Source organism: Actinoplanes sp. NPDC049668 (genome assembly GCF_044465445.1).
Taxonomy (GTDB): Bacteria; Actinomycetota; Actinomycetes; order Mycobacteriales; family Micromonosporaceae; genus Actinoplanes.
Genome location: NZ_JBITLR010000002.1, coordinates 771662 through 826126, shown reverse-complemented (window position 1 = coordinate 826126; position 54465 = coordinate 771662). Strand labels below are relative to the sequence as shown.

The window sequence follows — 54465 nt, the reverse complement described above, 5'->3', positions numbered from 1 at the left end:
CCCGTTCAGCGACAAGCTGGTACGCCAGGCCTTCGCCTACGGCGCGGACCGCAAGGCGGCGGTCGAGGCGGGCTTCCACGGCGTGATCCCGTACGAGGGGAACCCGGCGGTCAGCCAGGCCACCCCGGGCTACGACGCCGAGGTCGCCAAGGCGTACGCCTTCGACCCCGCCAAGGCCGGCCAACTGCTCGACCAGGCCGGCTGGACGGCGCGCGACGCCGCCGGAGTCCGTACCAAGAACGGCGCGCCGCTGACCGTCAAGCTGGTGTACGGCGCCGGGTTCATCTTCACCCAGGAGGGCTCGACCGTCCTGCAGGTGCTCCAGGAGCAGTGGAAGCAGATCGGCTTCGACGTCAAGCTGATCCCGGCGACCCAGGCCGAGCTCTGGGGCGGCAAGTACTCCGACCCGAGCACCTTCGACGCGACGCCGTCGTACTGGACCAGCCCCAGCTCGGCGATCCTGTGGATCGTCTGGCGACCGTCCACGCCGGACAACCCCAACTTCAGCAACCGGTCGTTCTTCAACAACGAGACGCTGTCGCAGACCATCCAGCAGGCCAATGGCGAGGCGGACGCCGCGAAGGCGAACGATCTGTACGGGCAGGCGCAGAAGATCATCCAGGACGACGCGGCGGGCATCGGGCTGTACACCCAGAACTCCACGTACGCGGTGGCCCGCAACCTCAAGGACGTCTGGCTCGAGAAGAGCCAGGGCGAGCCGGTCTTCTCCGACGCGTACTTCACCAAGTGAGGCGGCGATGAACCAGGTGTGGCGGATCGCGGTCAAGGTGGCGGCGTCGGTCGCCGTCATCGTGGCCGCCGCCTCGGTCACCTTCTTCGCCCAGCTGGCGGTGCCGGGCGACCGGGCGACGGCGCTGATGAACCTGCAGACCGGCCAGGAGAAGTTGTGGACGGCGCAGGAGCTGGCGCCGCTCAACGAGAGGTTCGGCTTCGACGACCCGATCCTCCTGCAGTACCTGCACTACCTCGGCGGGCTCTTCCAGGGTGACCTCGGCACGTCGTACACGCAGAAGCGGCCGGTGGCCGACGTGATCGGCGGGCAGCTGCCGCCGAGCCTGATCCTGACCGTCGCGGCGCTGGTGGTCGCGTGGCTGCTGGCGCTGGGTATGACCCTGCTGACGGTGCGGCGGGGCCGGTTCCTCTCCGGCCTCGGCAGCGCCTGGGAGGCGCTGACGGCCAGCCTGCCGCACTACTGGGTCGGCGTCGTCCTGCTGGTGGTCTTCGCGGTGCAGCTCCGGATGTTCCCGATCATCGGGGGCACCAGCGCGTGGGGCTCGGTGCTGCCGGTGCTGACGCTCGCGATACCGCTGGCCGGGTTCCTCGGCCAGGTGACCCGCGACGAGTTCGTGCAGGTGCTGCGGCAGCCGTTCGTGACCACGGCGCGCAGCCGGGGCATGTCCGACCTGGGCGTGCGGGTGCGGCACGTGCTGCGGCACGCGGTGCTCCCGGCGATCACGCTCTCCGGGTGGGCGCTCGGCGCGCTGGTCTCGGGCGCGGTCATCACCGAGAACATCTTCGGCCGGCCGGGAATCGGGCAGGTGCTGGTCACCGCGGTCAACACCCGCGACCTGCCCACCGTCTCGGGCATCGTGCTGGTGGTGGCGGCCGTGTACGTGGTGGCCAACCTGCTGGTCGACCTGGCCTACGCGGCGATCGACCCGCGGCTGGCGAGGGGCGCCCGATGAGTGCGCTCTCCTGGCCGCTGCGGGCCCGGGCGTGGGCGTGGCGCGACCGCCTGCCCTCGCTCGGCACGACGCTGTCGCTGCTGGTCGTCGGGTTCGTCGTGATCGCGGCGATCGCGCCGGCCCTGCTCACCGACCGCAGTCCCACCGCGATCGACCTGACCTCGACCCTGCTGCCGCCGTCCTGGCAGCACCCGTTCGGCACCGACGACGCCGGCCGGGACCTGCTCACCAGGGTCATCTACGGCTCCCGGCTCTCGCTGGGCATCGGCATCGGCGCGACCGCGCTGGCGTTCCTGATCGCCACCGTGCTGGGGTTCGCGGCGGCGCTGTCCGGCGGCGCGGTCGACGCGGTCATCACCCGGGTCATCGAGGTCGCGTTCGCCTTCCCGGCGCTGCTGCTCGGGCTGCTGGTCATCACGATCCGCGGGCCGTCGCTGGCCACCGAGATCATCGCGGTCGGCATCGGGTCGGCGCCGGGCTATGCCCGGATGGTCCGCGGCCAGGTGCTCGCGGTGCGCCAGGCCGGCTTCATGGAGGCTGCCGCGGCGCTCGGGCACCGGCGGCTCCCGATCTGGCGCCGGCACCTGTTCCCGAACGCCATGCGGCCGCTCGTCGCGGTCGTCACCCTCGGCATCGGCCAGTCGATCGTGTGGGCCTCCGGACTGTCGTTCCTCGGCCTCGGCGTGCCGCCGCCGAGCCCGGAGTGGGGCGCGCTGCTCGACGCGGGCCGCCTGCACATCACCACCTCCTGGTGGCTGGAGATCCTGCCCGGACTGGTGATCGTCCTGGTCGCGCTGTCGGTGACGGCGCTGGGTCGTACCTTGCAGAACCGACTCGGAGGAGCATCCCGATGACCACACTGGACTACCGGGAGGACCTGCGCGGCCAGCGGGACCGCGACCCCGGCGCGGCCCTGCTGCGCGTCGAGAACCTGCGGGTCTCGTTCGCGGGCGTCGAGGTCGTCAAGGGCGTCTCGTTCACCGCCCGGGCGGGCGGCTGCCTGGCCATCGTCGGCGAGTCCGGGTCCGGCAAGAGCGTCACCGCCCGCACCCTGGTCGGCCTGACCGGTGCCGGCAGCCGGGTCAGCGCGGACCGGATCGAGCTCGCCGGCACCGACCTGCTGAACACCTCCGAGCGGGCCTGGCGCGGCGTGCGCGGCAGCCGGATCGGCTTCGTCCTGCAGGACGCCCTCGTCTCGCTCGACCCGCTGCGCCGGGTCGGGCACGAGGTGGCCGAGCCGCTGCGGCTGCACGGCTGGGGCACCCGCGCCGGCCGGTCCGCCAAGGCGGTCGAGCTGCTCGACTCCGTCGGCGTGCCGGAGCCGGAGGTGAAGGCGCAGCAGCGGCCGTACGAGCTCTCCGGCGGCCTGCGCCAGCGCGCCCTCATCGCCTCGGCGATCGCCCTCGCGCCGCCGCTGCTGATCGCCGACGAGCCGACCACGGCGCTCGACGTCACGGTGCAGGCGCAGGTGCTCGACCTGCTGGCCGCCTCGAAGGAGCGGGGCACCTCGATCATCCTGATCAGCCACGACCTCTCGGTAGTGGCCCGGATGGCCGACGAGGTGGCCGTCATGCGCGACGGCGAGATCGTCGAGCACGGGCCCGTCGAGCGGGTGCTGCGCGACCCGCGGCACGAGTACACCCGCAGGCTGCTCGACGCGATCCCGTCCGAGCACACCCGGGGCACGAACCTCACCCGCCCGGCGGCACGCACCCGCCGGCCGGCCGAGACCGACCAGCCGGTGCTGCAGGGCCGCAACCTGGCCAAGGTCTTCCGCGGCCCCGACAAGGCGGACCGCCGGGTGGTCGACGACGTCTCCTTCGAGCTGTACGGCGGGGAGACGCTCGGTGTCGTCGGCGAGTCCGGCTCGGGCAAGACCACACTGGCCCGCCTGGCGCTGGCGATCCTGCCGGCCACCGAGGGCGAGGTGCTGCTGGACGGCGAGCCGTGGTCGGCGCTGTCGCCGGCCCGGCGCCGGCCGCTGCGCCGGCGGATCGGCGTCGTCTATCAGGACCCGCTCAGCTCCTTCGACCCGCGCTGGACCGTCGGCCGGGTCCTCGCCGACGCGCTCGCGACCGGGGACCGGCCGCCGAGCTCGAAGGCCGAGGCGCGTGAGCGCTCCATTCGCCTGCTCGAACAGGTCGGCCTCGGCGAGCGGCACCTGGGCGCGGCGCCGCTGCGGCTCTCCGGCGGGCAGCGGCAGCGGGTCGCCATCGCCCGGGCGCTGGCGCCGCAGCCGGCGATCCTGGTCTGCGACGAGCCCGCCTCGGCGCTCGACGTCTCGGTCCAGGCGCAGGTGCTCGACCTGCTCACCGACCTGCAGGACGAGCTCGGCGTGAGCTACCTGTTCATCTCGCACGACCTGGGGGTGATCCACCACATGAGCGACCGGATCCTGGTTATGAAGGACGGCCGGGTCGTCGAGCACGGCACCGCCGCCGACGTCTTCGAGCGGCCTCAGCACCCGTACACGCGCCGGCTGCTCACCGCGGTGCCGCGGCTGGGGTCGGCGTGACCAGCCCCGGGACGCTGGCGGCCGGCGCCGTGCCGCGGCTCGCGCCGGCCGAGGCCGTCACGCTCGCCGCCGGGCTCGCCGCCGGCTTCGCCCGCGACGCCGCCGAACGCGACGCGCGCCGCGTCCTTCCGCTGGCCGCGCTGGACCGGCTCAGCGAGTCAGGCCTGCTGGCGATCACCATTCCCACCCGGTACGGCGGTGCCGGGCTGGGTGTGGAGACCGTCGTCGAGGTGATCCGGCTGCTCTCGGCCGGCGACCCCAACATCGGCCAGATCCCGCACAGCCACTTCGTCTACGTCAACCAGCTGCGCCTGCAGGGCACCGAGGCGCAGCAGCGGCGGCTGTTCGGCGAGGTGCTCGCCGGCCGGCGCTTCGGCAACGCGCAGTCCGAGGCCGGCACCCGGCACGTGCGCGACATCCGGACCACGCTGACCGCCGCCGGGCCCGGGCACTGGCGTCTCAACGGCGACAAGTTCTACGCCACCGGCGCGCTGCTGGCGCACCGGATCCCGGTGCTGGCACACCTGGGCCCCGACGGCCCGCTGCACGTCGCCTGGGTGGACCGGCACGCCGAGGGCGTCGAGGTCGTCGACGACTGGAACGGCCTGGGCCAGCGGACCACCGCCAGCGGCTCGGTGCGGCTGCGCGACGTCGCGGTGCCCGGCGAGCTCATCACGCCGTTCGCGGCCACCTTCGACTCACCGCAGACCTACGGCGCGTTCGCGCAGGTGCTGCACGCGGCGATCGACGCCGGCATCGCCCGCGCGGCGCTGACCGACGCCGCGGCGTTCGTGCGCGAGAAGAGCCGGCCCTACCCGGACGCGAAGGTGGAGCGGGCCGCCGACGATCCCCTCGTGGTGCACGCGTTCGGGGAGATCGAGCTGGCGGTGCGGGGTGCCGAGGCGCTGCTGGCCGAGGCGGCCCGGGCCATCGACCGGGCCGACGGCGACCTGACCGCAGGCTCCGCGACGGCCGCGTCCCTCGCCGTCGCCGCGGCGCGCGCGGCTACCACACACGCGGCCCTCGAGGCGAGCGGCCGGCTGTTCGAGGTGGCCGGCACCCGCTCCGCCGCCGCCGGGCTGGGCCTGGACCGGCACTGGCGCAACGCCCGCACGCACACCCTCCACGATCCCGCCGCCTGGAAGGTCCAGCATCTCGGCCGCTGGGCCGTCGACGGCACCCCACCCCCCAACCACGGACAGGTGTGAGCCATGACCGATCTGAAGTTCCACTGGTTCCTGCCGACCAACGGCGGCGACGGCCGAAACATCGTCGGCGGCGGCCACGGCACACCGGCCGGCGCGGGCGGCCGCCCCGCCTCGGTCGCCTATCTGGGCCAGATCGCCCGGTCGGCGGAGCAGCTCGGCTTCGAGGCGGCGCTGACACCGACCGGCGCCTGGTGCGAGGACGCCTGGATCACCACCGCGATGCTGAGCAGCGTCTCCGAGCGGCTGAAGTTCCTGGTGGCGTTCCGGCCCGGCCTGGTGTCGCCGTTCCTCGCCGCGCAGATGGCCGGCACCTTCCAGAACCTCTCCGGCGGCCGGCTGCTGCTCAACGTCGTCACCGGCGGCGAGAGCCACGAGCAGCGGATGTTCGGCGACCACCTGGACAAGGACGCCCGCTACGAGCGCTGCGGCGAGTTCCTCGACATCGTCCGCGCGCTGTGGTCGGGCAAGCCCGTCGAGGTCGAGGGCAAGTACTACCACCTCTCCGACGCGGTCCTGTCCCAGCGGCCCGACCCGCTGCCGGGCGTCTACTTCGGCGGGTCGTCGCCCGCCGCGCTCGACGTGGCGGCCCGGCACGCCGACGTCTACCTGACCTGGGGCGAGCCGCCGGCCGCCGTCGGCGAGAAGGTGCGCCGGGTGCGCGAGCTGGCGGAACGGCAGGGCCGGGACCCCGCCTTCGGCCTGCGGGTGCACACCATCGCCCGGGACACCGCCGAGGAGGCCTGGGCCGAGGCCGGCCGGCTGCTGTCCGGCATCTCCGACGAGCAGATCCGCGAGGTGCAGGCCGGCCTGCGCCGCAGCGAGTCGGAGGGCCAGCGGCGGATGCTCGACCTCAACGGCGGCTCCCGGGACTCCCTCGAGGTGCACCCGAACCTGTGGGCCGGGGTCGGGCTGGTGCGCGGCGGCGCCGGCACCGCGCTGGTCGGCAGCCACCGGCAGATCGCGGACCTCCTCGAGCAGTACGTCGAGGTGGGCGTCACGGAGTTCGTGCTCTCCGGGTACCCGCACCTGGAGGAGGCGTACCGCTTCGGTGAGGGCGTGCTGCCCGAGCTGTCCCGCCGCGGGCTCTGGCGGCACCCGGCGCCCGGCCGCCGGGCCGCGGCCGCCGTGCCGTTCGGCGCCGCGCCGGCGAAGGAGCGTTCCGCGTGACCACGCTGCGCACCAACCAGGACCTGTCGCACGAGCGGCTGCGCGAGGTCTTCGGCATCTTCCCCAGCGGCGTGGTGGCCGTCGCCGCCCTAGTCAACGGGGTGCCGGTCGGCCTGGCGGCGAGCTCGTTCACCTCGGTGAGCCTCGAACCGCCCCTGGTGTCGTTCTCCATCGCCAACAGGTCGAAGACATGGCCCGACCTGCGCCGCGCGGAGCAGCTCGGCGTCACCATCCTGGCGGACCACCACTCCGCGGTGGCGCGCCAGCTGGCCGGCGCCGTCGACCGGCGGTTCGACGGGCTGTCGCTGACCGCGTCGGCGCAGGGCGCGGTCACCCTCGACGACGGCCTGGCCCAGTTCGACACCACCGTCCACGACGAGGTGCTCGCCGGCGACCACACCATCGTGCTGCTGCGCCTGCGCGCGGTCCGCCACGCCGGCCGGGCCGACCCCTCGCCGCTGGTCTTCCACCGCAGCCGGTTCGGCCGCCTCCAGCCCGGCTGAGGTTCGCCGCCGTTCAGATCAGGCCGAGTTCGCGGGCCCGGCGGATCGCCTCGCTGCGCCGGGTCGCCGCCAGCTTGCGCAGCACGCCGCGGATGTGCGTCCGGACGGTGTTGACGGACACGAACATCGCCTGTGCGATCTCCTCCGTGGAACGCAGCTGGCTCAGGTGTCCGAGCACCTCCCGCTCCCGGGCGGTCAGGGCCTCGAAGACCGGGGCCGTCGCCGTCGGCGGCGCCGCCTCGGCGGTGCCGAACCAGGCGTGACGCTCGGCGAGCGCGGGCTCCTCGCGGAGCATGCGGCGCACCCGGGCGGGCGCCTCCAGCAGCGGCCGGCGCAACCGCTCGGGCTTCGCCGCCCGCAGCGCCCGCTGCAGGGCCTGGCGCGCCCGGTCGGGGTTGTTGCCGGCCAGCTCCGCGCCGGTCGCGATGAGCCAGCAGTCGACGCGCACGTCGAGGGGCAGGCGCGGGCTTCTCATCAGGGCCGTCACGCGATCCCGGGCGGCGCGGTCGTCGCCCGCGGCCAGCGCCGCGCTCGCCTCGGCGAGTGCGTGGTGCGGGGTGCGGCCACCCGGTTCGGGTGGCCGCCCGGCGTCGAGCAGGGCGTCACGGGCGACCCTGAGCACCTCGGCGAGCCAGGGCGGCCACGGGCCGGCGCCCGGGTGCGGGCGCCGCTCGAGGGCGTCGACGGCCTGCGCCAGCTGGCCGTGCGCGCGGTTGACGCGGGCGCGCACCAGCGCGAGGACGCCGGCGACCAGGGCCTGCGGGTGGGCCCTGAGCAGGGTGGCGGCCCGGTCGGCGTGGCCGCGCGCGGCCACCAGGTGGTACTCCTCCATCCGTACCCAGGCGAGGGTGACCTCGCCGACGGCGGTCTCGACCGGCCCGCGGGCGTGCGCGAGCGCGCGGCGGGCCAGTTTGGCGGCGCGGCGGAGCCGCCCGCACAGCGCCTCGACCAGCGCCAGGCGGCCGAGGAGTTCGGCGGCCCACGGCTCGGCGGGGTCGAGCGGTCCGGCCGGCCGGGTCCGCAGCGCGCGGCGCGCGCCGTCGAGGTCGCCGGCCCAGAGCAGGCGCTCCGCGCGGGCGAGGGAGAAGAGGGTGACAAGCGGGGCGGGCGCCGCGATGCCGTGCCGGCGCGCCTGTTCCAGCGCGCGTTCGGCGATCTCCGAGGCGCTCGCCATGTCGTCCGGCCCGGCGCCGCGCCGGGCCCGCGCCACGTCGACGGCGCAGACGCTCAGGGCCAGGTGTACGTCCCGTGCCCCGGCGGAGTCACCGGTCAGCTCCGCGGCACGCAACAGGTGCTTGGCACACCGCTCGGCGTCGTCGCGGGCCAGCGCCGTCGCCGCGTGCACCAGCGCCGCCTCGGCGGTGTGCAGGTCGTCGGGCATGTCGGCGAACGCGCCGGCGTACCGGGCGGAGTCCGCGCCGGCCAGGACGTCGGCGATGGACGATCCGTGCACCACGGCGGTGGCGGCGAGCTCCCAGTCGCGGCCCGCGAGCGCGTGCGGCAACGCCTCCGCCAGGCGGCCCGCGCGGACGTACCACCGCGCCGCCTGACGATGCAGCTCGGCGCGGTCGGTTGCCGGGCCCGCCGCGAGCTCCGCCAGCAGGACCTGCCGCACCATCGGCTGGTACACGAAGTTGCGTTCCGTTCCGGTCCGCGCCGTCGCGAAGACGCCGGTGCGCACCAGGCCGTCGAGAACCCGGGCGGCGTCGTCCCGGCCCGTCAGGTGAACGGCGAGCCCCGCCGGCACGTCGGCGGCGATGCACGTGCGGATCAGCAGCTGCCGGGTGGCGGCGCTCTGTTCGGCCAGGAGCTCGTTGCGGACGTACTCGGCCAGCTCCGGTTCCGCGTCGGCCGCGGAGCCGGACAGCGCGCGGGCCTGCAGGCGCAGCGCGGCGGCCCAGCCGTCGGCCCGGTCGGTGATCGCGGTGAGCGCGGCGCGGTCGAGGCGGGCGCCGTGCGCGGCGAGCAGCGCGTCCGCCTCGCCGGTGGTGAAGGACAGCTCCTGGTCGCGGATCTCGGCGATCGAGCCCGCCAGCCGGTAGCGGTGCAGCGCCAGCGGCGGCTCGTCGCGCCCGATCAGCATCAGCCGCAGCGCCGATCCGGCGTGCTCGACGACGAAGCGCAGGCCGTCGAAGATGGACGGATGGGACAGCCGGTGCACGTCGTCCAGCACCAGGACGACGGGTTCCGGCTCGGCCGCCAGGCTCACCGTCAGATGGATCAGGAAGGACCGGTCCACGGTGTCCGCGGGGTCGTGCTGCCGGCGCAGCGCGACGGTGACGCCGGACCGCGCCAGTGACGCCAGGACGTAGCACCAGAACGTGGCCGGGCGGTCGTCCTCCCGTTCGAGCGTCAGCCAGGCGGCCCGGCCGGTGCGGCGGCGCCGCGTCAGCCAGGCGGCCACCGCGGTGCTCTTGCCCGAACCGGCGCGCCCGGTCACGACGGTCAGCGGCAACGCGGAGGCGGCGCTCAGCCGCTCGCTGAGCCGTCCGCGGTTCACCCACCACGGCGGCAGCGCCGGCGGTTCCAGCTTGACCGTCATGACCGGGTCGCCGTCCGGTGTGGTCATGACACCCCCATTTACCGCCTTTGGGTCTAGGCAGAGTTTTGTTGCGGGCACATGGGGTTCCATCACCCGGCCCGGGTGATATCGCCGGAGGCGGGAGTGCGCCTCATCCACCCTGGTTGAGATCCGCGGCGCCCGCAGCGGGTCCGCGGGCCGCCGGCGGGGGCCTCGTCTGCGCTGGATGAGGACCCCCGAACGGCCCCGCGGATACGTTCCTGTGGAATCCGGTGCGTCGCAAGGTCCGATATTAGATACTTTGTCCCGGTGCTATCCCGCGCCTCGCCCCGGCGCGGCCCGGCGGCGACGTGCCGTTCGCCGCCCTGCTCGCGGTCGGCTGGATCTCCATCTGAACCCGCAGGAGGTACGTCATGCCCACCAACCACGGCGTGTACTCGGAGGTCGGCCGGCTCCGCAAGGTCCTGGTCTGCGCGCCCGGGCTCGCCCATCGGCGACTCACCCCGACCAACGCCGACGACCTGCTCTTCGACGACGTCATGTGGGTGGAGAACGCGCAGCGCGACCACGCCGACTTCGTCAACAAGCTGCGCGGCCGCGGCGTCGAGGTGGTCGAGCTGCACGAGCTGCTCGCCGAGACCATGGCGATCCCGCAGGCCCGGGCCTGGCTGCTGGACCGGAAGATCATCGCCAACGAGGTCGGCCTCGGCCTGCTCACCGACACCCGGGCGTTCCTGGACGAGCTCGCGCCCCGCGACCTGGCCGAGTTCCTGATCGGCGGCCTCGCCACCTCGGACCTGCCCGACGACTTCCGGTCCGGCTACGTCGCCCTGGCCCGGGAGACGACCGGTGTCCGCGAGTACCTGATGCCGCCGCTGCCGAACACCCTCTACACCCGGGACACCACCTGCTGGCTGTACGGCGGCGTCACCATGAACCCGCTGTACTGGCCGGCCCGGCACGACGAGACCCTGCTGATGAAGGCCGTCTACCAGTTCCACCCCGGCTTCGCCGGCGACACGGTCTGGTGGGGCGACCCGGAGCAGAACTGGGGCATGGCGACGTTCGAGGGCGGCGACGTCATGCCGGTCGGCAACGGCGTCGTGCTGGTCGGGATGAGCGAGCGCACCTCCCGGCAGGCCATCACCCAGGTCGCCGCGGCGCTGTTCGCGCGCGGCGCCGCCGAGAAGGTGGTGGTGGCCGGCATGCCCAAGCTGCGCGCCGCGATGCACCTCGACACCGTCTTCACGTTCGCCGACCGCGACATCGTCACCCTGTACCCGAACATCATGGACGGCGTGCACACGTTCTCCCTGCTGCCGAGCGACGCCGCACCCGGCGTCGAGGTCGTCGACGAGGGCGACCGCAGGTTCGTCGACGTGGTCGCCGAGTCCCTCGGCCTCAAGGAGCTGCGGGTCATCGAGACCGGCGGCGACGTGTACGCCTCGGAACGCCAGCAGTGGGACAGCGGCAACAACGCGGTCGCCGTCGAGCCCGGCGTGGTCTTCACATACGACCGCAACACCACGACCAACACGCTGCTGCGCCGCGCCGGCGTCGAGGTCATCACCATCGTCGGCGCCGAGCTCGGCCGCGGTCGCGGCGGCGGGCACTGCATGACCTGCCCGCTGATCCGCGACGCCGTGGACTTCTGACGGCCATGGCAGAGCGTGTAGCGCCGCCGGTCAGGCGACCGTCACTGGTCGATGCCATCGTCCCGCTGATCGCGCTGGCTGGGCTGATCGCGAGTTCCCTCGCCCTGTTCGGCCTGGACGCGCTGGACGGGCCCCTGCAGGTGGCGCTGGTGGTGTGCGCCGCGATCGCGGCGTTGATCGCGCTGAAGAACGGGCACACCTGGCAGGAGGTGCAGAGCGCCGGGCAGGAGGCGATCGGCTCGGTGACCAGCGCCATGTTCATCCTGCTCGCCGTCGGCGCGCTGATCGGCACCTGGAACCTGTCCGGCACCATCCCGACCCTCGTCTACTACGGGATCCAGGTGCTGTCGCCGTCGTGGTTCTACGCGGCCACGGCGATCATCTGCGGGATCGTCGCGCTGAGCATCGGCAGTTCCTGGACCACCGCGGCGACGATCGGCGTCGGCCTGGTCGGCATCGCCACCCTGCTCGACGTCTCGCCCGCGATCACGGCGGGTGCGGTGATCTCGGGGGCCTACCTCGGCGACAAGACCTCGCCGCTCTCGGAGACCACCATCCTGACCGCGCAGATGGTCGGGGTCGACCCGCGCGAACACATCAAACGCCAGGTGTGGACCTCCGTACCGGCGTTTCTGATCGCGCTGGCCGTCTTCCTCGTCGTGGGCCTGGTCAGGGCCTCGGACGTGCAGGACACCGTGGCGACGGCCACCGAGCTGGCCGACCTCGACCAGCTGTTCTGGATCAGCCCGGTGAACCTGCTGCCGTTGTTGCTGCTGATCGTGCTGTCGGTGCGCAAGGCGCCGGCGTCGCTGGCCCTGCTCGCCTCGGCGCTGTTCGCCGGCGTGCTCGCCGCCTTCACCCAGCCGCAGGCCGTCGCCGACTTCATCGCGGGGCAGGGCAACGTGGTGGTGGAGTCGATCAAGGCGACCTGGCAGGCGATGGCGACCGGGTTCCACGCCGAGACCGGCATCGCCGACGTCGACCGGCTCGTCTCGCGCGGCGGCATGGCGAGCATGCTGTTCACCCTGTGGCTGATCTTCGGAGCCGTGACGTTCGGCGTCCTACTGGAGAAGTTCGGGCTGATCGCGCGGCTCGTAGATCCGATGATCGCCTCCGCCAAGAGCACCGGGCGGCTGTTCGTCACCGTGTTCGCGTGCGCCTTCGGCCTGAACGTCGTCGCGGGCGACCAGTACATCGCCCTGATCCTGCCCGCCCGCGTCTTCAGGGTCGAGTTCGCGCGCCGCGGTCTCGCACCGACGAACCTGTCCCGGCTGACCGCCGACAGCGGCACGGTCACGTCCCCGCTGGTGCCGTGGAACTCGTGCGGGGCGTTCATGGGAGCAACCCTGGGCGTCTCCACCCTGCTCTACCTGCCGTACGCCATCTTCTGCTACGCCAGTCCCGCGCTGAGCGTGCTGTACGGCCTCACCGGTTTCAAGATCGAGAGGGTCGAGCCGGTCACGGTCGACCCGTCATCAGGACGGAGCGACTGACCATGACCGACACTGTTCCCGCGTCCGCTCACCCCCCGGTCGGCGACACGCCCGTCGGCAACTCGGTCACCGACCAGCCCGTCGTGACGCCGGCCAAGATGAGCCTGCCCACCCTCACCGCGATGGTGGTCGGCAGCATGGTCGGCGCCGGCGTGTTCTCGCTACCCGCACGCTTCGGTGTGGCCACCGGCATCCTCGGCTCGCTGATCGCCTGGGCGATCGCCGGAGCCGGGATGCTGATGCTCGCCTTCGTCTTCCAGAACCTCGCCATCCGCAAACCCGACCTGGACTCCGGGGTCTTCATCTACGCCAAGGCCGGCTTCGGTGACTACGCCGGCTTCAACTCGGCGATCGGCTTCTGGGCCAGCTCGATCGCCGGCAACGCCTTCTACTGGGTGTTCATCACCGCGACCCTCGGCGCGTTCTTCCCCGCCTTCGGTGACGGCGACACCGTCCTGGCGCTGGCGCTGTCCACCGTCGGTGTCTGGCTGTTCCACTTCGTCATCGCGCGCGGAGTCCGCGACGCGGCCGTCATCAACCGGATCGTGACCATCCTCAAGATCCTGCCGATCCTGGTCTTCATCGTCGTGCTGTTCCTGGCGTTCGACGCCGGTATCTTCGCCGACAACTGGATCGCAACCGGCTACGGCGACCTCGGCTCACTCAACGAGCAGGTCCGCAACACCATGATCATTACGACGTTCGTGTTCCTCGGCATCGAGGGTGCCAGCGTCTACTCCCGCTACGCCAAGCGGCGCGAAGACGTCGGCAAGGCGACCGTCCTGGGCTTTCTGACCGTACTGTCGATCTTCTCCCTGGTGACCCTGTCGAGCTACGCGGTGATGACTCAGCCGGAGATCGCCGGAACCCGCCAGCCCTCGATGATCGGCGTGTTCGAACACGTCGTCGGCGACTGGGGACGCTGGTTCATCAGCGCCGGCGTCATCATCTCCGTCCTCGGCGCCTACCTCGCCTGGACCCTGATGGCCGCCGAGGTGATGTACATCCCGGCCCGCAACGAGGACTTCCCCGCCTTCCTCGGCAAGGAGAACGACAAGGCGACCCCGATCACCGCGCTCGTCGTCACCTCCCTGGCCGTCCAGCTGCTCCTCGCCGTGACCCTCATCCTGACCGACGCGCTGAACTTCATGCTCGACCTGTGCACCAGCCTCGCGCTGATCCCCTATTTCCTCGCCGCCGCCTACGCACTGAAACTCGGCCTCACCGGCGAGTCCTACCAGGATGTGCCCGCCCGGACCCGGCGCAAAGAGACGATCTTCGCCGGGATCGCGACCGCCTACACGCTGTTCCTGTTCGAAGCCGCCGGCCTGGAATTCCTGCTGCTGTGCTCGGTGCTCCTCGCCCCCGCCACCCTGCTCTACGTCAAGGCACGCAGCGAGCGAGGCCGGCGACTGTTCACGCCCACCGAAGTCGCCCTCTGCATCCTGATCGTGGCCGCCGGAATCACCGGCGTCGTCGGCCTCTGGACCGGCTTCATCGCCGTCTGACCGAGGAGAGGTCAGTTCTGCCAGGCGGCCACCACATCGCCAGGACCCCAGACGGCGTCCACGGCGCCGGCGATGTTCGCGTAGGCGCGGGCGTCGCCACCGACCGCCTCGAGGACCCGCCGGGCGACGTCCGGGTTGGAGAACTCCGAGGCCGGCGACTGCTCCGGTACGGCGAACAGCGGCGACGCCGGTAGATGCAATCTACGTAGATTGCATCTACCTCAACCGGGCTTAGGGCCTGTCCTGCCGATCATGACGGCCTGCGCCGGGCCCAGCTTCCGCCTCGCGGCGCGGTCCGAACGGCCGAATACAACACCGGTATTCGACCGTCCGGCCCACTTGCGACGCGAAACCTGGACCTCGGCTCGGCGTCGCCATGATCGGCAGGACAGGCCCTAGGCCGGGGCGAAGGCGACGATCTTCTCCAGGAGGGCCTTGGTGAAGACGCGGCCGCCGCCGACGGCGACGTCGCCGACGCTGGGCCGGCCCCAGATCCGCACCCGGCTCAGCACGGCGCCGTTCGAGGCGCGCATCGACACCAGGTACGCCGGGCCGGCGTTGTGCCGGGTCGGGGACTGCTGGAAGTAGACGACGCCGGTGTCGACGGTGAGCGTCGTCCGTGGATGGATCCCGCTCCACCAGCGGCGGCGTCCCGTCAGGTCGTAGGCCGCGAGGCGCTGCCCCGCGGTCGCGAAGATCCCGTACCGGCTGGGGTAGGCGGCGGTGTACCCGGCGTCCTCGCCGGTCCAGGCCAGGCTGCCGTCCGCGACCCGGTAGGCCCGCAGCGAGCCGTCCGCGACGTAGACGTGGGTGCCGTCCACCGCGATGCCGCCGGCCTCGGCGGGCCGCGACCACAGCCGCTCGCCGGTGCCGGCGTCCAGGACCGTCAACGTGTCGGTCCGCACGGCCACGTGGCCGGCGGCGGCGAGGCTGAGGTATCCGCCGGGCAACCGGTACGACCATGCCGGGCGCCCGTCGTCGGCATGCCAGGCGAAGACGGTGTTGTGGTCGCACTCGACGTCGCACCCGGACTTGGACGCGGTGATCAGGTAGGGGCCCGCCCGCAGCGGCCGATGCGGGTACAGCTCGCCGGGCTGGTTCCGGCTCCACAGCACCCGGCCGTCCGGGTGGAAGGCCCACAGCCGAGTCTCCTCGCGGAAGGTGGTGACGAACAGCGAGCGCCCGTCCGCGACCGGCGGGTACCCGGCGATCGACTCGACCGCGCCGGTGGCGAACGGCAGGCGCCGCCCGGTGCCGGCGTCCCGGCGCACCACCCGGGTGAGCGACCGGAGCTTCTCGGGGTCGGCGACGCCCTCGACGTGATAGGTCGAGCCGGCCAGGTAGACCGGGGCGGTCTGAATGCCCGCCGCGGCGGGACCGGCGGTCCAGGCTATGCGCAGCCGGGCGGTGCCGGGCCCGGTGTCCGGTGCCGCCCCGGCGGGTGCGGCACCGGCGACGAGCGTCAGGCAGGCGGCGGCCGCTGCCGCGATCTTGTACATGGTCGTAGGATCGCCGCCCGGGAAGGAAAGGACCCGGGGGCGCGCGGGACGGTCACCCGGTGAGGTGCCGGTCGTTGACGAACCGGCCCGGCCGGTGGTCCACGAACGCGGGCGTGTCGCCCAGTCCGAGGGCGCGGGCGTCGGCCTGCAGGTGCCGGGCGGTGGCGGCGGCGCCCCAGCGGCCGGTGCGCGCGCGATGCTCGACGGCCCGGACGGCGGCGATGATCTCGCTCGGGGTGAAGGCGCAGTGGCCGCGGCGGTTCACGTAGGCCTGGCGCAGCAGGGCCCGGTCGCCGGCCGCGCGCACCTGGCGGGCGTACTGCTCCTCGAACTCGACGGGTGCGAGCTGGTCGTAGAGGGTGTGCATGGTCAGGTTCGGCACGTCGAGGTGGCCGCTGAGCGTCGAGCTGCGGGCCAGGGACCGGACCGCGGGCGCGTCGGCGCGGACGGCGGCGTGCCGGGTGAGGTCGGTGAGGTCGGCGCGCAGGTCCAGGCCCGCGGAGCGGTAGAGGGCGCGGACGGTGTCGCGGTGCGGCGAGCGGGCCAGCAGCGCCGCGTAGTCGACGCCGGCGTTCCAGGAGGCGTTGCCGCCGGCCGAGAGCTCGATGTAGTACCGCGCCGGCATGATGAACGGCAGCGTCGCGACGAGCCACTCGTACTGTGCGGTGGCGATGCCCTCGGCGTCGCGCGGCGCGGGCGGCTCGGCCTGGCCGGTGGACCAGGTGGGCATGTTCAGCAGCGCGGTGGCGAGCGCGACCCGGGCGCGCCCGGCGGCGCCGGCCCGGGCGGCGGTGGCGGTGGCGGACAGCTGGGCCGCCGCGGCGGCGCCCTCGGCGGGGCCGGCGTAGCCGACGAGCTTGACCGGCTCGGCGGGGCGCAGCAGCCGGTTGAGCGCGTACTCGCCGTCGAGCTGGTAGTTGTTCAGGTTGATGCCGCCGGCCATCAGGCCGCAGGTGGAGACGGCGCCGTCGAGCCGGTGCCCGGCGAGCTGGGCCTCCTGGCCGCTGACCAGGCCGCCCATCGAGGTGCCGAGGGCGAGGGTGAGGCGGGGCCGGCCGATGATCCCGGTGATCGCGGCGAGGCTCTCGAACTGGTCGCGGGCGGCGCTCTTCAGCGCCCAGAGGGAGCCGTTCGGGTCGTACGAGGAGCCGACCAGAGCGTAGCCGCGGTCCAGCATGGCCTGCCGGACCGCGGGGCTCGGCGCGTCGGCGGCGGTGAGCGGGCCGAAGCCGTGGCTGTACAGCACGAGGGTGCCGTTCCAGTCGGCGGGCACGTCGGCGATCCAGCTACCGCCGTCGCGCAGGACGCCGGAGTGCTGTGTCGCGGCCGTCGCGGCGCCGGGCGGCGCCCCCGCGAACAGGGTGGTGGCGAGCAGGAGGATGGCGGCGAGTCTTCGGATCACGGTTACCTCCGGGTCGGGACGAGACGGGGCCACGGCCACCGTTTCCGCACGGCCGGCACCAGGCCCTGCGGGAGGAAGAGCACGACCAGCACGAGCAGCACCGCGTACACGGCGTACGAGAGCACTCCGGGCGCGTAGCTCGGCATCCCGGGGCGGGTGCCGAAGTCGGTGAGGAACTGGACCAGGAGCGTGACGGCCGCCGCGCCGAACAGGCCGCCCCAGATGGTGCCGAGCCCGCCGACGACGGCCATCACGACGAACTGGACCGAGAGCAGGACCGGGAACGAGCCGGGCGCGAGGTAGCCGACGAAGTAGGCGTACACGCCGCCCGCCAGGCCGGCGAACGCGGCGGAGACCGCGAAGACCAGCAGCCGGTACCGGCCGACCGGCACCCCGCCGGCGGCGGCGGCGGTCTCGCTGGTGGCCAGGGCCCGCAGCCCCCGGCCGGTGCGCGAGGACATCAGGTTGTGCGCCACGACCATGGTGACGGCGACGCCGGCCCAGGTGAGGTACGCGTAGTCGATGTCCCGGTCGAGCTCGACGCCGGCGATCGAGAGGTGCGGGATGCCCTGCAGGCCGATGGCCCCGCCGGCCCAGGTCGCGTCGCTGAGCAGCGACAGCAGGATTAGCTGCAGGGCCAGGGTGGCGAAGGCGAGCTGGTGGCCGCGCAGCCGCAGGATCGGCACGCCGACGACCAGCGCCACCGCCGCCGCGACAGCCGGCGCGGCGAGCAGGCCGAGCAGCGTCGGCCCGCCGTGCACGCCGATCAGGCCCGCCGCGTACCCGCCGAGGGCGTAGAAGGAGGCCTGGCCCAGCGAGACCTGGCCGGCGTAGCCCATCAGCATCGACAGCCCGATGGTCACCATGGCGGAGAGGCCGAGCAGGACGTAGAGGGTCAGGTGGTCGTCGCGCAGCAGCAGCGGCAGCGCCAGCGTGGCGGCTGCGGTCAGCAGCGTGCCGGGCCGCGGTCTCGTCACGCCGGCTCCTCCTGGATCATCGGGCGGCGGGCGGCCTGCGCGATCAGCACGACGAGCATCAGGACCAGCGCCACCTCGCTCTGGTACGAGGTGCTCAGGTAGCCCGCCACCATCGCCTGCGCCACACCGAGCAGCAGGCCGCCGAGCAGCGTCGCGGCCGGCCGGGTGAGGTCGCCGAGGATGGCCGCCGCGAAGCCGCTGACCACCAGCACGACGTCGCCGTCGAACGTCACCTGCTGCACCGGGGTGACGAGCACGCCGGCCAGGCCGCCGAGCGCGCCGCCGATGACGAACGAGAGCAGGCCCATCCGCCGCACGTCGATGCCGACGATCCGGGCGGCGTACGGGTTCGCCGCCGCGGCGGTCAGCGCCTTGCCGAGGTCGGTGCGGGCGAACAGGAGCGCCATGGCGAGGAAGACCAGCGCCGAGGCGGCGATGATCAACAGATAGTGGCTCTGCACCCGGGCGCCGAGCACCGTGACCGACGCGGGCAGCCCGGGGAACGAGCGCGGCTGGTCGCCCCAGATGAGGATCTCCACCGCGTACGCGAACACCGCGGCACCGAGGGTGACGATGAGCGCCGACTGCGGGCTGGTGCCCGGCTTGCCGATCGCGGTCAGGCCGACCAGCAGCCCGACGAGCCCGGCCAGCGCGACGGCGAGCGCCTCGGCCAGGCCGTGCGGCACCCCGGAGCCCAGCAGCGACGAGACCGTCATCGCCGCGATGACCGCGAACGCGCCCTGCGCGAAGTTGACCACCCGGGTGACCCGGTAGATGACCACGAGGCCGCTGCCGATCAGCGCGAACGCGCACCCCACGCCGAGACCGGTGATCAGGTACTGGAGGAACTCGCTCATGCCGCGCCGCCCAGATAGGCGGCGACCACCGCTGGGCTGGACGCGAGCTCCGCGGCGGTGCCGTGCGCGACCAGCCGGCCGGCCTCCAGCACGTACGCCCGCGAGCACAGCTCGAGCGCCAGCCGCGCGTTCTGTTCGATCAGCAGCACCGCCAGCCCCTCCTCGGCGTTGAGCGCACGCAGGTGCGTCGCGAGGCCGGCGACGACCAGGGGCGCGAGCCCGAGCGACATCTCGTCGATGACCAGCACCCGCGGGCGGCCCATCAGGGCCCGGCCCAGCGCCACCATCTGCTGCTGGCCGCCGGAGAGCAGGCCCGCGCGGCGGCGCCGGACGGGCGCCAGCTCGGGCAGGATCGCGTAGATCCGGTCGGTGCTCCGGTCGCGGTCGCGCCAGGCGCCCAGCCGCAGGTTGTCGTCGACGGTCAGGCTGCCGAACATCTGCCGGCCCTCCGGCACGTGCGCCAGCCGCCCGGTGACGGTGACCCGCCCGGACGCCGGCGACAGGATGCCGGAGAGCGTGTTGACCAGGGTGGACTTCCCGGCGCCGTTCGGCCCGATGAGCGCGACCAGCTCGCCGGCCCGCACGTCGAGGCTGACCGCGTCCAGGGCGACCGCCGCGCCGTACCGCACAGTCAGCTCCTCGACCTCGATCACCGGGTCGCTCATGCTGTGCCACCGCCGAGGTAGGCGTCGATGACCCGCTGGTCGGCGCGGATCGCCCGGGGCACGTCCTGCGCGATGACCCGGCCCAGGTCCAGGACCGTGATGCGGTCGGCGAGGCGGGTGACGAACGCGACGTCGTGCTCGACGAGCATCATGGTCAGCCCGCCGGCCCGAAGCTCCGCGATCAGCTGGGCGAGCGCGGTCCGCTCGGCGGCGCGCAGCCCGGACGCGGGCTCGTCGAGCAGCAGCAGCCGCGGCTGCCCGCAGAGCGCCCGGGCGAGCTGGAGCGCCCGCTGCTGGCCGAGCGGCAGGGCCTCGGCCGGCCGCCCGGCCCAGTCGGCGAGGCCGACCCGGTCCAGCGCCTCGCGGGCCCAGTCCCGGATCCTGCGCTCGTCGCGGTGGTGCCGGGGCAGGCGCAGGACCGCGCTGAGCGCGCCGGCCCGGGTCGCGGCGTGCGCGCCGACCATGACGTTCTCCAGCGCGGTCATGCCGTGGAACAGCCGCGCGCCCTGGAACACCATCGCGATCCCGGACCGGGCCCGGCGGTGCGGCGCGGCGCGGTCGATCCGGGCGCCGTCGTACGCGATGGTGCCGGAACCGGCCCGCAGATGCCCGCCGATCACGTTGAACAAGGTGGACTTGCCGGCGCCGTTGGGGCCGATGACGCCGTGCGTCTCGCCCCGCGTGACGTCGACGTCGACGTCGCGCAGGGCGTACACGCCGCCGAACCTGCGGGAGACGCCCGCGACGCTCAGCAGTACGGGCTCCGGGGTCGTCATCCGTTGGCGAGGCCGGCGAGCTGGGCGGTGGCCCAGTCGGTCGCCGTGAAGGCGCCGCCCTTGACCACGTTGATCGAGATGTACTTCGACGACAGTCCGGAGTGGTCGGTGTCGCTGTACCGGTACGTGCCGTTCGGGGTCAGCAGGGTGAGTCCGGCCAGCGATTTCTGGATCTTCTCCGGATCCGTGGAGTCCGCGTTCTGGATCGCGGCGGCCAGCAGCTTCGTGCCGGAGTACCCGTCCGCCGCGAACTGTGGCGGCGCGTAGCCGTGCTTGGCGGTGAACGGAACGGTCAGGTCGTTGACGGCCTGCTTCTGCGGTCCGTCGGGCAGGGCGTCGCCGACGACCGCCAGGGAGCTGGCGACGAAGATGCCCTCGGCCGCCGGCCCGGTCGGCTTGAGCCACAGGGTGCTGGCCTGCGCGCCGGTGAACATCAGGGGAATGTCGAGGCCGGCGCTCGCGTACTGCTTCGCGAAGGCCACCGACGGCGCGCCGGTGGCCCACACCACCAGCGCCTGCGCGCCGGAGGAGCGGACGTGGTTGAGCACCGCGCTGAACTCGGTCGTCGTCGTCTGGAACTGCTCGGTGGCGACCAGCGTGATGCCGTACTGCGCCGCCTTGGCCTGGGTGCCGGCGAAGCCCGCCATCGCGTACGAGCTCTTGGTGTCGTAGGCGATCGCGACCTTGGTGTACTTCTGCGCCTGGTAGTACTGCAGGATCCGGTCGGCGTAGGTGCCGGAGGTCGCGGGGACCACGAACACGTACGGGTGCACGGGGTTGACCTGCTCGTCCGCCGGGGTCAGCGATACGTAGGGCACCTTCTCGCGATCGACCTGCGGGATGGTCGCCAGCGCCGAGTTGGAGAACGGCGAACCCAGCACACCCACCACGCCGTCGTCGGTGAGCTGGTTGAACGCGAGCACCGACTGGTCCGGCGCGCTCTTGTCGTCCCGCACGCTCAGCTCGACCGGGCGTCCGAGCAGGCCGCCGCTGTCGTTGATCTGCTGGACCGCCAGCTCGACGGCCTTGCGGTCCTCGCTGCCCAGCGGCGCGTAGTTCCCGGTGAGCGAGGTGATCAGGCCGACCTTGACCGGGCCGCTGTCGCCGCCGCCCGAGGAGTTGCCGCCGCATCCGGCGGCGGCCAGCGCCGCCACCAGGCCTATGAGGACAAGGGTTGGACGTCGCACGAGTACCTCCAGGAGAGGGCTGCGCATTGACGAAGATTGGGCCCAAGTTAGGCTTATTCTGAACGGCAGTCAAGAAAATGCCCATCATCGCGTACGGCGGAAAGGTGCGAATTGAGCAGTCAGGAGGCGCTGCGCCCGCAGGCGCTGGTGCTCACCCTGTTCGGGGAGTACGTCCTCGGCCGTTCCGTGTGCGTCTACTCGGGCAGCCTCGTCGACGCCGCGGCGCGCGTCGACGTCGCCGAGCACGCGGCCCGGTCGACGCTGACCCGGATGGTCAACCGTGGACTGCTGCGCCGCCGGCGCAGCGGCCGGCGGATGTACTTCGGCCTCACCGAGCGCTCCGAGCGGATCCTGCTGGACGGCCGGCACCGCGCCCTGGAGACCGGCGCGGTCAACCACGACTGGGACGGCACCTGGACCCTGCTGGCCTTCTCGCTGCCGGACGCCTGGCAGCGCCAGCGGCGTGACCTGCGGTCGCAGCTGGTGTGGGCGGGGTTCGGGCCGCTGCAGGGCGGGCTGTGGATCGCGCCCGGCGGGCCGGACGTCGCCCCGATCGTCGCCGGGCTGGGCCTCGACGCGCACGTCCGGGTCTTCCGGGCGCACGCCGACCAGCTCACCGACGTCGCGCAGCTCATCCGCGACGCCTATGACGTCGACGGCATGGCGCGGCAGTACGAGGACTTCCTCGCCCGCTGGGAGCGCCGCGGACCGTCGCCGGACCCGTTCGCGGCCAAGCTGCGCCTGGTCGCCGACTGGCTGCAGCTGGTCCGGCGCGACCCGCACCTGCCGTTCCAGCACCTGCCCGAGGACTGGCCGGCGCTGCACGCGCAGAAGGTCTTCACCCACCTCGACGACGCGCTGCGCCCGCCCGCCACGCGGATCGCGGATCAGGTGCTGGACATGATCACCGACGACCGCGCCTAGGCGGTCCGCATCATCGAGTTGAGGAAGAACGGGTCGGTCCAGGCGGGGGAGGCCTGGCGGTAGCGCGCGGCGCGGTCCTCGTCGCCGCGGACGCCGATGAGGAAGGCGATGACGGCGTCGAGGTGGCGCCCGTCGGGGCAGATCGAGCTCGTCGTGGTTCCGGTGCCGAGCCGGCGCGCGATGATGACGTCCCGCAGCACGTCGTGGCTCGCCTCGCCCTTGACGATCCGCGCCATCGCGCGCAGGTACGCGGCGTCCGTGTCCTCGGCCAGCCCGCCGGTCAGGTCGAGCGCGGTGGTGGGTGCCCCGATGACGATCAGGTGGGTGATCGCCTCGATCAGCCCGCGGCGGACGTAGTCCTCGGCGGGGTACGGGTCGGCGGGGTCGTCGACGGCGCCACGGAGCTCCTCGACGGCGCCGAGGATCCGCTGTTCGTCCGCGTGGTCGAGGCGCTCCATCAGGGCGAAGTACCGTGCCCGGGCGGATCCGCCGGTGCGGGCCAGCTCCCTGCCGATCAGCTCCGCGTTCCGCCGCGCCTTCGTGGCGCGCGTCGCCGCGCCGAGGCTGTAGCCGTCGTGCATGACGGTGAGTCCGAGCTTGCCGATCCTGGCCCGGCCCGAGGCCACGGCCGGGTACTCGTGGACGACGCCGCGGAAGGAGGTCTCGCGCGAGTCGAGCACGATCCGGGTGACGCCGTAGAAGATCTCGCCGGTGCTGGACTCCTGGATCTGGGGTGCCAGCGCGTCGTATCCGCCGGCCTCGCGGACGCGGTGCACCTCCGCGGCCAGGCGCCGCGACTCCGGCGGCTCCAGCCATTCGTCGGCGTCGAGGAAGACGACGGTCCGGTTGGCGCCGGCGGCGAGCGCCTCGTTGCGGGCGTCGGCGAACGAGTCGCGCCAGGTCGACCGGACGATGCGCAGCCGGTCGGTGGCGAGCTCGGCGGCCGTCGCCACGGTCCGGTCGGTCGAGCCCGTGTCGAGCAGGACGACGTCGTCGACGTCGGAAGCCAGCAGGCTGGACAGGCAGCGGCCGATGCAGCGTTCCTCGTCGCGCGCGATGACCGCGGCGGTGATTCCCTCCACTGTGTATCCCCACTCTCGGCGAGCGTGCGGGTTGCCGGAGTGACCCGGCAACCCGCGCGTCATGCGATGTCAGCCGGTCAGGCGCACTTGGTCTGCTCGAACTGGCCGAAGGCGCACGGCGCCTTGACGGTCACCCAGAACACGTAGCAGTAGTGCGGGTACGGGCTGCTGGAGTAGGTCCGGCGCTGGTAGTCGTAGAAGTAGTCGTGGCGGCCGGCGCCGACCCGGCAGGAGTAGAACTGGTCCTCCGCCCGGGCGTCGGGCTGGCCGCAGGTGCCGGCGTACGCCGGGTTCATCCCCGTGACCAGCGAGGCGCCGACGAGGGCGGTGGTGGCCACGGCCGTGGTGACCAGGGCCGTGAGCGCTCGCCGCGCCGGACCGCGCCGAGGTGCGGGAGCCTCGATCTCGTTCAGGACGTCGGCGAGAATCTCGTCTCGTATGTCCACGTTGATTGCCTCCATGATGGTTCGTTACGGGCCGGCTGGAAGCTAGCAATCAGCCCGTACATTGCGCGCATATTCACCGCACAGCCTGCCAGCCGCCGATCAGGGACTGGCGGAACTCGGCCGCCTGCTCCGGCGTCAGCTTGGAGATCATGCGGTCCTCCAGCTCGCGTACGGGCGCGGCGAACGAGGCGAGCAGCCGCTGCCCCTCGGCGGTGAGGTGGATCCGCAGCTCGCGGCGGTTGGCGGCGTCGCGCTCGCGGGAGATGAGCCCGCGGTTCTCCAGCGCGCGCACCATGTCGGCGATGGACTGCGCGGTGACGAACGAGTCGCGGGCCAGCTGGGCCGCGGACAGGCCGTCGTGGCGCTCCAGCACGGTGAGGGCCGTGTATTGCAGCGCGGTGATGCCGGCGCCGCGTACGAGCTCGTCGAGGCGGGCCCGGACCGCCAGCTCCAGCTGCTTGACGAGGTACAGCAGGGACGGGCCGGATCGCATGGCGCAAGGCTAGCCGATTGACAGGAATCCTGTTCATCGCAACACTCGACATCGCCGGGCGCCGATTCCGTGAGAGGTTGATGGGCATGGATCTGAGCGGCAAAGTCGCCGTAGTCACGGGCGCGGGCCGGGGACTCGGCCTGGGCTATGCGAGGGCGCTCGCCGGGAGCGGCGCCGCCGTGGTGGTGAACGACGTGGATCGGGCGGCGGTCGCCGCGGCGGTCGAGGAGATCACCGGGGCCGGGGGAGCCGCCGTCGGGGTGACCGCCTCGGTGTCCGACACGGACAGCGCCGAGCGGCTGGTCGCCGCCGCCGTGGAGAGCTACGGCCGCCTCGACGTGCTGATCACCAACGCCGGCATCCTGCGCGACCGGGTCCTCTGGAAGATGACCGACGAGGACTTCGACGCGGTCGTCCAGGTGCACCTCCGGGGCACGTTCACCTGTGCCCGCGCCGCCGCGATCCGGATGCGCGAGCAGGGCGACGGCGGCCGGATCATCCTGATCTCCTCGCCCGCCGGGCAGCGCGGCAACTTCGGGCAGACCAACTACGCCGCCGCCAAGGCCGGCATCGCCGCGATGGCCCGCACCTGGGCGCTCGAGCTGGCGCGCAGCCGGATCACCGTGAACGCGGTGGTGCCCGTCGCGGCCACCGAGATGACCCGGACCATCCCGGCGTTCGCCGGCGTGATCGAGGAGGCGGAGCGCACCGGCGCGGCGTTCCCCGCCTGGCTGCGCCGCGACGAGGGCCTCGGCACCGTCGACGACGTCACCGGCCTGATCGTCTTCCTCGCCTCGGACGCGTCGAAGGACGTCACCGGCCAGGCGATCGGCGTCGGCGGCGACCGGCTCGCGCTCTGGGCGCACCCCCGGGAGAAGGCCGTCGCCTTCGCCGACGGCGGGTGGAGCGCCGCGGCGATCGCCGCCGGCTGGGATGCCGGCGTGGGCTCCGAGCCCGAGACGTACGGAATCCCGGCGCCGCAGGCCCGGTCATGAACCTCGACCGGCTCGCCGCGATCGACGTGCACACCCACGCCGAGGTCGGCAGGGACGGGCGGGGATCGCTGAGCCCCGCGCTGCTCGGCGCGTCGGCCGGCTACTTCAAGGCGCACAACCGGCAGCCGACCATCGACGAGACGGCCGCCTACTACGCCGAGCGCGCGATGGCCGCGGTGGTCTTCACCGTCGACGCCGAGCACGCCACCGGCCACCCGCGGATCGCCAACGAGGAGATCGCCGAGGGCTGCGCGGCGCACCCGGACACGCTGATCCCGTTCGCCAGCATCGACCCGCACAAGGGCCGCGCCGGCGTCCGCGAGGCCCGCCGCCTGGTCGAGCTGTACGGCGTGCGCGGGTTCAAGTTCCACCCCAGCCTCCAGGGCTTCGCCCCGGACGACCGGCTCGCCTACCCGCTCTACGAGGCGATCGAGGAGCTCGGCGCGGTCGCGCTCTTCCACACCGGACAGACCGGGATCGGCGCCGGCGTGCGCGGGGGCGGCGGGATCCGCCTGAGGTACTCGAACCCGATGCTCGTCGACGACGTCGCGGTGGACTTCCCCGACCTGCGGATCATCCTGGCCCACCCGTCGTTCCCGTGGCAGGACGAGGCCCTCGCGGTCGCCACGCACAAGCAGCACGTGCACATCGACCTCTCCGGCTGGTCGCCCAAGTACTTCCCGCCCCAGCTGGTCCGGTACGCGAACAGCCTGCTGCAGGACAAGGTGCTGTTCGGCTCCGACTACCCGCTCATCACGCCCGACCGCTGGCTGGCCGACTTCGCGGCGCTCGACATCAAGCCCGCGGTCCGCCCCAAGATTCTCAAGGCCAACGCCGCACGGCTGCTCGGCCTGTCTGCAAAGGAGAACGCGGAATGACCACCACCGTGAAGGGGCTCGACGGTCTCAAGGGCCTGGTCGGCCAGGACCTCGGCCACAGCGAATGGCTGGAGATCACCCAGGACCGGGTGCGGACGTTCGCGGACGCCACCGGCGACCACCAGTGGATCCACGTGGACGTCGAGCGCGCCAAGGCCGGGCCGTTCGGGGCCCCGATCGCGCACGGTTACCTCACCCTCTCCCTGGTCATCCCGCTCTTCGGCGCGCTGCTCACGGTCGAGGACGTCAAGATGGGCGTCAACTACGGGCTGGAGAAGGTCCGCTTTCCCAGCCCCGTCAAGGTCGGCTCCAAGATCCGCTTGAGCGCGACGGTGGTCAGCGTCGAGGAGGTGGGCCGCAACTGCGTGCAGAGCACCTTCGACTTCACCGTGGAGATCGACGGGCTCGACAAGCCCGCATGCGTCGCCCGGCCCATCTACCGGCACTACGCCTGAGGCCATGCTCGGCTCGTGGCCGGCGCGCCGGGCGGCGATGTCGCCCCGGCGCACCGCGTTGATCTTCGAGGACCGGCGGACCACGTACGCCGAACTGCACGCGCGCACCGCCCGGCTCGCCGGCGCCCTGCGCGGCGCCGGCGTGCGCCGCGGCGACCGGGTCGCCTACCTCGGCCCCAACCACCCGGCGTTCGTCGAGACCATGTTCGCCGCGTACGCCCTCGGCGCCGTCTTCGTGCCGCTGAACTACCGGCTCACCGCACCGGAGCTCGACCACCAGCTGCGGCACAGCGGCACGACGGCGCTGATCGTCGCGCCGGGCATGCCGCCGGTATCGGTCGGCACGACGGTGCACCTGACCGCGTACGAGGAATTCCTCTCCTCCGGCGGCCCGGTGCTCGCCGCGGAGCCGGCGGGCATTGACGAGGTGGCCTGCATCCTCTACACGTCGGGCACCACCGGTACGCCCAAGGGCGCGACGCTCACCCACGCCAACATCGTCTGGAACTGCTACAACCTGCTGGTCGGCGTCGACGTGATCAGCGACGACGTCGCCCTGATCAGCGCGCCGCTGTTCCACGTCGCCGCGCTCAACCAGTGCCTGCTGCCGGCCCTGCTCAAGGGCGGCACCTCGGTGATCATGCCGAGCTGGGACCCGGACGACTGCCTCGACCTGATCGGCCGGCACGGGGTGACCTGGATGTTCGGCGTGTCCACCATGTTCGCGCGCCTCACCGGCTCGCCGCGCTGGGACACCGCCGACCTGTCGTCGGTGCGGGTCCTGCTCACCGGCGGCGCGCCCGTGCCGGAGGCGCTGATCCGCCGCTACCAGGAGCGGGGACTGGCGTTCTGCCAGGGCTACGGGATGACCGAGACCGCGCCCGGCGCGACGTTCCTGGAGGCCCGGGAGAGCCGCGAGCACCTCGGCTCGGCCGGACCGCCGGTCTTCTTCGCCGACGTGCGCTGCGTCCGGCCGGACCTGACGGACACCGAACCCGGCGAGCCGGGCGAGGTGCTGGTCCGCGGCCCGAACGTCACCCCGGGCTACTGGAACGACCCGGCGGCCACCGCGGCGGCTTTCGTGGACGGTGACTGGTTCCGCTCCGGCGACGTGGCGACCGTCGACGCCGACGGGCACTTCCGCATCGTGGACCGGACCAAGGACATGTACATCTCCGGCGGGGAGAACGTCTACCCGGCCGAGGTCGAGGCGGCGATCTTCGAGCACCCGGCGGTCGCCGAGGCCGCCGTGGTCGGCGTGCCGGACGAGCGGTGGGGCGAGGTCGGCCGCGCGTTCGTGGTCCCGGCGCCCGGCCGGCACCTCACACCGGGTGAGGTGCCGGCCTTCCTCAGGAGCCGGCTCGCCGGCTACAAGATCCCGGCGTACGTGGACGTCGTGGACGACCTGCCGCGTACCGGATCGAACAAGGTCCGCAAGGGCGACCTGCGCGCGTTGCCGCTGCCCAAGCGGAACTGAGGGTGGTCAGCGGCGCAGGAAGCCGGGCAGCCAGCGGTTGCGCGCCTTCGCCTTCGCCGCGCGGCGGCGGCCGATGACCACGGCGGCGGCGGCGCCGGCGGCGGCCAGGACGCCCGCGACGGCCTGCGCGGGCCGGCCGCGGACGGCCCGCGGCGTCCGCTCCTTGACCCGCGCTACGGCGCCGCGGACGCGTGCACGGGGGTCTGTGCTGTCGGTGGGCGCGGTGACGGTGTCGCTGTAGCCCGGCGCGCCACCAGCGGCGAAGTCGGTCGTCATTGTCTGTCTCCTCATGGTCGAGTGGTATCCGCCTGCTTTGCCCAGACCGGCCAGGTCGCTAACGTGACCCGGCGTTCATTCACGCGGGCGGGCCGGTCCCGGGCGGGCGGCGGACTACGCGGCGGTGGTGTCGTCGATCGTGGCCGAGCCCGCGCGCTGCTGGATCGACGTGATCGTGTCGAGCGCCGAGTTCTTGCGGGTGTACGACTCGCTGGTCGCGACGACCTGCCCGTTGCTGGCGACGAGGTTGAAGCGGAATTCACCGGTGGATGTCTTCTTCAGGACGAACTTCATCGTGCACACCTTCCGAACCAGGGGGTCTGAGCCGATCGGGCTCACACTTCAGGTGCCCGGTCCGGAACGAGGCAAACGTGCGGATCGTCCGGCGTCGCTGTTTGGCGCCGTCACCTGCGGGAACCAGGTAGGCATGACACGGAAGAAGACCAAGATCGCGTACAAGCCGGTCGGGTGGCTCGCCGGCGCGGCCGCGGGCATGCTGGCCGGCCTGCTGTTCAAGCAGACGTGGAAGCTGGCCGGTAACGACGACGACGCCCCGAACGCCACCGACGAGGACCGTGGCTGGGGCGAGATCCTCGCCGCGGCCGCGCTGCAGGGTGCGATCTTCGCGGCGGTGAAGGCCACCGTCGAGCGCGCCGGCGCCGTCGGCGTGCGCAGGGCGACGGGCGAGTGGCCCGCCTGAGCGCCCGGCGTTGAGCCGCGGGCGGCGGGCGTTGTCGCCCGCCGCCCGCGCCGTCACGGTTGCCGGACGATGCTCTGGCCCGGATCGACGACCACGACCGCGACGACCTCGCCGTCCCTGCGGAAAGTCACCGTCCGCGGCGCCGATGTCGGGTTGACGGCCAGCAGGTGCGGGTCGTCGGCGCCGCCGAACGCGAGGCCGTACGGCCCGTCCGCGACCACCGCCGGCTGCGGCGGCCCGTACGTGGCCAGCAGCTCCACCCAGTAGCGCACCATCGCGCGGCTGGTGCTCTCCTCCCGGGTCAGCGCCGGGGTGAGCAGGCGCCGGGCCGCCGCGGGGTCCGCGACGGCCAGGTCGGCCGCGAACAGGTCGCCCCACACCCGGGGCCCGCCGCCGGTGTCCCGGTCCAGCTCGGCCGCGCGGGCCGCCGCCTTCTCCGGGTCGCCGCGGTACAGCGAACCGAACGTCAGCGGCAGCAGCTGGATGCCCGTGATCGACTCCGGCTTGGGGTCGAACCAGGTGGCGTAGTCGATCTTCGCGTCCCAGACGATCCCGGCGACGGTGTGCGCGTAGCCGGCGGGGCGCTGCCCCTGCTCACCGAGCCAGTACCGGCGGGCGGTCGCCGCCTCCAGCGCGTAGTGGGTGATCCCGTACGTGGTCAGCCGCGCGTTGCGCGAGACGATGCCCCAGCGGGTCACCGCCTCCCACGCGGCCACCGCCTCGCTCGACGACTCCTGGTTGTTGCCGTCGGCGAACGGCGCGAACCCGGACGCCGCCGAGTGTCCGAGGTAGGCGTTGAACGCGCGGAACGCCGGGAAGCCCTCGGCGCCGTCGCCGGAGAGCGAGCCGCTGTAGTCGCGCGCCACCAGGTCGACGGCGCCGCCGTAGTCGCGCAGGAACGCCGGATCGGCCTCGGCGAGCACCGCGGCCGCGCGGACCAGGTAGCCGTACTGGAAGTGGTGGTCGTTGTAGTCGCCGCTGCCGAACTCCGCGGGCACGGCGGTGATCCCGCCCCAGACCTTCTCGTACGCGAAGTACCGGGCGTCACCCGGGCCGCCGTAGGTCAGCCAGTCGACGAGTTCGGTGCGCAGCCGGCGCACGGCCGCCTCCCGTTGCGGGAGCGCGCCGACGCCCTTGGCCACCTCGGCGATCGTGGCCAGCCGGCCCAGCTCCTTCAGGCCGAAGTAGCTGCCGCCGTTCGCCGTGGCGGGCTTGTCCGCCAGGTCCCGGTCCAGGTCGGCCAGGACGGCGGCGCGGGCCGCTCCGGAGAGCGGTACCGCCGGCGGTTCGGTGATCATGCCCGGCATCGGTACCCGGACTCCGACGGCGGTGCCCCGGGCAAGGGTGAGGGTGCCGAGCGGGTCGGCGTACCCGCCGGCCATCGTTTCCAGGCCGCCGCCGGGTACGAGTCCCGCCTGCTGGTGCGGCAGGAGTGCCCAGACCGCGGGCTTGCCGGACTGCCGCTCGGCGCGCAGGCTCTGCGTCACCGTGCCGGTGACGCCGTCGTGCGTCATGTGCGACGTGGTGCGGATGACCGGATCGCCGGCGGCGCCGGTCAGCGCCGCCGTCCACTGCGCGCCGTCGGCACCGTCCGGCACCCGGGCGACCACGATCGCGCCCTTGCCGGGCCGGTCCACGCTGAGCTTGTCGCCCTGCTGGCGCCAGCCGGCGCCGTCCTGCGCCAGCACATCCCAGCGCTGCCCGGCGATGATCAGCTGGGCCAGCGGGCCGGTGCCGCCGGCGCGCCCGATCGGCGCGCTCGCGGTCAGCGACGGGGTGGTGTCGCCGAAGTCCAGGTACAGCAGCGGGCTGCCCTGCACCATGGTGATCTCCATGGTGCCGCCGCCGCTGAGCTCGGCGCGCAGCACGACGTGGAAGGCGCCGTACCCGACGACCCGCACCGTGGAGATCGCTCCGCCGGCGCTCAGCGCCGGCTGGAACGGGGTCACCACCGCCTTGGGCGAGGCGACCGGCGCGGCCGCGCTGATCCCGATCCCGGCGGAGGTGTTCTTGATCGCCAGCGGGCGGCCCCAGATCGGCTGCTCCAGGGGGCCGGTCAGGGCGGAGGTCCACCACTGGTTGGTCGGCAGCGCCTGCCCGGCCAGCGGCTTGCCGGCCTGCGCCGGGCCCTGCCGCGGTGTCATGTCGGCCGGTGCGGCGTCGGCCAGGCCGGCCTTGCCGCCCGGTTCCGGGCGGCCGAGCCGGGTGGTGGCGGCGCCCTCGAACAGCGCGCCGGTCGCGGCCGGCGCCGGCGTGCCGGCCGGCTCGCCGGATCCCCGCGACCAGCAGGCCGCGGCGAGCAACACCGTCGGTACGAGGCATGCGGCGGTCATGATCCGCCGGAGTTGCTTGGTCATCCCGCTCCGTTCACCGCGGGGGTACGGCCCGCCGCGGTCTTGGTGTCGATCTCGGCCGTGAAGCGCAGCCCCGGCACGAGCGTGCTCACCGTGTCGACGGCGTCGGTACGCGGAACCAGCACGACGGTGAGCCGTTCGTACACCGTCCGCTGCTCGTCGGTGAGCGGCGCGTCGGAGAGCGGGTCGGCGCCGATCCGGGCCTCTACGTGGTCGACGGTGACCGGCACCGGGTGGTCCAGGCCCGGGCCGCTGATCTGCGCCGACATGCCGAGGCGCAGCTCGCGGAGCTCCTCCTCGGTCGCCTTGACGGCGAAGCTGAGCTTGGTGTGGTCATAGAGGGTGATGACGGGTTCGCCGGGGCCGGTGACGCCGCCGGCGGCGACGTTCACCTTGGACACCGTTCCGGGTACGGGCGCGCGCAGGGTCTCCATCTCCGGCCGTCGCGTGCCCTTGGCCGGATCCGCGGGCAGCCGCACCCGGGCGAGCTGCTGGCCCGCGGCGACCCGGGTCTGATCGGTGACCAGCACCTCGGTCACCACGCCCGAACCGGTGGAGCCGACCGGGAGCGCGTCCGCGGTCAGGACCGCGCCGTCGAGGGTCAGGAAGGCGCTCTCGGCGAGCCGGTGGGTCAGTACGTACGCCCCGCCGGCGCCCGCGGCGGTCAGCAGCAGGACGGTGACGAGGAACGTGCGGACCGCGGGGATCCGCGACCTGACGGTGCGCCGCGCGGGCGCGACCGGTTTCGGCTCGTCGGCCGGCAGCGGGGTTTCTTCGAGACGGTCGTGTTCGATCACACTGGTCATGGCGGCAAGTCCTTTGAACGACGGAACTCTTCCGATGGGTGGCGTGCTCAGCGGGTCGTCGCGTGCGCTGGAATGTCCGCGGCGCCGATCGGGGCGGCCTCGGCGTCGTCGCCACCGGTGACCGATTCGACGATCATCCGGCCCAGGATCAGCACGATCATGGTGGCCCAGGCGACCGACAGCCAGGTCGGTGCCGGGTCGGCCATGACGGCGAGACCGACGACGATGCCGGTCACGTTGAGCAGGAGCAGGGCGAGCTGCGGCATCACGACCCAGAGCGACCGGGTGCCCCCGCCGGCCTGGTTGGTGACGCTCCACCTCGCCGGCTTGCGGCGCAGCGTCGCCCAGAAGGCCCGGGCGTGCACCGGCGCGGCGCCGATGCTCGCGACGATGGCCGAGCCCTTGAAGCCGCCGGACTGCAGCCAGGTGACGACCAGGACCATCACCTGGAACGGGATGTAGTGGGTCGCCCAGGTCACCCCGTCGGCCCGGATCGGGCTCAGCGCGAACAGCAGGTACAGCGCGGGCAGCAGCATGAACGTGAGCATCGCCAGCGAGAGCAGGTAGTGCGTGCCGACGAAGAGGTACTGCAGCCGCTGGTCGACGGTGAGACCGTTGGCGCGCCGGAACAGCCGGCCGCGCAGGATCACCTCGAACCCGCCGGTGGCCCAGCGCAGCTGCTGCTTGAAGTACGACGACACGTCCGTCGGCGCCAGGCCCCGGGCCAGCACCTGCGGCACGTAGATCGACCTCCAGCCCCGCCGGTGCAGCTCCAGCGAGGTCCAGATGTCCTCTGAGTTGCTGCCGGTGGCGATGCCGCCGATGTCGTCCAGCGCGCTGCGCCGGAACATCACGTTCGTGCCGACGCAGAACGCGGCGTTGAAGTGGTTCTTGCCGGGGCACACCAGTTCGTAGAAGATGCGCTGCGCCTCCGACGTGCCGGTGGAGACGAGGTTCGTCTGGTTGGTGTACGACTGCGGCGACTGGACGAACGCCACGTCCGGGTCCTCGAAGTGCGGCAGCACCTGGAGCAGGAAGTTCGGCTCCGGAACATGGTCGGCGTCGAGGATCACCACGTACTCGCCCGCGGTGCGGGCCAGGGCCGCGTTGACGTTGCCGGCCTTGGCGTGCAGGCCGCCGTCGCGGCGCAGATAGCCGACGCCCTCGTCGGCGCAGATGCCGCGCAGGACGTCGCTGTCGCCGTCGTCGAGGACCCAGGTCCGGTGCTCCAGCGTCATGTCCCGGGCGGCCCGCAACGTCGTCCGGACCAGCTCGGGCTCCTCGCCGTACGCGGTGATGAGCACGTCGATGCCCGGCACCTCGGCGCCGGCGCGCAGCCGGTTGCGCCGCACCGTCACGTCCACCGGCTCGTCGCGGTTGTCGTGGGCCAGGATGGTCCACCAGGTGCCGATGGCGTGGATGGCGGTCAGGCCCTCGGCCAGCAGCATCGCGCTCCACAGCCAGAGCGGCCCGCGGTACTGCGGGTTCAGCAGGAAGATCTGATAGAACAGCGTCGCGAGCAGCGCCCCGAAGATGGCGAGACGGGTGGACCGCTGCAACGGCCGCCAGGCCTGCCGCGCGGACGCGGCGGCCTTGCGGGACGGGGGATCAATGGTCGACATGGTGACTCCAAGAAGGTTTTCGCAGGCCAAGGTTCGCCGAATTGGCCCGAGCCACCCCCGCGACATTGCGTGGGCATCCGACTGTCATTCCGCCTGGCAAACGGCGATCATTTTGGCCACCCCGCTATCCGGCGGGTGCTGACCCTGGTCGGCCGACGTCGTCAAGTGGCACCGGGAAGACGTTAGGGGTAGACCGCCATCATTGGCAAATGGGGTGACTGCGACCACAGATTCTGCCGAAACAGCGCCGTATTCGTTCGTAACGTGGGGTTCATCAAATGCCGTCGACGAATCGATGACCACGAGGTTCAATCGCAGGTCAGCACGCCTGCTCGGCGGGCCGGGTCGCGTTAATGGCCGCCGCCCCGGCCGCTCGTCGCCGACGCTGATCGCGATGATGTTCGGGGAATTCATTTCGCCATCCGAAAATATGCCGTCGCGCAACCGTCTCCCGAATTCCATGGTCAAAGGTGCAGCCCGTGGCCGGGTGCCCGGGCGGCCCAAACCTGGGGCGGTGATGAGTATCGTCACACCCGATTCCGTGACCCGTTCGAGATTTACCCGCCGGTATCCTCGAATTGCCATCCGCGCCCGACACATTGACTCGGATCGGCGAGTGGGCAGCCGCCAGGTGAATATTTCGTACCGGCGCCGGAGGTGCGGCGCCCGCGTTGCAGGAGGCACGATGGGCGACGAGGCGCGGAATTCGTACCGGCCCACGCTGGAAGCGGTCGCCACCCGGGCCGGCGTGTCCCGGGCCACGGTCTCCCGGGTCGTCAACGGGTCGACGACGGTCGACGTCGACAAGCGCGCCGCGGTGCTGCGCGCCGTCGACGAGATCGGTTACGTGCCCAACCTGGCGGCGCGCAGCCTGGTGACGCACCGGACGGATTCGTACGCGCTGGTGCTCACCGAGTCGGCCGGCCGGAGCTTCTCCGACGACACCTATTTCCCGTCCCTCGTGCACGGGGTGAGCCAGCAGATGGACGAGGCCGGCAAGGAACTCGTGCTGCGGATGGTCAACTCGCCGCGGAGCCAGGACCACATCGAGCAGTCCGTCGCCGGCCGGCACGTGGACGGCGTCATGGTGGTGTCCACGCTCGGCGCCGACCCGTTGACCCGCCGGCTCGTCCGGACGGGGGTGCCGGTGGTGATCAACGGCCGCCCGCCGGACCGGTTCCCGGTGTCCTACGTCGACGTCGCGAACGCCGACGGTGCCCGGCTCGCGGTGCGCCGGCTGGTGGACTCCGGCCGGCGTCGGGTCGCCACGATCGCCGGCGCGCAGCACGTCGCCGGCGGGATCGACCGGCTGGCGGGCTACCGGGCCGAGCTGACGGAGTCGGGACGGCCGCCGATCGTGGCGTACGGGGACTTCGGCCGGGAGTCGGGCAGCGCCGCGATGGACCGGCTCCTCGCGGACGAGCCGAGGGTCGACGCGGTCTTCGTCGCCTCCGACCTGATGGCCTCCGGCGCGCTGCGGGCGCTGCGGCGGGCCGGCCGGAAGGTGCCCGACGACGTGGCGGTGATCGGGTTCGACGACACCGCCGTGGCCCGCTGCGCCGAGCCGCCGCTGACCACGGTGCACCAGCCCATTCTCGACATCGGCCGGACCATGGCCCGGCAGGTGCTGCGGATGGCCGGCGGCGAGCCGGCCGAGCCGTCGATCGTGCTCGCCACCGAGCTGGTGCTCCGGGAGTCGGCCTGAGCGCCCCGGAAATACTTGCTGTCTAGCAAGGAGTATAGATCTTCGCTCCGGGTATCCCGCGGTCAGTCGCATCGACACCACAGGAGGCCATGTCATGACAGCCGTTCCATCCGATGCCCGGGCACCGAACGAGTCGACGACGAAGCGCGAGGCGGCGAACCAGGCCGCGGACGCCGCCGCAACCGCGGCCTCGGACGTCGCCGGTACCGCCAGGGAACAGGCCCGCCGGGTCACCGACGAGGCGTCGGTCCAGGCGCGCAACCTGGCGTCCGAGGCCAAGAGCCGGGTCACCGACCAGGCGCGTACGCAGAACGACAGGGTCGTCGACGGGATCCGCCGGATGGCCGACGAGCTCGACCAGATGCGGTCGGACCGCACCGACGGCCCCGCCGCCGCCGTGGTGACCAGGGTCGCCGACGGCGGCCGCCAGGTCGCCGACTATCTGTCCCGCAACGGTCCGGAGGGCGTGCTGCGCGAGGTGCAGGACTTCGCCCGGCGCCGTCCGGGTGCGTTCCTGGCGACCGCGCTGGTCTCCGGCTTCGTCGTCGGGCGGCTCGGCAAGGGCGTCCTGAACGCCGTCGAGGCCCCGGCCGACGCCAAGCCGCGCACCGACTCGTTCGTGTCGGCCATGCCGCCCACCGAGACCGGCACGCAGTACGCGGCCACCGGAACCGGCCACCCCGCCGTGGTCGCCGAACCGCGGACCGAGCCGATGTACACCCCCGAGCCCCGATGAGTACGCCGAACCACTTCCGCTCGGAGCATGAGACCGAGCCGGGACAGACCTCGATCGGCGAGCTCATCGGCGAGATCAGCGACGACCTGTCCAAGCTCTTCCGGCAGGAGGTCGAGCTGGCCAAGGTGGAGCTCAAGCAGGAGGCGACAAAGGCCGGCAAGGCCGCCGGGATGCTCGGCGCTGCCGGCTTCGCCGGCTACCTGGCCGTGCTGCTGCTCAGCTTCGCCGTGGTGTTCGGCCTGGCGAACGTGATGGACCACGGCTGGGCGTTCCTCATCGTCGCGGTGCTCTGGGGCATCGGCGGCGCGGTCCTGTTCGTCAACGGCCGCAACAAGGCCAAGGACGTGTCCCCGGTGCCGACCCGGACCGTCGAGACACTCAAGGAGGATGCGAAATGGCTCAAGAACCCGACCGGATAAGGGAAGAGATCGAGGGCACCCGGGCCGAGCTGACCCGCGACGTGGATCGGCTGGCCGACAAGACCAGCCCCAGGCGGGTCGCCAAGCGCCGGTGGTCCGCGGTGAAGGAGAAGGTCATGGGTACTCCGGGCTACGGCGGCAGCGGTGGTGCGACCGGCACGGTCAAGGACAAGGCGGCGCAGCTCGGCGACAAGGCTTCGCGGCTGGGCGACCAGGCCGGTGACGCCGCGCACGGTGCCGTCGACTCGATGAAGGCGGCACCGCACCAGGTGGCACAGCAGACCCAGGGCAACCCGATCGCGGCGGGCGTCATCGCGTTCGGCATCGGCCTGCTGGCCGCGTCCCTGATCCCGCCGACGGAGCTCGAGAAGCACGCCGGACAGCAGATCAAGGAGAACTCGGGCGACCTGACCGACAAGGTCAGGGAAACGGCGATGGAGATGAAGGACGATCTCTCGGGTCCGGTCCAGGACGCCGTCGGGCAGGTCAAGGAGACGGCCAGGGATGCCGCCGCCACCACCCGCGACGAGGCGAAGTCGTCCGCACAGGACGCGGCGGGCGAGGCGAGGCACGCCGCGCGCCAGGCGACCTGAGCCACAGCGTGTTCGTGGGGGCCCGCCGACCGGCGGGCCCCCACGGTGGCGTCAGGGCCGGGAGCGCTCGGCGAGCTCGGCCAGCCGGCGCAGGGCCTCGACGTTGCGCCGGTGCAGGACGAGATCGTTGATCTTGTTACGGACCCAGCGCAGCGGGCCCGCCCGGAAGTCCTCGGACATGGTCACCTGGGTCTGGCCGGCGCCGCCCGGCTCGAGCGTGATGCGGACGGCGGCCTCGCCCAGCGGCCAGAGCCCGGCGCGCAGCGCGAGCATCCGTCCCGGGTCGACGGCGGTGACGGTGGATTTGTCGTGGATCGAGACCGGCCACGGCCCGACCTTGTGGTGCAGCCGCGAGCCGAGCTCGGGCCAGGCGGCGTCGACGTGGCGGATGTGTGCGGTGCCCACGACCCAGTCGCTGTAGGTCCAGCCGTCGGCGAGGATCGCGTAGACCTGCTCGGCCGGAGCGCGGACCATCCGGGTCACCGTGGCCATGACGCCAGGCTACCGGCCGCCGGTGCGGATGGTGCCGCGATCGGCGACGTTGCCGGCGGGCGTCACCCGCCGCCGGCGCCCGCGAGATCGAGCTCGAACCAGACCGCCTTGCCGGTGCCGCCCACCGGATCCGAACCCCAGGCCGCCGCGAGCCGCTCGATGATGTGCAGGCCCCGGCCCGCCTCGCTGTCGCCGTCGGCGGGGCGCATTCTCGGCGGCCGGAGGCTGCCGTCGCGAACCTCGACGCGCAGCCGCCGCCCGAGGACCATGCCGACCTCGACGTCGCCGACGGTGTGCTGGATCGCGTTCGTGATGACCTCGTCGAGGAGCAGGCAGGCGTTCTCGCCGATCGCCGCCTGCCCCCACTCGGCGAGGATGTCGCCGGCGAAGCGGCGGGCCGCCGGCGCGCTGGCGGCCTCGCCCCGGAAGACCCGTCGCGCGGTACGGGCACCCGGCGGCGGCCCGTCGTCGACGGTCAGCGTGAGGATCGCGACGTCGTCGCTGCGCGTACGGGGTCCGACGCCCGCGCGCAGGATGTGGTCGACGAGCACCTGCGGGTCGTCGGTCGGCGCCGAGCGCACCGCGGCACACAGGTCGGCGAGGCCCTGGTCCAGGGTGTACCGGCGGTCCTCGACCAGGCCGTCGGTGTACAGCACCAGGCCGGCGCCGGCGGGCAGCAGGAAGCTGGAGTCGAGATACCGGGCGTCGCGCACGCCGAGCGGCGGGCCGGTGCGCAGCCGCAGGCAGCGGGCGTCGCCGTCGATGCGCAGCACCGGCGGCGGATGCCCCGCGAGCACCGCGGTCGCGGTGCCCTCGGCCAGGTGCAGCTCCAGGTAGCAGCAGGTCGCCATCGCGTCGGGGGCCAGCTGCAGCAGGAGCTGGTTCGCGCGCTGCATCACCCCGGCCGGGGTGTGACCGTCGACCGCGTACGCGCGCAGGGCGCTGCGCAGCTGCCCCATCGCGGCCGCCGCCCGGGGGCTGTGGCCGGCGACGTCCCCGATCACCAGCGCCGCCGTGTCCGGGCCGAGGTGGATGACGTCGTACCAGTCGCCGCCGACGTCCGCGCCGTGCGTCCACGGCAGGTACCGCACGGCGTGCCGCGCGCCGCGCAGGCGGGGCAGCTGGGTGGGCAGCAGCGCCCGTTGCAGGTCCGCCGCGAGGGACAGCTGAGCCTGGTACAGCAGCGCCCGTTGCAGCGCCTGGGCGCCCAGCCGGCTGAACGCCATCAGGTTGGCCCGCTCGTCGTCGTCGAACTCCCGCGGCTGGCCGTAGCCGATCACCATCGCGCCGAGCACCTGGCCGCCGGTGCTCAGCGGCAGGAACGCCCAGGCCGCGCGGCCGCCGCCGGAGACCGCGGCGTCCGGGTCGGGCTGCGCCTCGACGAACTCCGCGGGGGAGCCGACGTAGTGCGGCTCGCCCGCGGTGCTGACCTTGGCGCCGGGGTAGGGGTGCGACAACGGCAGCTCGCGCAGCTGCTCCACCACCTCGTCCTCGTAGCCGGCGTGGTAGCGCAGCACCAGGCGGTCGTCCTCGACCAGCAGGACCGCGATGCCGGATCCGCCGGCCGAAGGGCGCACGACGGTGCCCAGCGCCGCGTACACCTCGTCCGGGGTGCTCGCCGCCACCAGCGCCGCGGTGACGGCCTGCAACACCGCGGTCCGGTCCGCCGCGGCGTGGATCTGTGCCGTGCTCCGCGCGAGCCGGTCCTGCTGGTCGACCTGCTCGGTGATGTCCCGGTAGGAGACCGCGACGAAGCCGACGTCCAGCCGCACGATCTTGAGCTCCCAGACCTGGGCGGTGGCGCCGGAGGCCAGCTGCTGCTGCCAAACCCGGCCGCCGTCGGCGACCTCGCGGCAGCACTCGAGGAGATCGAAGTCGGTGTTTCCCGCGGACCGCTCGCTGATCCGCTGGCCGACGAGATCCTCGACGCTGCTCCCGGCGAGCTTGGCGCCGATCTGATTCACGTACTCGCAGACGAAGTCCACGATCGCGCCGGAGTCGTCCCGGACGGCGCGCAGCAGGGTGAACCCGTCGAACGCGGCGTCGAGCGCCTCGTAGAGCCGGGCGCCGCCCTCGGTCTCGAAGCCGATGGTCAGCTTGGCCAGGTCGACGAACCGGGCGACGAACCCGTCGCCGAACGGCACGATCCGGAACTCGAAGTGGCCCGCCACGCTCGCCCGGTCGTAGTACACCGTGCGTGCCGTCGGCACCCGGTCCTCCACGACCTGCCGGTACAGCGGCAGGGTGCCGTCGGTGACGGTGTCGGGCCACAGCTCCCGGTAGGTGCGGCCGATCAGCTCCTCGCGCGGCCGGCCCAGGAACCGGCCGCCGGGCTCGTTGAGGTAGACCAGCGTGAAGTCCACGATGGTGTTGTCCTCGGCGCGGATCGAGCGGGCCAGTGCGCATCCGTGCGGGTCGGCGTCGAGCAGTGCGCGCACGTCCTCTGCTGGTGGGATTCCCGGAACATCCCAGCTCACCGCCACCTCCCGCCACGCAGCCGCACTCAGCCTAACCCCGCCGGGCCGCCCGGCCCGAGCTCCGTCCCGCCGGCGGATGTCCTACGGTGAAATCCACCGACACGCAGCACGCCGGAGCGAAGGGACGGTCAGCCGATGACAGCCACCATCCAGGCGGCCCGGATCGGGGGCGCCGACCGGGTGCTCACCGACGGTGAGGTCGCCGACTTCATCGCGGAGCGGCTCGCAGGCCTCGACGCCGACGGGCGCAGCGTGTGCGTGCTGGTGCCGGACGCCACCCGGGTCTGCCCGCTGCCGCTGCTGGTCGGCGCCGTGCACCGGGCGCTGCACGGCCGGGTGTCGAGGCTGACCGTGCTGATCGCGCTCGGCACGCACGGCGCGATGAGCGACGAGGCCCTGGCGGCGCACGTCGGCACCTACCCCGGCGTGGAGGTGCGCAACCACGAGTGGTGGGACCCCGCCACGTTCGCGAACCTGGGCACGATCCCGGCCGCGCGGATCGAGGAGCTGTCCGGCGGCCGGATGAGCGGCGACGTCGAGGTGCTGCTCAACCGCGCGGTGGTCGAGCACGACATCTCCCTGGTGGTCGGTCCGGTGCTGCCGCACGAGGTGGTCGGCATGTCCGGCGGCAACAAGTACTTCTTCCCCGGCGTGGCCGGCCAGGGGATCATCGACGTGTCGCACTGGCTCGGCGCGCTGATCACGTCCGCCGAGATCATCGGAACGACCGGGCTCACCCCCGTGCGCGCCCTGATCAACGACGGCGCCGCGCTGATACCCGCCGAGAAGTACGCGTTCAGCGTGGTCACCGCCGAGGGCGCGGAGGGCAGCGGCCTGCACTCGATCTCGTTCGGCGACTGCGTCTCGTCCTGGGCGAGCGCCGCCGAGATCAGCGCCGCCACCCACGTCACCTACCTGGACCGTCCATATCGCCGGGTGCTGTCGCTGATCCCGGAGATGTACGACGAGATCTGGACCGGCGCCAAGGGCTTCTACAAGGTCGAGCCGGTCGTCGCCGACGGCGGCGAGGTGATCCTGTACGCGCCGCACATCCGCGAGATCGCCACCAGCCACCCGCAGATCCACGAGATCGGCTACCACTGCCGGGACTACTTCGTGAAGCAGTGGGACGCGTTCCAGCACGTGCACTGGGGTGTCCTCGCGCACTCGACGCACCTGCGCGGCGCGGGCACCTACGACGCGGACACCGGCGTGGAGCGGCCGCGGGTCCGCGTCACGCTGGCGACCGGCATCCCGGAGGAGGTCTGCCGCGCGGTGAACCTCGGCTACCTCGACCCCGCGACGGTCGACGTCGCGGACCACGTCGCCGACCCGGACACGCTGGTCGTCCCGCGCGCCGGCGAGATCCTGTTCCGCCTGCGCTGAACCGCCGCGGCTATGCTGCCCGGGTGCCGCCCGAAGACGAGACCTCGGCGCGCCGGCCGGCCGGCGCACTCGAATCGGAGGTGCTGCGCGCGTTGGTCACCGCGGCCGCGCCGCTCACGCCGCGCGACGTGCTCGATCGGCTGTCCGCGCCGCTGTCGTACAGCACGGTGGTGACGGTCCTGACCCGCATGCACGCCAAGGGCATGGTGGCCCGCTACCGCGAGGGGCGCGCGTTCCGGTACGCGCCGCTCACCGACGAGGCCTCGGTCGCCGCCGCGCGGATGAGCGCCGCGCTCGGCGCCGGGACGGACCGGGCGACGGTGCTGCGCCGGTTCGTGGCCGGGCTGAGGCCGGGCGACGAGGAGCTGCTGCGCCGGCTGCTCGCCGACGAGAACACGCCTTAGCGCTGCGCCGCGAGCAGTAGCTCGCCCAGGTCGTAGACGCACTCGGCGGTCCAGACCAGCGAGAACGCCGCGACCGCGGCCGGGACCACCAGCGTCAGCGGGGAGCGGGTGCGGCGCGGCGCCAGCAGGGACGCGACCCGGCGCGGTACGGCGCCGGCCCGGCGCAGGTCGTCCCGCGACGGCGCCATGCGCAGGCCGCCGGGCCCGTGCCCGACGCCCGCGACCAGGGCGGCCGTGCCGATGGCGACCGCGACCGCGCGGCGGTCGTCGAGCTCGGCCGCGGCGCGTTCGTCGGCGGCGCGTTCGACGAGGTAGTCGAGCCGCGCCGTGAGCAGGCGGAAGGCCGGGTGCACGGCGGCCGACAGCCGGGTGAGCAGCACCAGCCGGTGGTGGTGCGCCGCCAGGTGTGCCCGCTCGTGCGCGAGCAGCGCCGCGTACTGCGCGTCGTCGAGGGCCGCCCGCATGCCCGTGGTGACCACGATCCGGCCGCCCGCGCCGGGCACCGCGAACGCCTCGACCCGGTCGTCCTCGAGGACGACGAGCCGGTCGTCGGCGGCGGGCAGGGCGGTGAAGCGGCGGGCGTACGCGGTGTCGCGGCGGTGCGCGCGCAGCACCCGGGCGATGCCGGCCAGGGCGGCGAGCGTCATCGCCAGGCAGAGCCAGGACACCCACGGCTCGCGGGCGGTGTCGGCGCGCACGTACCCGGCGGAGAAGCGCAGCAGGCTGCCGGCGGCCGGCAGCTCCGCGACGGCCTTGACCGCGAACGCGGCGAGGGTGATCAGGCAGCCGGCCGCGGCGGCGGTCAGGGAGGTGACCAGGAAGATCGCCGCGACCTCGGGCCGCAGCCGGTCGGCCAGGTAGCGGATCGCCACGACGACCAGGACCGGGCAGATCACTACCGACCAGACGAAGTGATCGAACATCGCCGCAGTGTTTCACACGGCCGGGGGTACCCCTGGACAGTTAGGCAAGCCATCCCTAATCTACAGTCTGTCGGAGCAAGGTAAGGCAAGCCTTAACGAAAGAGAGCCATGCTCGCCACCTACCTGATCGGCCTGCGCGAAGGGCTCGAGGCCACCCTGGTGGTCACCATCCTGGTCGCGTTCCTGGTCAAGGCCGACCGCAGGGACCGGCTGCCCCAGGTCTGGGCCGGGGTGGCCGCCGCGGTCGCGCTGTCGGTCGGCTTCGGCGCCCTGCTCAGCTACACCTCCACCACCCTGCTGCGCGACTACGAGCAGCGCGAGCTCTTCGAGGCGGTCACCTCCATCCTGGCCGTCGCCTTCGTCACCTGGATGATCTTCTGGATGCGGCGGGCGGCCCGCTCGATCGCCGGCGACCTGCGCGGCAAGCTCGCCGAGGCCCTCGCCGTCGGCTCGATCGCGGTGGCCGTGATGGCGTTCCTCGCGGTCGTCCGCGAGGGACTCGAGACCTCCCTGATCTTCTACTCCGCCGTGCAGGGCGCCGGCGTCGACGGCGGCCCGCTCTACGCGCTGCTCGGCGGGATCGCCACCGCGGTCCTGCTCGGCTACCTGATGTACGCCACCGCGGTCCGGATCAACCTGACCGTCTTCTTCACCGTGACCGGCGTGCTGCTCATCCTCGTCGCCGCCGGGATCCTCAAGTACGGCGTGCACGACCTGCAGGAATCCGGCGTGCTGCCCGGGCTCAACAGCCTGGCGTACGACATCAGCGGCACGCTCGACCCGTCCGCCTGGTACACCGCCCTGGTCACCGGCATCTTCAACATCACGCCGACGGCCAGCGTCGTCGAGGCGCTCGCCTGGGTCGCGTACGCCGTACCCGTTCTCTTCCTCTTCCTGCGGCCGACCGGCAGCAGGCCGGCCGCAGTGCCCACCACCCCGGCGCCCGCGCCGCAGCCATAGGAGACACCGTGCGCACATCCCCCCGCCTGCTCGCCCTCGTGACCGTGGGGTCGCTCGGCGTGCCGCTCGCCGCGTGCGACTCCGGCGACGACGCCCCGGCGTCCGCCGGCGGCCCGATCGCGGTGCAGGCGACCGACACCGGCTGCGAGGTGTCGAGGACCTCCGCCGACGCCGGCACCAGCGTCTTCGCCGTCACCAACAAGGGGCAGAAGGTCACCGAGTTCTACGTGTACGCGCCCGGCGACCGGGTGATGGCCGAGGTGGAGAACGTCGCGCCCGGCCTGTCCCGCAACCTGCACGTCGAGCTGCCCGCCGGCACCTACGAGACCGCGTGCAAGCCCGGCATGATCGGCAAGGGCATCCGCGGCCAGTTCACCGTCTCCGGCTCCGCCGCGCCGCTGACCGACGACGCCGCGCTGCTGGCCGCGACCGAGAGCTACTCGCGGTACGTGCGGAGCCAGACCGCCGCGCTGCTGGAGCGCACCACCGAGTTCGTCGCCGCGGTCAAGGCCGGCGACGTGGCCAAGGCCAAGGAGCTCTTCCCGATCGCCCGCACCTACTGGGAGCGGATCGAGCCGGTCGCCGAGATCTTCGGCGATCTCGACCCGCGCATCGACGGTCGCGAGGAGGTCACCGAGGAGGGCCTGAAGTTCGGCGGCTTCCACCGCATCGAGAAGGACCTCTGGATCGACAAGAGCGCGGCGAAGTCCGGCCCGGTCGCCGACCAGCTGCTGGCCGACGTCAAGGAGATCGTGCAGAAGGCCGACGCCGAGAAGCTGTCGCCGCTGCAGCTGGCCAACGGCGCCAAGGCCCTGCTCGACGAGGTCGCCGCCGGGAAGATCACCGGCGAGGAGGACCGCTACTCGCACACCGACCTGTGGGACTTCAACGCCAACGTGGAGGGCTCGAAGGCGGCGATCGCCGCGTTGCGGCCGGTCCTGGAGGAGCGCGACCCGGCGCTGGTCAAGACCATCGACGCCGAGTTCGCCAACGTCGACGCGACCCTCGGCAAGCACCGCGCGGGCGACGGCTGGAAGCTGCACACCGAGCTCAGCAAGGCCGACCTGAAGGAACTCTCGGACGCCGTCAACGCGCTCGCCGAGCCGATCAGCCAGGTGGCCGCCGTGGTCGCCAAGAAAGCTTAGGAGCGGGTAATGGCGAAGATCTCCCGGCGGCGCGCGCTCACCCTCGCCGGCGCGGGCGCCGCCGGGATCGCCGGCGCCGGCGCGGCGGCGCTGCGCTTCACCGCCGACGCCGAAGCCGGCGCCACCCCCGATCCGGTCACCGGCGCGGTGGCGTTCACCGGCGCGCACCAGGCCGGCATCGTCACCCCGGCGCAGGACCGCCTGCACTTCGTCGCGTTCGACGTCATCACCAAGGACCGCGACCGGCTGATCCGCCTGCTCAAGGAGTGGACGGCCGCCGCGGCCCGGATGACCGCCGGCCAGGACGCCGGCGCGATCGGCGCGGTCGCCGGCATCCCCGAGGCGCCGCCGGACGACACCGGCGAGGCGATCGGCCTGCCGCCGTGCGCGCTCACCATCACCGCGGGCTTCGGCCCGACCCTGTTCCGCGGCGCCGACGGCCGGGACCGCTTCGGGCTGGCCGCCCGGCGGCCCGCGGCCCTGGAACCCCTGCCCCGGTTCACCGGCGACACCCTCGACGAGGCACTCTCCGGCGGCGACATCGGCATCCAGGCCTGCGCCAACGACCCGCAGGTCGCGGTGCACGCCATCCGCAACCTGGCCCGCATCGGCATGGGCGCGGTCAGCGTCCGCTGGTCGCAGCTGGGCTTCGGGCGTACCTCGTCGACCTCCACCGGCCAGGAGACCGCGCGCAACCTGTTCGGCTTCAAGGACGGCACCCGCAACCTCAAGGCCGAGCAGGAGGAGCTGCTCCGCGAGCACCTGTGGGTGCAGCCCGGCGACGGCCCGGACTGGATGACCGGCGGCTCCTACCTGGTCACCCGCAAGATCCGCATGCTGGTCGAGACCTGGGACCGCTCGCCGCTGGCCGAGCAGGAGACGATCATCGGCCGGCACAAGGGCACCGGCGCGCCGCTCGGCCTGCACGGCGAGTTCGAGGAGCCGGACTTCACCGCGGTCGGCGCGGACGGGGAACCGCTGATTCCGGTCACGGCGCACGTGCGGCTCGCACACCCCGACGCCAACAAGGGCGCCCGGATGCTGCGCCGCGGCTACAACTTCGTCGACGGCTCCGACGGGCTCGGCCGGCTCAACGCCGGGCTGTTCTTCATCGGCTACCAGCGCGACCCGCGCACCTCGTTCGTGCCGGTACAGCGCAGCCTCGCCGCCCAGGACGAGATGAACGAGTACGTCCGCCACGTCTCCAGCGGACTCTTCGCCTGCCCACCGGGAGTCACCGCCCCCGGCGACTACTGGGGCAGCGCCCTGTTCGCCTGAAACCCGGCCAGGCCGAAGAAGACCGCGTCGTGGTAGGCCGAGCAGATCGTGTCCAGGAAGTACGCCGCCGCGGTGCCGCACTGGTCGGGTGCGGCGCCCGGGTCGACGGGCAGGCCGTGCCCCATCCCGGCGATCTTGTAGAGGCGGACCCGGTCGGCGCCGTACACCTCGAGCGTGGTGCCGCCGGGCAGCGTCGACGTGGCGGTCGGGCGGGCTGGGACGCCGAGCACGTCGGTGAACTGGTCGCGCAGTTCCGCGCCGTTCGCCGGCGCCACCGTGTAGTCCGACTGTCCGTGCCAGACCGCCACCCGCGGCCGCGGCCCGGCGTAGCCCGGATAGGCGGCCCGGACCAGGTCGCCCCAGGACCCGGGCGACCGGTTCGGCGGCACGTACTGGCAGGTGAGGGCCGTGCTCAGCGAGGTCGCGCACCGGTACGGCAGCCCGGCGACGACCGAACCCGCGGCGAACACGTCCGGGTACGCCGCGAGCATCACCGCGCTCATCGCGCCGCCCGCGGACAGGCCCGACACGAACACCCGGGCCGGGTCGACGCCGAACGCCGAGACGGCGTGGCCGACCATCTGGCGTACGGACAGCGCCTCGCCGGCGTTGCGGGCGGTGTCGCCGGGCTCGAACCAGTTGAAGCAGGAGTTGGCGTTGTTGCCCGGCCGCTGCTCCGGCAGCACCAGCGCGAAGCGCCATCGGTCGGCGAAGGTGCGCCAGCCCGACCGGGTGAGGTAGCCGGTGGCGTTCTGGGTGCAGCCGTGCAGCAGCACGACGGCCGGTGCGCCGGCCGGCAGGCCGTCGGGGCGGTAGGCGTACATCGTCAGGTTGCCGGGGTTCGAGCCGAACGACGGCACCTGCTCGAGGGCCGCCGCCGAGGCCGGCGCGGGCGCGCCGACGACGGTGACGGCGGCGAGCAGCGCCGCGGCGAGGTGGTGGCTCAGCGTCCGTCTCATGTCAACCTCCGGCTGCATTTGTTTCGCCGAGGTTAATGGGATGTCACAGGGGTGTGACATGTCTTCGAGGCACATGCCGGCCGCCACCGATGTGGGCAGTTATTGATCGCGCAGTCGCACGTCGACCTCGCGGTGCCGGACCTGGCCGAGCTGCGGCGGCAGCGCGGCAGGGCGAAGGCCCTCGGCGCGGTGCTGCTGCACGACCGTCGGGACGCCCGTTCTGCATTTTCGTCGCATAAGGAGCACGTCAGCGGGTAGGAACTCGGGAAATTCGATGTTCGCTGGCGCGACTTCCGGGTATTCCCTGCGCATGTTCGAGTGTTTCAAGAACCCAGGCGTCGCTCGAACGTGGCCGCAATGTGGGCAGCAGTCCACTATCACCGCATTTGAGCACGCAAGCCTGAACGGGCTGCCGGACCGGCTGGGCCACGTAATCCCGGTACCCGCGTGCGAGATGGCCGCCGGGCACGACGGCAGCCACGTCGCGTTCGTGGTCGCCGCCGAGGACGGCGATCACTGGTGGTGGATCCGCTGGGGCGCGGGGCACCGCAACCTGGTCCGGCTGGATCCCTGCGAGCGCACGGCCGAGGACGACGACGCCAAGGACGACTGCCTGTTGCCGGCCGGCCACGAAGGACTCCACAGCTTCGAGTTGTAGCCATTAGGGTCGGGCGATGACCACGATCCTGGTGCCGTACCACCACGACGAGCGGCTGCCGGACGGCGGCATCGACGTGAAAGCGGACGTCACGGTGCGCCCCGAGTTCCCCGACGCCGGCCGCTGGCCGCGGCTGGCAGCGTTGTGCTCGGCGACCGCCGACGCGGTCGCGCCGGTGGTGGCGGCGGGGGCCGTGCCGACCGTGCTGTCCGGCGACTGCCTGGTGCTCTCCGGCACCCTCGCCGGCGCGCAGCGCGCCGGGATAGACCCGGCGGTGGTCTGGTTCGACGCGCACGGCGACCTGCACACCCTGGAGACCACGACGTCGGGCTACCTGGGCGGGCTGTCCCTGCGGCTGGTGCTGGGCGCGCACCCCGACCTGTGGTCCGGGCCGCTGGGGCTGCGCCCGGTGGCGCCGGGACGCGCGGTCCTGGTGGACGCGCGCGACCTGGACCCGGCGGAGGCCGACTTCCTGGCCGGGCCCGGCGCCGTCCGGCGGATACCGGTCGACGAGGTCGACGGGGACGCCGTGCCGGACGGGCCGCTGGTGCTGCACATCGACGTGGACGTGGTGGACCCGGCAGACCTGCCCGGGCTGCTCTTCCCCGCGCCCGGCGGCCCGCCGGCGAGCGCGGTGATCGCCGCCTACCGCCGGCTGCTGGCGACCGGCCGAGTCGTCGCCGTCGACATCGCCTGCCCGTGGCATCCGGCCGTCGACGACGCCGAGCGCGCCGGCCGCGCGGCCCTGCTCGCCGACCTCACCGCGCCGGGCTGATCATCGGCCGAGCCCGGCGCGGCGGGCCAGCAGGAAGTCGCGCTCGGTCTCGTTGCCGGCCAGCGCGATCGCCTGGTCGTACGCGGCCGCGGCCTCCGCGCCGCGCCCGAGCCGGACCAGCAGGTCGGCCCGGGTGGCGGGCAGCAGGTGGTAGCCCGGAATGTCCACATCGTCCAGTACGGCGAGGGCCACCGCGGGCCCGTGCACCTCGGCGACCGCGACCGCCCGGTTGAGCGCGACGATCGGGGTCGGCATCAGCGGCCAGAGCTGGTCGTAGAGCGCCAGGACCTGCGGCCAGTCGGTGGCGGCCCCGTCGGTGTGCACGGCGTTGATCGCCGCCTGGATCTGGTACGGGCCCGGCCGGTTGCGGCGCAGGCAGCGGCGTACCAGATCATGTCCCTCGGCGATCAGCGCCCGGTCCCACCGCGAGCGGTCCTGGTCCGCGAGCAGGACCAGCTCGCCGGCCGGGCCGAGCCGGGCCGGCCGGCGCGCCTCGGTGAGCAGCAGCAGGGCGAGCAGGCCGAGGGCCTCGAACTCGTCGGGCATCAGCGCGGCGAGCTCCCGGGCGAGCCGGATCGCCTCGGCACACAGATCCGTGCGAATGAGAGGTCCCGTGGTGGCCGTGTACCCCTCGTTGAACATCAGGTAGAGCACGGTCAGCACCGGCGGCAGCCGGTCCGGCAGCTCCTCTGCGCGCGGCACCCGGTACGGGATGTGCGCGTCCCGGATCTTCTTCTTGGCGCGCACGATCCGCTGCGCGATGGTCGGCTCCGGCACCAGGTACGCCCGGGCGATCTCCGGCACGTCGAGCCCGGCGAGCAGGCGCAGCGTGAGCGCGGTGCGCGCGTCGGGCGCCAGCGCCGGGTGGCAGCAGGTGAAGATGAGCCGGAGCTGGTCGTCCTTCACCGGACCCACCTCCTCGGGCTCGTCCTTCTGATACAGCAGCAGCGCCTGCGCGTGCCGGGCCTCGCGGGTCGACTCCCGGCGCAGCCGGTCGATGGCCCGATTGCGGGCGGTCGTCACGATCCAGGCGCCCGGATTCGGCGGGAGCGTCTCCCACTTCTCCACGGCCACCGCGAACGCGTCCTGCACGGCCTCCTCGGCGAGGTTGATGTCGCCGAGGAGGCGTACCAGCGTCGCGACGCAGCGGCCGTACTCCTCGCGGTAGACGAGTCCCAGGTCCATGCGGTCAGTTCTCGGGCAGGCCCTGGAAGGGCCGCACCTCGACCGGCTCCATGCAGGCCTGCGCGCACTTCTCCGCCCAGGCCAGCGCCTCGTCCAGGTCCGCGCACCGAATCACCCAGAACCCGCCGAGCTGCTCCTTCGTCTCGGCGAACGGCCCGTCGGTCATGGTGGCCCGGCCGTCGTCGACCCGGACGACGGTGGCGCTCTCCGGCGGCAGCAGGCCACCGCCGAAGACCCAGGCGCCGGCGGCCTGCAGCTCATTGTTGACCTTGTCGGTCTGCGCGTACGCGATCTGGGTGTCCTCGTCCGACCTGGTCGGCGCTCCCGCGACGCTGTGCACTGCGAGCATGTACTGCTTCATGACGTCCTCCGGTTGGGTGTGGTGGTGCGGATCAGGCGGACAGGCGGCGCGCGACGGCCGGGATCACGATCGCGGCGGCGACGAGGTGGGTGACCATGAGCAGGGCCTTGGTCGCCGGCCCGGCGTCCGCGATCACGTCCGGGACCAGGGAGAGGGCGGTCAGCACCACCGTAGTACGGACGAAGGCGCGCCGCGGGTGCCGGGCCTTGCGGGACAGCACGACGGCCAGGACCAGGCCGACCAGCGAGAACACGGCCGTCAGCGTCGCGAATCCGGCCACCGGGATCGGGGCGCCGCTCACCTCGAGGCTGATGCCCGCGGCGTGACCGGCGGCGGCGACGCCCATGGTGGCGACGCTCGCGACGGCGGTGGCGGCGAGGCCGGTCCCGATCAGGGCGCCGAGGCTCGACGCGGCGGCGCGGGTGGTGGTGGCGGTCGTGGTGGTCATCGTGGCCTCCGGTAGGTGTCGGCGCCCGGCTCCGTGCCGGTGTCTCACCAGGGCTACGAACCGGCCCGCCCCCGATCGACAGGCCCGCCCAACTTTTTCAAAAGAAATTCTCCGGGGCTAGTAGACCCAGCGCAGCGCGGCCGCCACCTCATCGTCGGAGGCGGTCCGGAAGCGTTCCGCCTCGGCCCGGCGCACGGCCAGCACCGCTCCGGTGAGCGTCTCGCCCAGCGCCTCACGCAGCGGCTTTGCCTGCTCCAGCGCCCGCGCGGCCTCGTCCAGCGTGGTCGGCAGCCGCCGGATGTCGCGTCCGGCCAGCTCGTCGGGGGAGAGGCCGGCCGGGTCGCCGGTCACCGGCGGCGGCAGCCGCAGCCCGCGCCGCACGCCGTCGAGCGCGGCGGCGACCAGCGCGCCGAACAGCAGGTACGGGTTCGCCGCCAGGTCGAAGCACTTCACCTCGAGGTTGGCCGCCGACTCCCGCTCGCCGACGTCGCCGGTGACCAGCCGCAGCGCGGCCTCCCGGGTCTCGTGGCCCCAGCAGGCGTACGCGCCGGCCCAGTGCGACGGGACCAGCCGCAGGTAGCTCGCGACCGACGGCGCGCCGATCGCCAGCAGGGCCGGCAGCAGCTCGAGGATGCCGGCCGCGGCGGCCTGCGCCTCGGCGGTCAGCCCGTGCGGCCCGGTGCCGCCGCTGAACAGGTTGCGGCCCTCGCGCGCCGCCGACAGGTGCACGTGTCCGCCGTTGCCCACCCGGCCGGCCAGCACCGCCGGGGAGAACGAGGCGCGCAGGCCGTGCCGGTGCGCCACCGCCCGGACGGTCTGGCGCACCAGGAGGCTGTCGTCGGCGGCGCCGATCGGGTCGCGGGCGGCGACGGAGAGCTCGAACTGCGCGGCGGCGTACTCGGGGTGCAGCTGCTCGACCTCGACGCCCTGGGCGTCCAGCGCGGCGAGCAGGTCCCGGCAGTAGTCACTCAGCTCGATCTGCCGGGTCGCGCCGTACGCGGGGCCGTCGCAGGCCGGCACGAACTCGTCGGTGCCCGCGCGGCCCAGCGCCCACTCCACCTCGATCGCCGCCTTGAACGTCAGCCCGGCCGCGGCGGCGCGCTCGGTCATGGCCCGGGCGAAGCCGCGCTGGCAGGCGGGCCACGGTTCGCCGTCCTGCGAGTAGCGGTCGACCGGCGCCCACGCCCAGCCGGGCTGGGCCGCCAGGACGGTCAGCCGGTCCAGGTCGGGCACGAGGCGCAGGTCACCGTCGGGCCCGCCGAGGTGCTCGCTGGCGGTGATCGAGTCGTCGGTGAGGAAGACGTCGAAGACCGGCGACATCCCGACGCCCCAGCGCGCCGCCCGCGCCAGCTTGGCGGTGGGCACTGTCTTGATCCGCGTGACGCCGGCCGTGTCGACGTACGGCAGCACGACGCCGAGCACCCCGGCATCGCGGAGCTTGGCGGCCGCCTCCTTGGCGTCGCCCGGCATTCGGTCCCCGAACATGTTCCGCTCCCTCAGCGTCCCAGGCCGTACACTCGCTCGGCGTTTCCCGCGCCGATCATCAATGCCACCCGCTCGGCGTCCGGCGCCGACCACGAGCCCGCGGCCACCCAGCCGCCCAGCACCTCGGTGAGCCCGCGCCGGAACAGCTCCGCGCCGAGCACGTGCAGCTCCGGCAGCCCGAAGGCGTCGGAGGAGTAGAGCACCTTGTGGAACGGGGCCAGCTCCAGCGACTCCGCGATCACCGCGGTGGCCCGCGCGCCGACGTGGTTGACCGCCAGCCCCACGTCGAGGTAGACGTGCGGGAAGACCTGGGCGAGGTAGCCGGCCTGCCGGTGGTACGGGTAGCAGTGCAGCAGCATGATCGCGGTGCCGCGGCCCTGCGCCGCCCGCAGGAACCCGGTCAGCAGCGCCGGATCGCTGCCGGCCAGGTCGAGATCGGAGTCGCCGAATCCGGTGTGGAGCTGCACCGGCAGCCCGCGCTCGACGCCGGCCCAGAGCAGGTGCCGCAGCAGCACCGGGTCGTCGAGCCGGGCGACGGCGGCACCCCGGCCGCGGCGCAGCCAGCGACCCGCCGCGGCGCGGACCTCCGCGCCGGACGGCGCCTCGGGCGCGATCGCCAGCCCGTGCCGGTAGGCGAGGACGGACTTCACCGCGTACGCGTCCACAGTGGCGACGGCCAGAGCGTCGGAGAACGCGGCGGCGAAACCCGCGGCGCTCACCCCGCCCGCGGCGACCCGCTCGGCGACCGCCTCCAGCCGGACCACCTCGCCCACGGCGGACCCGGCCGGCTCGGCCAGCTCGTCCGGGGTGAGCAGCTCGTCGGCCCGGTATCCGGTGTCGACCAGGAACGTGGCGACGTTCGCGGCGCCCAGCAGCCGGCGGTTGACCTCCGCGGGCCCGAGCCGGGCCCGTTCGGCCAGGTAGTCGTCGGCGGCCGCGTGCGGTGCCAGCCCGAGCAGCGGCGCGCACCAGCGCCGGACGGCGAAGCCGAGCTGGGAGTCGAGCGTGGTGCATCCGGGCGGCGCGGCCTGGCAGGCCTCGGTGGCCAGCAGCTCGAAGCCGGCCCGGTCCAGCGGCCCGCGCACGACGCTGTGGCAGTGGTGGTCCACCAGCCCTACGCCCTCGAGCATCGCCGCTCCGGTCATCGACGCCGCGCCGCCGCGACTGCGACCATTGTCCAGCGTCATTGCCGCTGGACCCGACGAATCCGGGCAATATCCCACAGGAGAGCAGATGAATTTCCCGAACGGTTTCCTCTGGGGCGTCGCCACCTCGGGGCACCAGACCGAGGGCGGCAACGACACCAGCGACACCTGGTTCGCCGAGCACGTCACGCCGACCGCGTTCCGGGAGCCGTCCGGGCCGGCCTGCGACGCCTTCCACCGGTGGCGCGAGGACGTCGAGCTGGTCGCCGGGATGGGGCTGAACGCGTACCGGTTCTCGGTGGAGTGGGCGCGCGTCGAGCCGGTGGAGGGCGAGTTCTCCGCGGCGGCGCTGGACCACTACGCCGCGATCGTCGAGGCGTGCCGGGAGCTGGGCCTCGCGCCCGTGGTGGCGTTCAACCACATGACCAACCCGCACTGGTTCGCGATGCGCGGCGGCTGGCTCGATCCCGGCTCGGCGGCGGCGTTCGCGCGGTACTGCGGCGTGCTGATGGACCGGATCGGCGACCGGATCGCGTACGCGATCACCCTCAACGAGCCGAACCTGCCGCGCCTGCTCTCCTGGGTCCCGGTGCCCGAGGCGGCCCGCGAGCTGGAGCGGGCCACCCTCGAGGCCGCGGCCAAGGCGGCGGGCGTCGACCGCTACCGGCTCGACAACATGGTGCTCGCCGAGGAGCTCGGCGCCATGGAGGACGGCCGGGCCGCCGCGCACGTCGCCGCGCGGGCCGTGATCAAGGCCCGCCGCCCGGACCTGCCGGTCGGCCTG

56 protein-coding genes (2 of these 56 only partly in view) are annotated in these 54465 nt (G+C 73.0%); 29 read left to right on the top strand and 27 right to left on the bottom strand.

Annotation, left to right across the window (positions count from 1 at the left end; translation table 11 throughout):
- The 7 genes in view from ACIBSW_RS10665 to ACIBSW_RS10635 are tightly spaced (at most 7 nt apart) and all read left to right on the top strand, a layout consistent with a single transcriptional unit that may run on beyond the window.
- Positions 1-751: the end of an ABC transporter substrate-binding protein gene (locus ACIBSW_RS10665; RefSeq protein WP_354728663.1), read on the top strand. 881 nt of this gene lie to the left of the window's left edge; the window shows 751 of its 1632 coding nt (coding positions 882-1632); its start codon lies beyond the left edge, outside the window; the stop codon is at positions 749-751.
- A 7-nt stretch (positions 752-758) separates the two neighbouring features.
- A complete protein-coding gene (locus ACIBSW_RS10660) occupies positions 759-1706 on the top strand; it encodes an ABC transporter permease (protein ID WP_354728661.1) in 948 nt (315 codons plus the stop codon).
- Positions 1703-2560: an ABC transporter permease gene (locus ACIBSW_RS10655; protein WP_354728659.1), complete on the top strand. Its 858-nt coding sequence runs from the start codon at positions 1703-1705 to the stop codon at positions 2558-2560. The genes ACIBSW_RS10660 and ACIBSW_RS10655 overlap by 4 nt, the downstream gene beginning before the upstream one ends.
- Positions 2557-4221 carry an ABC transporter ATP-binding protein gene (locus ACIBSW_RS10650; RefSeq protein WP_354728657.1) on the top strand — a complete coding sequence of 555 codons (1665 nt, stop codon included), beginning with the start codon at positions 2557-2559 and terminating at the stop codon, positions 4219-4221. The genes ACIBSW_RS10655 and ACIBSW_RS10650 overlap by 4 nt, the downstream gene beginning before the upstream one ends.
- On the top strand, positions 4218-5429 hold the full coding sequence (locus ACIBSW_RS10645; protein WP_354728655.1) for an SfnB family sulfur acquisition oxidoreductase: 1212 nt from the start codon (positions 4218-4220) through the stop codon (positions 5427-5429). The genes ACIBSW_RS10650 and ACIBSW_RS10645 overlap by 4 nt, the downstream gene beginning before the upstream one ends.
- 3 nt (positions 5430-5432) lie before the next feature.
- A complete protein-coding gene (locus ACIBSW_RS10640) occupies positions 5433-6596 on the top strand; it encodes an LLM class flavin-dependent oxidoreductase (RefSeq protein ID WP_354728653.1) in 1164 nt (387 codons plus the stop codon).
- Positions 6593-7099, top strand: coding sequence for a flavin reductase family protein (locus tag ACIBSW_RS10635; protein WP_354728651.1), 507 nt, complete (start codon positions 6593-6595; stop codon positions 7097-7099). Before ACIBSW_RS10640 ends, ACIBSW_RS10635 begins: the two co-directional genes overlap by 4 nt.
- Positions 7100-7112: 13 nt before the next feature.
- Here ACIBSW_RS10635 and ACIBSW_RS10630 read toward each other — a convergent pair whose 3' ends face one another.
- On the bottom strand, positions 7113-9668 hold the full coding sequence (locus ACIBSW_RS10630; RefSeq protein ID WP_354728649.1) for a LuxR C-terminal-related transcriptional regulator: 2556 nt from the start codon (positions 9666-9668) through the stop codon (positions 7113-7115).
- Between the two features lie 365 nt (positions 9669-10033).
- On the opposite strand from ACIBSW_RS10630, the gene ACIBSW_RS10625 reads away from it, so the two are divergent.
- From ACIBSW_RS10625 to ACIBSW_RS10615, 3 genes are read left to right on the top strand one after another with little or no spacing between them, the layout of a single operon-like run.
- Positions 10034-11275, top strand: a complete 1242-nt coding sequence (locus ACIBSW_RS10625) for an arginine deiminase (protein ID WP_354728647.1) — start codon at positions 10034-10036, stop codon at positions 11273-11275.
- 5 nt (positions 11276-11280) lie between these two features.
- The gene (gene nhaC, locus ACIBSW_RS10620) at positions 11281-12768 is read left to right on the top strand and encodes a Na+/H+ antiporter NhaC (protein ID WP_354728645.1); all 1488 of its coding nucleotides are present in this window, start codon (positions 11281-11283) and stop codon (positions 12766-12768) included.
- A gap of 2 nt (positions 12769-12770) precedes the next feature.
- On the top strand, positions 12771-14276 hold the full coding sequence (locus tag ACIBSW_RS10615) for a basic amino acid/polyamine antiporter (protein ID WP_354728643.1): 1506 nt from the start codon (positions 12771-12773) through the stop codon (positions 14274-14276).
- 11 nt (positions 14277-14287) lie between these two features.
- On the opposite strand, the gene ACIBSW_RS10610 is transcribed toward ACIBSW_RS10615, so the two are convergent.
- From ACIBSW_RS10610 to ACIBSW_RS10575, 8 genes are all read right to left on the bottom strand, one after another.
- Positions 14288-14476 (bottom strand): hypothetical protein, encoded by a 189-nt coding sequence (locus tag ACIBSW_RS10610; protein WP_354728641.1) that lies wholly within the window; start codon positions 14474-14476, stop codon positions 14288-14290.
- A gap of 195 nt (positions 14477-14671) precedes the next feature.
- Positions 14672-15775 carry a PQQ-binding-like beta-propeller repeat protein gene (locus ACIBSW_RS10605; RefSeq protein WP_404799296.1) on the bottom strand — a complete coding sequence of 368 codons (1104 nt, stop codon included), beginning with the start codon at positions 15773-15775 and terminating at the stop codon, positions 14672-14674.
- A gap of 52 nt (positions 15776-15827) precedes the next feature.
- Entirely contained in the window at positions 15828-17177 is a 1350-nt protein-coding gene (locus ACIBSW_RS10600; RefSeq protein ID WP_354729967.1) for a hypothetical protein, read from the bottom strand.
- Between the two features lie 2 nt (positions 17178-17179).
- Complete coding sequence (locus ACIBSW_RS10595; protein WP_354729965.1) at positions 17180-18154, bottom strand: branched-chain amino acid ABC transporter permease; 975 nt, start codon at positions 18152-18154, stop codon at positions 17180-17182.
- On the bottom strand, positions 18151-19011 hold the full coding sequence (locus ACIBSW_RS10590; RefSeq protein ID WP_354729963.1) for a branched-chain amino acid ABC transporter permease: 861 nt from the start codon (positions 19009-19011) through the stop codon (positions 18151-18153). The genes ACIBSW_RS10595 and ACIBSW_RS10590 overlap by 4 nt, the downstream gene beginning before the upstream one ends.
- Positions 19008-19676 carry an ABC transporter ATP-binding protein gene (locus ACIBSW_RS10585; protein ID WP_354729961.1) on the bottom strand — a complete coding sequence of 223 codons (669 nt, stop codon included), beginning with the start codon at positions 19674-19676 and terminating at the stop codon, positions 19008-19010. The genes ACIBSW_RS10590 and ACIBSW_RS10585 overlap by 4 nt, the downstream gene beginning before the upstream one ends.
- Positions 19673-20452 carry an ABC transporter ATP-binding protein gene (locus tag ACIBSW_RS10580; RefSeq protein WP_354729959.1) on the bottom strand — a complete coding sequence of 260 codons (780 nt, stop codon included), beginning with the start codon at positions 20450-20452 and terminating at the stop codon, positions 19673-19675. The genes ACIBSW_RS10585 and ACIBSW_RS10580 overlap by 4 nt, the downstream gene beginning before the upstream one ends.
- Complete coding sequence (locus ACIBSW_RS10575; protein WP_354729957.1) at positions 20449-21639, bottom strand: ABC transporter substrate-binding protein; 1191 nt, start codon at positions 21637-21639, stop codon at positions 20449-20451. The genes ACIBSW_RS10580 and ACIBSW_RS10575 overlap by 4 nt, the downstream gene beginning before the upstream one ends.
- A gap of 111 nt (positions 21640-21750) precedes the next feature.
- Between ACIBSW_RS10575 and ACIBSW_RS10570 the strand changes: the two genes are divergently transcribed.
- Positions 21751-22563 (top strand): PaaX family transcriptional regulator C-terminal domain-containing protein, encoded by an 813-nt coding sequence (locus ACIBSW_RS10570; RefSeq protein ID WP_354729955.1) that lies wholly within the window; start codon positions 21751-21753, stop codon positions 22561-22563.
- On the opposite strand, the gene ACIBSW_RS10565 is transcribed toward ACIBSW_RS10570, so the two are convergent.
- From ACIBSW_RS10565 to ACIBSW_RS10555, 3 genes are all read right to left on the bottom strand, one after another.
- A complete protein-coding gene (locus ACIBSW_RS10565) occupies positions 22560-23645 on the bottom strand; it encodes a glycosyltransferase (RefSeq protein WP_354729953.1) in 1086 nt (361 codons plus the stop codon). The two genes, ACIBSW_RS10570 and ACIBSW_RS10565, sit on opposite strands and share 4 nt — an antisense overlap.
- A gap of 77 nt (positions 23646-23722) precedes the next feature.
- Positions 23723-24106 carry a hypothetical protein gene (locus tag ACIBSW_RS10560; protein WP_354729951.1) on the bottom strand — a complete coding sequence of 128 codons (384 nt, stop codon included), beginning with the start codon at positions 24104-24106 and terminating at the stop codon, positions 23723-23725.
- A gap of 58 nt (positions 24107-24164) precedes the next feature.
- Positions 24165-24584 carry a MarR family transcriptional regulator gene (locus ACIBSW_RS10555; protein ID WP_354729949.1) on the bottom strand — a complete coding sequence of 140 codons (420 nt, stop codon included), beginning with the start codon at positions 24582-24584 and terminating at the stop codon, positions 24165-24167.
- Positions 24585-24670: 86 nt separating this feature from the next.
- On the opposite strand from ACIBSW_RS10555, the gene ACIBSW_RS10550 reads away from it, so the two are divergent.
- From ACIBSW_RS10550 to ACIBSW_RS10535, 4 genes are read left to right on the top strand one after another with little or no spacing between them, the layout of a single operon-like run.
- Positions 24671-25579: an SDR family NAD(P)-dependent oxidoreductase gene (locus ACIBSW_RS10550; RefSeq protein ID WP_354729947.1), complete on the top strand. Its 909-nt coding sequence runs from the start codon at positions 24671-24673 to the stop codon at positions 25577-25579.
- Positions 25576-26457, top strand: coding sequence for an amidohydrolase family protein (locus tag ACIBSW_RS10545; protein WP_354729945.1), 882 nt, complete (start codon positions 25576-25578; stop codon positions 26455-26457). The genes ACIBSW_RS10550 and ACIBSW_RS10545 overlap by 4 nt, the downstream gene beginning before the upstream one ends.
- Positions 26454-26912 (top strand): MaoC family dehydratase, encoded by a 459-nt coding sequence (locus tag ACIBSW_RS10540; RefSeq protein WP_354729943.1) that lies wholly within the window; start codon positions 26454-26456, stop codon positions 26910-26912. Before ACIBSW_RS10545 ends, ACIBSW_RS10540 begins: the two co-directional genes overlap by 4 nt.
- 4 nt (positions 26913-26916) lie before the next feature.
- Positions 26917-28389: a long-chain fatty acid--CoA ligase gene (locus ACIBSW_RS10535; protein WP_404799295.1), complete on the top strand. Its 1473-nt coding sequence runs from the start codon at positions 26917-26919 to the stop codon at positions 28387-28389.
- A gap of 6 nt (positions 28390-28395) precedes the next feature.
- Here the strand turns inward: ACIBSW_RS10535 and ACIBSW_RS10530 are convergent, their stop codons facing one another.
- Together ACIBSW_RS10530 and ACIBSW_RS10525 are read right to left on the bottom strand one after the other, a co-directional pair.
- Positions 28396-28665, bottom strand: coding sequence for a hypothetical protein (locus ACIBSW_RS10530; protein ID WP_354730843.1), 270 nt, complete (start codon positions 28663-28665; stop codon positions 28396-28398).
- Between the two features lie 114 nt (positions 28666-28779).
- Positions 28780-28959, bottom strand: coding sequence for a YegP family protein (locus tag ACIBSW_RS10525; RefSeq protein ID WP_354730845.1), 180 nt, complete (start codon positions 28957-28959; stop codon positions 28780-28782).
- Positions 28960-29092: 133 nt separating this feature from the next.
- Here ACIBSW_RS10525 and ACIBSW_RS10520 point away from each other — a divergent pair, with 133 nt between their 5' ends.
- A complete protein-coding gene (locus ACIBSW_RS10520) occupies positions 29093-29365 on the top strand; it encodes a DUF4235 domain-containing protein (RefSeq protein ID WP_404799294.1) in 273 nt (90 codons plus the stop codon).
- Positions 29366-29418: 53 nt separating this feature from the next.
- On the opposite strand, the gene ACIBSW_RS10515 is transcribed toward ACIBSW_RS10520, so the two are convergent.
- The 4 genes from ACIBSW_RS10515 to ACIBSW_RS10500 form a co-directional block, all read right to left on the bottom strand.
- Positions 29419-31722 carry a glycosyl hydrolase gene (locus ACIBSW_RS10515; RefSeq protein ID WP_354721415.1) on the bottom strand — a complete coding sequence of 768 codons (2304 nt, stop codon included), beginning with the start codon at positions 31720-31722 and terminating at the stop codon, positions 29419-29421.
- Positions 31719-32525 carry an HlyD family efflux transporter periplasmic adaptor subunit gene (locus tag ACIBSW_RS10510; RefSeq protein WP_354721417.1) on the bottom strand — a complete coding sequence of 269 codons (807 nt, stop codon included), beginning with the start codon at positions 32523-32525 and terminating at the stop codon, positions 31719-31721. The genes ACIBSW_RS10515 and ACIBSW_RS10510 overlap by 4 nt, the downstream gene beginning before the upstream one ends.
- Positions 32526-32572: 47 nt before the next feature.
- On the bottom strand, positions 32573-34147 hold the full coding sequence (locus ACIBSW_RS10505; RefSeq protein WP_354721419.1) for a glycosyltransferase family 2 protein: 1575 nt from the start codon (positions 34145-34147) through the stop codon (positions 32573-32575).
- Between the two features lie 84 nt (positions 34148-34231).
- Complete coding sequence (locus ACIBSW_RS10500) at positions 34232-34678, bottom strand: hypothetical protein (RefSeq protein WP_354721421.1); 447 nt, start codon at positions 34676-34678, stop codon at positions 34232-34234.
- Between the two features lie 154 nt (positions 34679-34832).
- Here ACIBSW_RS10500 and ACIBSW_RS10495 point away from each other — a divergent pair, with 154 nt between their 5' ends.
- From ACIBSW_RS10495 to ACIBSW_RS10480, 4 genes are all read left to right on the top strand, one after another.
- On the top strand, positions 34833-35852 hold the full coding sequence (locus tag ACIBSW_RS10495; protein WP_354721423.1) for a LacI family DNA-binding transcriptional regulator: 1020 nt from the start codon (positions 34833-34835) through the stop codon (positions 35850-35852).
- Positions 35853-35946: 94 nt separating this feature from the next.
- Entirely contained in the window at positions 35947-36588 is a 642-nt protein-coding gene (locus ACIBSW_RS10490; protein WP_354721425.1) for a hypothetical protein, read from the top strand.
- Positions 36585-37007 carry a phage holin family protein gene (locus ACIBSW_RS10485; RefSeq protein WP_354721427.1) on the top strand — a complete coding sequence of 141 codons (423 nt, stop codon included), beginning with the start codon at positions 36585-36587 and terminating at the stop codon, positions 37005-37007. The genes ACIBSW_RS10490 and ACIBSW_RS10485 overlap by 4 nt, the downstream gene beginning before the upstream one ends.
- Positions 36983-37600, top strand: coding sequence for a DUF3618 domain-containing protein (locus ACIBSW_RS10480; RefSeq protein ID WP_354721429.1), 618 nt, complete (start codon positions 36983-36985; stop codon positions 37598-37600). Before ACIBSW_RS10485 ends, ACIBSW_RS10480 begins: the two co-directional genes overlap by 25 nt.
- Before the next feature lie 51 nt (positions 37601-37651).
- On the opposite strand, the gene ACIBSW_RS10475 is transcribed toward ACIBSW_RS10480, so the two are convergent.
- On the bottom strand, positions 37652-38092 hold the full coding sequence (locus ACIBSW_RS10475; protein ID WP_354721431.1) for an SRPBCC family protein: 441 nt from the start codon (positions 38090-38092) through the stop codon (positions 37652-37654).
- A 62-nt stretch (positions 38093-38154) separates the two neighbouring features.
- The gene (locus ACIBSW_RS10470) at positions 38155-40530 is read right to left on the bottom strand and encodes a SpoIIE family protein phosphatase (protein ID WP_354721433.1); all 2376 of its coding nucleotides are present in this window, start codon (positions 40528-40530) and stop codon (positions 38155-38157) included.
- A 174-nt stretch (positions 40531-40704) separates the two neighbouring features.
- Here ACIBSW_RS10470 and ACIBSW_RS10465 point away from each other — a divergent pair, with 174 nt between their 5' ends.
- Both ACIBSW_RS10465 and ACIBSW_RS10460 read left to right on the top strand, forming a co-directional pair.
- Positions 40705-41955: a lactate racemase domain-containing protein gene (locus ACIBSW_RS10465; protein ID WP_354721435.1), complete on the top strand. Its 1251-nt coding sequence runs from the start codon at positions 40705-40707 to the stop codon at positions 41953-41955.
- 23 nt (positions 41956-41978) lie between these two features.
- Positions 41979-42359 carry a BlaI/MecI/CopY family transcriptional regulator gene (locus ACIBSW_RS10460; protein ID WP_354721436.1) on the top strand — a complete coding sequence of 127 codons (381 nt, stop codon included), beginning with the start codon at positions 41979-41981 and terminating at the stop codon, positions 42357-42359.
- On the opposite strand, the gene ACIBSW_RS10455 is transcribed toward ACIBSW_RS10460, so the two are convergent.
- Positions 42356-43282 carry a M48 family metalloprotease gene (locus tag ACIBSW_RS10455; RefSeq protein WP_354721438.1) on the bottom strand — a complete coding sequence of 309 codons (927 nt, stop codon included), beginning with the start codon at positions 43280-43282 and terminating at the stop codon, positions 42356-42358. The genes ACIBSW_RS10460 and ACIBSW_RS10455 overlap by 4 nt on opposite strands.
- A 108-nt stretch (positions 43283-43390) precedes the next feature.
- On the opposite strand from ACIBSW_RS10455, the gene efeU reads away from it, so the two are divergent.
- Genes efeU through efeB form a run of 3 tightly spaced genes read left to right on the top strand, consistent with a single transcriptional unit; the run spans position 43391 to position 46665 of the window.
- On the top strand, positions 43391-44242 hold the full coding sequence (efeU, locus tag ACIBSW_RS10450; protein ID WP_354721440.1) for an iron uptake transporter permease EfeU: 852 nt from the start codon (positions 43391-43393) through the stop codon (positions 44240-44242).
- Between the two features lie 8 nt (positions 44243-44250).
- Entirely contained in the window at positions 44251-45387 is a 1137-nt protein-coding gene (efeO, locus tag ACIBSW_RS10445) for an iron uptake system protein EfeO (RefSeq protein WP_354721442.1), read from the top strand.
- Positions 45388-45396: 9 nt separating this feature from the next.
- Entirely contained in the window at positions 45397-46665 is a 1269-nt protein-coding gene (efeB, locus tag ACIBSW_RS10440; RefSeq protein WP_354721444.1) for an iron uptake transporter deferrochelatase/peroxidase subunit, read from the top strand.
- On the opposite strand, the gene ACIBSW_RS10435 is transcribed toward efeB, so the two are convergent.
- Positions 46638-47624, bottom strand: a complete 987-nt coding sequence (locus ACIBSW_RS10435; RefSeq protein WP_354721445.1) for a PHB depolymerase family esterase — start codon at positions 47622-47624, stop codon at positions 46638-46640. The two genes, efeB and ACIBSW_RS10435, sit on opposite strands and share 28 nt — an antisense overlap.
- A 102-nt stretch (positions 47625-47726) precedes the next feature.
- Here ACIBSW_RS10435 and ACIBSW_RS10430 point away from each other — a divergent pair, with 102 nt between their 5' ends.
- From ACIBSW_RS10430 to ACIBSW_RS10420, 3 genes are all read left to right on the top strand, one after another.
- Positions 47727-47882, top strand: a complete 156-nt coding sequence (locus tag ACIBSW_RS10430) for a hypothetical protein (RefSeq protein ID WP_354721446.1) — start codon at positions 47727-47729, stop codon at positions 47880-47882.
- Positions 47883-48078: 196 nt separating this feature from the next.
- Entirely contained in the window at positions 48079-48282 is a 204-nt protein-coding gene (locus ACIBSW_RS10425; protein ID WP_354721448.1) for a hypothetical protein, read from the top strand.
- Between the two features lie 16 nt (positions 48283-48298).
- Entirely contained in the window at positions 48299-49057 is a 759-nt protein-coding gene (locus ACIBSW_RS10420) for an arginase family protein (RefSeq protein WP_354721450.1), read from the top strand.
- On the opposite strand, the gene ACIBSW_RS10415 is transcribed toward ACIBSW_RS10420, so the two are convergent.
- The 5 genes from ACIBSW_RS10415 to ACIBSW_RS10395 all read right to left on the bottom strand — a co-directional run bounded on the left by ACIBSW_RS10415 (position 49058) and on the right by ACIBSW_RS10395 (position 53666).
- Positions 49058-50242 (bottom strand): RNA polymerase sigma factor, encoded by a 1185-nt coding sequence (locus tag ACIBSW_RS10415; RefSeq protein ID WP_354721451.1) that lies wholly within the window; start codon positions 50240-50242, stop codon positions 49058-49060.
- Between the two features lie 4 nt (positions 50243-50246).
- Positions 50247-50603: a YciI family protein gene (locus tag ACIBSW_RS10410; RefSeq protein ID WP_354721452.1), complete on the bottom strand. Its 357-nt coding sequence runs from the start codon at positions 50601-50603 to the stop codon at positions 50247-50249.
- Between the two features lie 31 nt (positions 50604-50634).
- Positions 50635-51051 (bottom strand): DUF6069 family protein, encoded by a 417-nt coding sequence (locus tag ACIBSW_RS10405; RefSeq protein ID WP_354721454.1) that lies wholly within the window; start codon positions 51049-51051, stop codon positions 50635-50637.
- Positions 51052-51168: 117 nt separating this feature from the next.
- Positions 51169-52536, bottom strand: coding sequence for a glutamine synthetase family protein (locus ACIBSW_RS10400; RefSeq protein ID WP_354721456.1), 1368 nt, complete (start codon positions 52534-52536; stop codon positions 51169-51171).
- 11 nt (positions 52537-52547) lie between these two features.
- Positions 52548-53666 (bottom strand): amidohydrolase family protein, encoded by a 1119-nt coding sequence (locus ACIBSW_RS10395; RefSeq protein WP_354721458.1) that lies wholly within the window; start codon positions 53664-53666, stop codon positions 52548-52550.
- 103 nt (positions 53667-53769) lie between these two features.
- On the opposite strand from ACIBSW_RS10395, the gene ACIBSW_RS10390 reads away from it, so the two are divergent.
- A protein-coding gene (locus ACIBSW_RS10390) for a family 1 glycosylhydrolase (RefSeq protein ID WP_354721459.1) crosses the window boundary here: on the top strand, positions 53770-54465 show its 5' portion. Its footprint extends 534 nt past the window's final position; 696 of the gene's 1230 nt are visible here — the first part of the coding sequence; its start codon is at positions 53770-53772; the stop codon falls past the right edge of the window.

Bases quoted from the DNA above. Each gene is read 5' to 3' on its own strand.
- ACIBSW_RS10660 (WP_354728661.1), top strand. From the start codon at position 759: ATGAACCAGGTGTGGCGGATCGCGGTCAAGGTGGCGGCGTCGGTCGCC.
- ACIBSW_RS10655 (WP_354728659.1), top strand. From the start codon at position 1,703: ATGAGTGCGCTCTCCTGGCCGCTGCGGGCCCGGGCGTGGGCGTGGCGC.
- ACIBSW_RS10650 (WP_354728657.1), top strand. From the start codon at position 2,557: ATGACCACACTGGACTACCGGGAGGACCTGCGCGGCCAGCGGGACCGC.
- ACIBSW_RS10640 (WP_354728653.1), top strand. From the start codon at position 5,433: ATGACCGATCTGAAGTTCCACTGGTTCCTGCCGACCAACGGCGGCGAC.
- ACIBSW_RS10630 (WP_354728649.1), bottom strand. From the start codon at position 9,668: ATGACCACACCGGACGGCGACCCGGTCATGACGGTCAAGCTGGAACCG.
- ACIBSW_RS10625 (WP_354728647.1), top strand. From the start codon at position 10,034: ATGCCCACCAACCACGGCGTGTACTCGGAGGTCGGCCGGCTCCGCAAG.
- nhaC (WP_354728645.1), top strand. From the start codon at position 11,281: ATGGCAGAGCGTGTAGCGCCGCCGGTCAGGCGACCGTCACTGGTCGAT.
- ACIBSW_RS10615 (WP_354728643.1), top strand. From the start codon at position 12,771: ATGACCGACACTGTTCCCGCGTCCGCTCACCCCCCGGTCGGCGACACG.
- ACIBSW_RS10605 (WP_404799296.1), bottom strand. From the start codon at position 15,775: ATGTACAAGATCGCGGCAGCGGCCGCCGCCTGCCTGACGCTCGTCGCC.
- ACIBSW_RS10590 (WP_354729963.1), bottom strand. From the start codon at position 19,011: ATGAGCGAGTTCCTCCAGTACCTGATCACCGGTCTCGGCGTGGGGTGC.
- ACIBSW_RS10585 (WP_354729961.1), bottom strand. From the start codon at position 19,676: ATGAGCGACCCGGTGATCGAGGTCGAGGAGCTGACTGTGCGGTACGGC.
- ACIBSW_RS10580 (WP_354729959.1), bottom strand. From the start codon at position 20,452: ATGACGACCCCGGAGCCCGTACTGCTGAGCGTCGCGGGCGTCTCCCGC.
- ACIBSW_RS10560 (WP_354729951.1), bottom strand. From the start codon at position 24,106: ATGGAGGCAATCAACGTGGACATACGAGACGAGATTCTCGCCGACGTC.
- ACIBSW_RS10555 (WP_354729949.1), bottom strand. From the start codon at position 24,584: ATGCGATCCGGCCCGTCCCTGCTGTACCTCGTCAAGCAGCTGGAGCTG.
- ACIBSW_RS10550 (WP_354729947.1), top strand. From the start codon at position 24,671: ATGGATCTGAGCGGCAAAGTCGCCGTAGTCACGGGCGCGGGCCGGGGA.
- ACIBSW_RS10545 (WP_354729945.1), top strand. From the start codon at position 25,576: ATGAACCTCGACCGGCTCGCCGCGATCGACGTGCACACCCACGCCGAG.
- ACIBSW_RS10540 (WP_354729943.1), top strand. From the start codon at position 26,454: ATGACCACCACCGTGAAGGGGCTCGACGGTCTCAAGGGCCTGGTCGGC.
- ACIBSW_RS10535 (WP_404799295.1), top strand. From the start codon at position 26,917: ATGCTCGGCTCGTGGCCGGCGCGCCGGGCGGCGATGTCGCCCCGGCGC.
- ACIBSW_RS10530 (WP_354730843.1), bottom strand. From the start codon at position 28,665: ATGACGACCGACTTCGCCGCTGGTGGCGCGCCGGGCTACAGCGACACC.
- ACIBSW_RS10525 (WP_354730845.1), bottom strand. From the start codon at position 28,959: ATGAAGTTCGTCCTGAAGAAGACATCCACCGGTGAATTCCGCTTCAAC.
- ACIBSW_RS10520 (WP_404799294.1), top strand. From the start codon at position 29,093: ATGACACGGAAGAAGACCAAGATCGCGTACAAGCCGGTCGGGTGGCTC.
- ACIBSW_RS10515 (WP_354721415.1), bottom strand. From the start codon at position 31,722: ATGACCAAGCAACTCCGGCGGATCATGACCGCCGCATGCCTCGTACCG.
- ACIBSW_RS10510 (WP_354721417.1), bottom strand. From the start codon at position 32,525: ATGACCAGTGTGATCGAACACGACCGTCTCGAAGAAACCCCGCTGCCG.
- ACIBSW_RS10505 (WP_354721419.1), bottom strand. From the start codon at position 34,147: ATGTCGACCATTGATCCCCCGTCCCGCAAGGCCGCCGCGTCCGCGCGG.
- ACIBSW_RS10495 (WP_354721423.1), top strand. From the start codon at position 34,833: ATGGGCGACGAGGCGCGGAATTCGTACCGGCCCACGCTGGAAGCGGTC.
- ACIBSW_RS10490 (WP_354721425.1), top strand. From the start codon at position 35,947: ATGACAGCCGTTCCATCCGATGCCCGGGCACCGAACGAGTCGACGACG.
- ACIBSW_RS10485 (WP_354721427.1), top strand. From the start codon at position 36,585: ATGAGTACGCCGAACCACTTCCGCTCGGAGCATGAGACCGAGCCGGGA.
- ACIBSW_RS10480 (WP_354721429.1), top strand. From the start codon at position 36,983: ATGGCTCAAGAACCCGACCGGATAAGGGAAGAGATCGAGGGCACCCGG.
- ACIBSW_RS10475 (WP_354721431.1), bottom strand. From the start codon at position 38,092: ATGGCCACGGTGACCCGGATGGTCCGCGCTCCGGCCGAGCAGGTCTAC.
- ACIBSW_RS10465 (WP_354721435.1), top strand. From the start codon at position 40,705: ATGACAGCCACCATCCAGGCGGCCCGGATCGGGGGCGCCGACCGGGTG.
- ACIBSW_RS10455 (WP_354721438.1), bottom strand. From the start codon at position 43,282: ATGTTCGATCACTTCGTCTGGTCGGTAGTGATCTGCCCGGTCCTGGTC.
- efeU (WP_354721440.1), top strand. From the start codon at position 43,391: ATGCTCGCCACCTACCTGATCGGCCTGCGCGAAGGGCTCGAGGCCACC.
- efeB (WP_354721444.1), top strand. From the start codon at position 45,397: ATGGCGAAGATCTCCCGGCGGCGCGCGCTCACCCTCGCCGGCGCGGGC.
- ACIBSW_RS10435 (WP_354721445.1), bottom strand. From the start codon at position 47,624: ATGAGACGGACGCTGAGCCACCACCTCGCCGCGGCGCTGCTCGCCGCC.
- ACIBSW_RS10425 (WP_354721448.1), top strand. From the start codon at position 48,079: ATGGCCGCCGGGCACGACGGCAGCCACGTCGCGTTCGTGGTCGCCGCC.
- ACIBSW_RS10420 (WP_354721450.1), top strand. From the start codon at position 48,299: ATGACCACGATCCTGGTGCCGTACCACCACGACGAGCGGCTGCCGGAC.
- ACIBSW_RS10415 (WP_354721451.1), bottom strand. From the start codon at position 50,242: ATGGACCTGGGACTCGTCTACCGCGAGGAGTACGGCCGCTGCGTCGCG.
- ACIBSW_RS10410 (WP_354721452.1), bottom strand. From the start codon at position 50,603: ATGAAGCAGTACATGCTCGCAGTGCACAGCGTCGCGGGAGCGCCGACC.
- ACIBSW_RS10405 (WP_354721454.1), bottom strand. From the start codon at position 51,051: ATGACCACCACGACCGCCACCACCACCCGCGCCGCCGCGTCGAGCCTC.
- ACIBSW_RS10400 (WP_354721456.1), bottom strand. From the start codon at position 52,536: ATGTTCGGGGACCGAATGCCGGGCGACGCCAAGGAGGCGGCCGCCAAG.
- ACIBSW_RS10395 (WP_354721458.1), bottom strand. From the start codon at position 53,666: ATGCTCGAGGGCGTAGGGCTGGTGGACCACCACTGCCACAGCGTCGTG.